The following is a 52,189-nucleotide window of genomic DNA, read 5'->3' on the forward strand; positions in this document are numbered from 1 at the left end:
GGCCTTCGACGCTCAGGCCGTTGCCGCGGGACGCGACATAAAGCTCAAGCGCGATGAACTCTTCGCTGCCGGGCTTGTATGTCTCGGCGCGGGTGTCGCGCACGCAGCCTTTGAAACGCGAATGTGCGCCGTTCAACTTTGTGTTCTTCAGACGGTAAACCGGAAAGCCGTTGATCTGGCCCTGGCTAAGGTGGTCTGCGCGGATCATGCTGCCATAGCTGTCTTCGTGGCAGTTGGCGCAGGACAGTTCCAGCTGACCCGTGCGGGTGTAATACAGCTCTTTGCCCTTTTCCCACATGGATTGCGCAGGACCGTCAATGGCGACATTGACAGGCAGGCCACGCGACACAGAGGACAAAGCCGCTTCCATGTTGATCGCCGGACCCTTGTCGTACCCCCATGCTTCGGCACCCATACGGTTGGTGCGGCAGTCGTTCATCTGCATTTGCAGTGTCCGCACTTCGCCCGCCGCCTCGTTCCACTTGGGATAGGTGGCTTTGACGCCTGCCATGCTGTCCATGTCGTCGTGGCACGAGGCACATGATTTGCCCTCGGTCCCTTCCGCAGTTTCCCAGGCTTCCAACGCTTGCTCGACAAAAATCATGCCCGGATTGTCAAAGTCGTCCGACTGCATCGCGCGGGTCTCGGTTCCGCGAAACAGCCAGCCCGACATCACTTCGTCCAGCGCATCAGAGACATGCGCGGGCGCCGCCGTGCGCACAACCATTTCCGTTTCTTCATTCAGAACCAGTGTGTCGTCGACAGGATCGGCGAACGCACCTGTTGCTGTGATCAGCGTCGCCATCAAGGCGCTTGTCATTTTCCGCATGGAGTCCCTCCCAAGGTTGTCTGCGCTCACCCGATGGCGATTGATTTTGTCGTATCGTAGACCGAGCCGTCGTCGTCGTACCATGTGAATTTGAAATCACCGGCTTCGGGCACTTTTGCCTTGAATTCGAAGAACGGGTTGGTCGAGATTGCAGGCTCCATCTTGACGTCAACGACCATCTCGCCGTTGAATTCGCAGGTAAAGCGGTTGATGATCGAACGCGGGATCGCGTTGCCTTCTTTGTCTTTACGCTGGCCTGATTCCATCTTGTGGCTGATCAGGGTCTTGATGGTGATCGTGTCACCAGCAGCCGCTTTTTTTGGTACTTTGACGCGAGGTTTTACACCAGATGCCATGATAATTCTCCTGTTGGTCGATTAGCCGCCGCAGCCGCCGATTGTTACTTTCACGGTGCTGGAGGCACGCACAAACGAGCCGTCCTCAAGTTTGGCAATCGCCACAACATCCTGTGTCCCTGCAAGGCGGATACGTGTGGAGGCTGCGCGGGAAGCCGCAAGGGGGCCGAATTTGAAGGTCGCGACAGCGGGCGTCGGGTTGCCCATTGCCAGCACCATAATATCAACCGCTGTTTCGGAGGACACTTCGATTGGTACTGTGTTGCCGTTCTCGGCAATCTCTGGCGCAGTCAGGCTGATGTCGCCTGTGCCGACTTCGGCGCCGCCAGTAAATTCGGCGATCAGGTCTTCGGCTGCTGCTGAGACGCGCACAGGCAGACCCGCAATCAACAGCGCGCCTGCGCCCATTGCGATTGCATTACGTCGTGTAAATTCCATCGTTATTCTCCTTCATACTCCGAAGAGTTTGATTAGTCTTTCAGTGTCATCAGATAGGCGACGACATCTTCGATTTGTTGCGCGCTCAGCAGCGGGCCAAATGTCTCCGGATCGGCCGCTTTGCCTGTGTAGGCATCGCCGGGGCGTATAAAACCTTCGGTTTTGTAGAAGGACGGCATCATGCTGTCTTCGAACATGATCTTGGCGTTCGCGACGATGCCGCGCAACTCTGCCTCGGACCAACGCTCACCCGCGCCATCCAGCATGGGGCCGATTTCACCGTGGAACGGCACGTCGGCCAGATCGGTGACCATGTGGCACGCAACGCAGTTGCCCTGCCCTTTGTCGCCGACAATGATCCGCCCGTTTGCAGCATCGCCCGCAACGCCGGACAACGACTGCTCAACAGCGCCTTCAGTATATTTTACAGCCGTCGGGGCCACTTCTTCGGCATGTGCGCCTGCAGCCAAACATCCCACTGCGATTGCTGTGATGACAGAAAATCTCATACGTCCTCCCTCAGACTATGTCTGGTATACCGTAGCGCACTGAAACGTGATCAGGCAACTACAAATTCATGAAAATGAATTATTGGATTTGATCGCGCGGCAAACCGCACCAGCGGCCTTACTGTGTCTGTTCAGCGAACTTGCGGGCGTGATAGCGTTGAAAGCTTTCGTCGCCGGCGTAGCCTTCCTCCCGCACCCAGTTGAGCATATTGAACGTGGTATACCGCCCGAAGGCACCGGGCATGGTGGCAACGGCAGCGCGTGCGGCGCTGGTGTCCGCGGCCACCTCCTGCGGCATAAACAGGATCATCGGCGTAAACAGCGCGCCCCACTTTTTGACCATGTCCTTTTCAGACAGGCTTTCGCCGTCAAAATCCGTCACCTCGACATCGCCGAACATATTTATCTGAATAACAAAGTAGTTTTCCTCGATGTAGTCCGCGATCTCCTGAATCGGAAAAACTTCTTCGTGCATCTGCTTGCAATAGATACAGCCGCGCTGCTCGATCATAATCATCAGGCGCTTGCCCTCGTCATTGGCTTCGGCCAAATCCTCGCTCAGGTCTTTGAAGGTGTCGCGCATCCACGGCGCTTTGTGCAGGCCGTCATCACCCAGATCAGCCGCATGAAGCGGCGCAGCAAGGGCCAATATCACCGCGGCCCGTGTCAGCAGTTTCAACATCTCGAATCCTCCCTTTGGATCAACGCAAGACACCGATGTCGGGACCGACCCGCAGCATCCATTGCGCAATATAGTTCATTGAATTGGTCGCAATAAGCAGGCCAAAGACAATCAGCAGAACGCCCATGATTTTCTCGATTCGCCCCAGATGGCGGCGAAAGCCTTGCATCCAGCGCATGAACGGGCCGATGAAAAACGCAGCCAGCACGAAGGGGGCCGTCATCCCCAACCCATAGACAAACAACAGCAACGCACCGCTGCCCGCCGTATCCGTGCCCCCCGCCATAAACAGGATCGCGGCCAGCACAGGACCCACACAAGGCGTCCAGCCAAAGGCAAAGGCCAGCCCGATTACATAAGCCCCGATAAACCCCACATTCGAGGTCGCCCCCGAATCGGCCCGCAACTGGCGGTACAGAATCCCGATCCGCAGCACGCCCAGAAAATGCAGCCCCATCGCAATGATGATCGCCGCCGCAATCCAGCGCAGGATGTCGAAATATTCGCGCACGACCTGCCCGAACATGCTGGCGGCCGCGCCCAGCCCCATAAAGATGGTAATCACGCCCGCCGCAAAGAAGCACGCCGACAGCACGGCGCGGTTACGCGTGCTGCGATCAATCTGCGCCTCGGCCGAAATCTGGTTCATCCCGACTCCCGCCAGATAACTAAGGTAGAAGGGCACAATCGGCAGGATACAGGGGCTGAGAAATGACAACAGCCCCGCGAATGCCGCGCCAAGTAACGTGATGTCCATCATGATCAGCATCCAGCCTTGTACAATTCACATATTCATATTATGTTATTTGTACACCAAAGGTCAATTTCCATGTTCCTGCGCACACTTGCCCTGTCCCTTACTCTATTGTTTGCCAGCCTCGTGCAAACCAGCGCTGAGACGCGGCTGATTATGGTTGAGGAAAAGGGCTGCATATGGTGCGCCCGCTGGAACGAGGAACTCTCGGACATCTATCCCAAAACCCCCGAGGGAAAAGCAGCCCCCCTGCTGCGCATCGACATTCATGACACCCGCCCCGAAGGCATCACCTTTGCCCGCAGCCTGCACTTTACCCCTACCTTCGTTCTGGTCGTTGACGGGGTCGAAACCTCGCGGATCGAAGGCTACCCCGGCGAGGATTTCTTTTGGGGGCTCTTGGGCCAGATGCTGGCGCGGGCCAATGTTGACGTGAATAGCTGAAAACACATATGAACATTCGAATTCATAAATTATCCTTCGTAGAGCAAAGTTGAACTTATGGGCCTACCCGTTTTTGATACCAACATGTGTCCTGCCGATATGGACCGGATGGCTTCCAACGCGATGGACGCTGCAAACTTCCTGAAGGCCATTGGCCACGAAGGGCGGTTGATGATCCTGTGCCACCTTGCCTCTGGCGAAAAGTCGGTGACCGAACTGGAAGAGCTGCTGTCCTCGCGTCAGGCGGCGGTGTCGCAACAACTGTCGCGCCTGCGGCTAGAGGGTCTGGTAACGCCGCGCCGCGAGGGCAAGACGATCTTTTACAGCCTTGCCGACGACCGCGCAAAACAGATTATGGAGGTCGTCTATGACCTCTTTTGTCGCGACGACTAAGTGCGCCTGAAACCGCACCACCATGCTTGATCTCGTTTCCGAGCCGACGGCACTGGCCCTTGTTGGTCTGGTTGGCGGTATCCTGCTGGGCCTTGCGGCCCGCATGGGGCGGTTTTGCACACTGGGCGCAATCGAAGACCTGATGTACGGCGAAAACACCCTGCGTTTGCGGATGTGGGGCATCGCGATCGGGGTGGCGATTATCGGCACCTTCGGTCTGTCGGCATCGGGTTTGCTGGACCTGTCGCAAACGCTTTATATGATGCGCGGCTGGAACCCGTTCGAGAGTATTTTTGGCGGGCTGCTGTTTGGCTATGGCATGGCACTGGCGGGCAATTGCGGCTACGGCGCGCTGGCGCGGTTGGGCGGCGGCGATCTCCGCTCGCTTCTGATTGTGCTGGTGATGGGCATCGCGGCCTATGTCACCTTGGGCGGGCTGCTGTCGGGGATGCGGCTGGCGGTATTCGGCGCCCCCCTGCCCGCCGATCAAAACCAGAGCATTGCGGAAGCCGCCGCCACGCTCAGCGGGCTGGGGGTTGAGACAGCAGGCATCCTGATCGGCGTCCTGTTCATTGGGCTGACCCTGACCCATCGCGGTATGCGCACATCGCCGTCCTATGTGATCTGGGGCGCTGTTGCGGGTGTTGCGGTTGTGTCGGGCTGGGCAGGTACGCAATGGATCGCGCAGGCGGGATTTGCAGATACCCCTGTGGTTAGTCACACATTCTCGGCCCCTTTGGGGGAAACGGTGCTGTACCTGATGACCTCGTCCGGCAATGCCATCAGCTTTGGCACAGGCTCTGTTGCGGGGGTTTTGGTGGGCGCGTTGGCGGGCAGCCTGATCAAGGGCCACTTCCGCTGGGAAGCCTGCGACGACCCCCGCGAGCTGCGCCGCCAGATTTTGGGCGCAGCGTTAATGGGCATCGGGGCGGTTGTGGCCGTAGGGTGCAGCGTGGGCCAAGGGCTATCGGCCTTCTCGACCCTGTCCTATAGTGCGCCTGTCACGATGATCTGCATCATGATCGGGGCGGCGCTCGGGCTGCGCCAACTGATCTGGGGCTTTGGCCCCGCATCCTGAGCCTGGTTATCGCCGGTTTTCAGCAACCCGTATTTGCGCAGCTTCACATAAAGAGACTGGCCCAACATCCCCGCCGCCGTGCGGCTGACATCGCGCACCGCCATCGTTGACCTCCGCCAGATCAAGAAACGCTCCATGCACCCTAAGCACCGCGCCGCCCGCGTCCACAAACACCATCGCATCGCCTTTCGGGTGTCACTTCGCGGGTTCAAGAGCTTTGAAAAGCCCCGCCACGGGCGAAGCGGGGCAGGCATCGCGTATTTGATGGCCAAATGAGCCATCAAAGTTCAGGCCGTAAACGATCGCAATGCACCCGAAGGGGGCGAGCGGTCGCACAAACGCGAGCGGCCCGCGTGATGCGGGTCGCTCGTTTGAGTTTATAGGCAAAATAAAGAAGGCGCAGCGCTGTTGTCTTGGGGGCGCGCTTGTTCTTTAGCGCCAGTCGAAGAAGTCGGGCCCTGCTTGGGACAACAGCTTTTGCGCCATTTCCTTGCCTGCTGCGGTGCCGTCTTCGATGGGGCAGCTTATCGCATTGTTAAGAGCTTCCGAGCCATCGGGGCGCAGGACTTCGCCGCGCAGATGGAGCGTGCCGCCGTCAAGCTCTGCCAGACCGGCGATGGGTGTTTCGCACGAGCCATCCAGTTCCAACAGGAAAGAGCGTTCTGCCGCGAGCCGTTGGCCGGTGGGCGTGTCGTGGATCGCCTCCAGCATCGCGGCCACGTTTGTATCATCCATCCGCCGCTCGATCCCGATGGCGCCTTGGGCGACGGCGGGCAGCATGACGTCTGTCTCGATCGCTGTGTGCGGCACCTCGTCCATCTTCAGGCGGCGCAAGCCCGCCATGGCAAGGAAGGTCGCCGCCGCAACGCCGTCATCAAGCTTTTTGAGGCGGGTTTGCAAGTTGCCGCGAAACTCGACCACTTCCAGATCGCCGCGTTTCAGCATCAGCTGCGCACGGCGGCGCAGGCTTGAGGTGCCGACAACCGTGCCTGCCGACAGCTCGGCCAGTGATTTTGCAGTGGGCGAGATGAACGCATCGCGCACATCTTCACGGGGCAGATACGTGTCCAGAACCAGCCCTTCGGGCTGCAACGTGGGCATGTCCTTCATCGAATGCACCGCGATGTCGATCTTGCCCGTGAGCATGTCGGCCTCGATCTCGCGGGTGAACAACCCCTTGCCGCCGATCTCTTTCAACGGGCGGTCGATGATCTTGTCACCGGTTGTTTTGATCACAACAATGGTGAAGGCCTCGAACGGCAAATCAAAGGCATGAGCCAGACGTTCGCGCGTCTCATTTGCCTGCGCAAGCGCCAAGGGCGATCCACGGGTGCCGATCATCAGCGGTTGGGCGGGAGTGGGCAATTTCAATGTCATAAGCAATCTCTAACGGTGTGGACCAAACCTGACAACTCTTGTGCATCCCCCCTGCTTTATCGCATGGTGCCGCCAGCCAAATTTGGAAATAGAGACAACACATGAGCACCCAGAAAACAATCCTTCGCGCACTTGCGGGCGAGACACTTCCCACGCCGCCGATCTGGATGATGCGACAGGCGGGCCGCTACTTGCCCGAATATCGCGCCACCCGTGCGCAGGCAGGTGATTTTCTCAAACTGTGCTACAATCCCGAACTCGCGGCCGAGGTAACGCTGCAACCGATCCGCCGCTACGGCTTTGACGCTGCGATCCTCTTTGCCGACATCCTGCTGGTCCCCCAGGCTTTGGGCGCCGATCTGTGGTTTGTTACCGGCGAAGGCCCGCGCCTGTCCACAATCACGACACAGGCCGAGCTGGACAAGCTGGTGCCCGCAGATGCCATCCACGACCACCTCTCCCCCGTCTATGAGACGGTCAAAATCCTGTCAAAAGAGCTTCCCTCCGAAACAACGCTCATCGGGTTTGCAGGTGCCCCCTGGACCGTTGCAACCTATATGATCGCGGGTCAGGGCACACCCGATCAAGGCCCCGCGCATATGCTCAAATCCGAAAATCGCGCCGTCTTCGACAGCTTGATGGAGCGGATCACGGATGCGACAATCCACTATATGTCCAAACAAATCGAAGCGGGTGCCGAAGTCGTCAAAATCTTCGATAGCTGGGCGGGATCGTTGCAAGGCGCTGACTTCATGGATTACTCAATCAAACCCATGGCCCGCATCACCGCCGCCCTCAAAGAAAAGCACCCCAATGTGCCAATCATCGCCTTCCCCCGTGGCGCAGGTGAGCGATACGTCGGCACCCACGCGGCCATTGGCGCCGATTGCGTTGCCGTCGATGACGGCGTCACCGCAGAATGGGCCGCCGAACATCTGCAAACAGGCGGCTGCGTTCAGGGCAACCTGAAGTCGACCCATATGGTCACAGGCGGCGATGCTCTGGTGTCCGAGACCCGCCGCACCGTCAAAGCCTTCTCGAAAGGGCCACATATCTTCAACCTGGGCCACGGTATCACTCCAGACGCAGACCCCGAAAACGTCCAGCTGATGATCGACACCGTTCGCAACGGCTAACCACGCCTATTTTTCTGGCCCTAAATCCTGCGCGGGAATCGTCCCCCTGAGGACGATGGGGGCTGGCCCCCTGCCCCGCTAGATCAGGTTTGCTGCAGCACTGCGGATTCCACGACTAACGTGCGTCAGGCGTCTGAGCCGAAAATCAGCGCGCTGTGCTGCTCCATGTAGATCCGCAGCCAAGGCGTGAAAATCTCGGGTGTCTGGGCCAGCTCGGCCCGCAGATCATCCAGCGTGATCCAGCGCGTATCCATGACCTCGTCAGGGTTAGGCGAGAGAGGCAGGGCGCGGGACGCATTGACGACAAAGACCTCGACCAGCTCATGTTCGATCAGGCCGCCGCCCACATCGGCGCGGTATTCAACCTGCCCGCGGTGGGCGACCTGCACATCAGAAATACCCAGTTCTTCGCCCAGACGGCGCAGGGCGCAGATGGTACCAGGCTCCTCCCATTCGGGGTGGGTGCAACAGGTGTTCGCCCACAGGCCGGGCGTGTGATATTTGCCCAAGGCCCGCCGTTGGATCAGCATCGCGTCGCCCGCCATGACAAAGACGGACACGGCCTTGTGCCGCAGCCCGCGCAGATGCACGTCGAGCTTTTCGACAGGCGTTAGCGTGCCGTCTATCCACGCAGGGATCATGATTTTGGTCATTACGTCTCCGTCGCGCATCGGTTCAGACCCTTGTTGGCGAAGACAGTCTCATATCCGCGTCCGGGGAGCGAGCCCTGTCAAATGTGCGGGGGTTCTAACCCCGAATTACCAATGCGCCAAGGGGCGTGTTTGATCGGCAATTTTGTCATAGACACCCCGAACGATGGGCGCTGCCCATCGACGTTGGGGCGCGGGAGTATATCTGATTTGAAGCAGGCCTTCTGCATCGCTCCCTGTATGCGGAACAGCCGTCCCAAGCTCACTCCCCACTGGATTGACTGCCTCATAGGGGCGGAATATGTGTGACAGTATAATCCCTGGAAAGGCAGCGGCGCAGCCTTGAGGGCGCGTGATGCATCTATGCAAAACTATTTTCGCGCAAACCTTTCCGACGCCGCCAGACGGACTAGTTGAATTATCGAAGTTATAGGAGAACAAGCATGAAACAACTTGCAGCAACTGCTTTGGGCATTGCCCTGTTTACAGCACCCGCTTTCGCAGATGGCCACGCCACAGGCGACGCTGACTCTGGTGAGAAACTGTTCAACAAGTGCAAAGCGTGCCACATGATCGAAGACGAAGAGGGTAACACTATCCTCAAGGGAGGCCGCACGGGTCCGAACCTTTATGGCATCTACCAGCGCGTTGCAGGCTCTGCCGACTATAAGTACGGCAAATCCCTTGTCGAAGCCGGCGAAGCCGGTCTTGAATGGAACGAAGAAGAATTCGTGAAATATTTGGCAGACCCTAAAAAATATCTGGCCACATATAACGACGACAAACGTGCAAAATCCAAAATGTCGTTCAAGCTGAAGAAAGCGGACGATGCGGCAGATGTCTGGGCGTATCTGGTGTCTGTTGGTCCCGAAGTGAAAGCGGACTCTGACAGCTAATCGCTGGTCAAGACAGTCTTGTTAAATGGCGGTCCAGTCGGGCCGCCATTTTTCGTTTCACCGGATTGCGCAAGGTATGCGCCCCCAGCGGACAACCCGATCATAGCACACTGCGGGGTTGTCAGTGTCGTTGGTGCCTCCATAAGGTGTCAGGGTTCGTGCTGGATTTCCGAGAACACCGAACAGGCGTCGCCTGAATTTTCAACATGAATTCTTATCTCCTGACGCTGCGGCGGGATGCGGATTTTTGCAAAAATCCGGGCCGAAGTTTTGCAAAACTTCGTGTCACCCGGCGGCTTCTGTTTGCGTTTTCCGCCCTGCCGTTTCGCGGCGTTGGAAGGGGGCAAACCTATGGGGGCCGGTTCGGTGTTCCACCCATCCGTCGGCACGGATGCGGATCACGGCGCGGCGCGAGAACACAACGCATGCACCGACAGGGGCATCCCGCCGGTGTGGCAATAGCCGCCCTTGATGTTGCAAACGATCACCTTGAGCACAAAGGAAAATAGATCCCCGACTTTAGTTTTAGCAGCCTGTTGCAAACCGCCAAGGCAGGTCTTGCAGGATATTGATGCGGTTTTAACCGTCAGAATTTCCGCGAACAGGGTGAAGAAAGCATAAAGCGCGAGGGGGTGCTGGTCGCGCCAAGGAACGGCCATGCTAGCGGCCGTTCGGGGTATTCAGCCAATGCGTTCGTGGCAGCCAATGTGGCCCCCGCGTGTATGTGCATATGTCGTTTTTGAAACTGTCATATTGTCCTCCCATATGCTTGTTTGACCAATTGTCATGGCTCTTGGGCCACTGTAGGAATGTTGCAGCTGGGGGCAGCGTTGCTATCAATGCTGCGGGGGCGAAGATGACGATCAGACTGTTGCCTAGGCTGGAAACCGACCTTGGGATCGTCCTGTTCAACCGCAAAACCCGCACGCCCGAATTGCCCCCCGTGACGCATCAGATCCTAGCAAAAGCGCTGGATGAGTTGTTTGACGCGCTTGCCTGCGTGATCCGCCACGCAGAGGAGACGGCATGAGCGCGCAATTCATCACCTATCTGCTGCTGGGCGCAGTTGCGGGCGGCTTTATCAACGGGTTGTCGGGGACGGGGACCGCGCTGTTTGCGCTAGGGTTTTATCTGGCGGTGCTGGAGCCTATGACGGCCGTGGCCGTTGTCGCCCTTATGTCGACATTGGCAGGGTTGCAGGGGCTATGGATCGTGCGGCGCGAGATTTTTGCACAGCCTAAACGTCTTTTATGCTTTCTGATCCCCGGCTTGTTGGGCGTGCCGATTGGTCTGTCGCTTTTGCAGTTCATTGACGCGGGCGTCTTGCGCCTGGTGATCGCGACTTTGCTGATCGTGTATGGCGCGTATTTCGGGTTCCGCACGTCTCTGCCCGCCTTTTCGCGGCCGACACCTGTGGTGGATTCCGCCATCGGATTTATCGGCGGGGCGCTTGGCGGGGCGGCGGGGGTGTCGGGGGCGATCCCTGTGATCTGGCTGTCGTTGCGCCCGTGGACCAAGGCCGAGACCCGGGCGGTCTTGCAGCCCTTCAATATGGCTATTCTAAGCACCACAATTACGCTGCTGTTTTTCAAGGGGGCTTATGACCAGACGGCGCTGACCGCACTGGCAATTACGGTTCCCACAGGGCTGGTGTCGGCGCAGATCGGGATCATGGTCTTTCGTCGCCTCAGCGACACGGGATTTCGCCGCCTGCTGATCCTGCTGAGCCTGTTGATGGGCCTCGGCATTATGCTGAGCGAGGTTTTCTAGCTACCAGCGCGGACGTTGCGGACCCATGTGACAATGGCAAGGCGTGCCTCGGCGTCCATTTGCACGGCGTTGGGCGGCGGCATGGCGCGGCTGATGCCTGCGTGCAGGTAGATCTGGCTGGCTTGTTTCGCCACATCGGCGCGGGTTTCAAGATAGACCCCTTTGGGCGCCCATTTCATCGCGTTCCACACCGGTTCGCGCGCATGGCACATCGAGCAATTGCCGATCACCGCATCATAAGCCGCATCAAACCCCGCAGCAGAGGCAAAGCGTTCCTCATGCGCGGTAAGGGGGCGCGCCTCGGCGTCCTCCCATGTCTCGGTAGGGCGGATCGAGGACAGCCACGCGATCAGCACCATCAGCAGCACGGTCACCGCCCATGTCCAATGGGGGCCAGCGCCCGTGGCGTGCAGCGTGTTGAAATAGTGGCGGATCGTAACACCCGTCAGGAAGATCAGACTGGCGATGATCCACGCATATTCGGTGCCGAATGACAGCGGATAGTGGTTCGACAGCATCAGGAACACGACCGGCAGCGTCAGGTAGTTGTTGTGGGTCGAGCGGACCTTGGCGATCTTGCCATACTTTGCATCCGGCGTGCGACCCGCCTTCAGGTCAGCGACAACGATGCGCTGGTTCGGCATGATCTGGAAAAAGACATTGGCCGTCATGATCGTTGCGGTAAACGCGCCCAGATGCAGCAGGGCGGCGCGGCCCGTGAAAATCTGGTTATAGCCCCAAGACATAATCACAAGGATCACGAACAGCAGCAGCATCAAGGCGGTTGGCCGCTCGCTCAGCTTCGATTTGCACATGGCGTCATAGGCCAGCCAGCCAATCGTAAGCGAGCCACCCGAGATGGCGATCCCCTGCCATAGCCTCAGATCGGCCTTGGTCGGGTCCAGCAGATAAAGCTCTCCTCCGACCCAATAGACGATCATCAGCAGGGCAGCGCCCGAAACCCACGTGATATAGCTTTGCCACTTATGCCAGATCAGGTGGTCGGGCATGTTTGGGGGCGCGACCATGTATTTCTGGATGTGGTAAAAGCCGCCGCCGTGGACCTGCCACTCCTCACCGCTGACGCCAGTGGGCATGCCCTCGCGCTTTACCAGCCCCAGATCAAGGGCAATGAAAAAGAACGAAGCACCAATCCACGCCATCGCGGTAACAACGTGCAGCCAGCGGACCGAAAAGGCGACCCAGTCCCAGATGACAGCCAGATCATACATGGGTCAACTGCCCCGATAGGTGGAATAGCCGAAGGGCGACAGCAGCAGCGGCACATGGTAATGGGACGCCTCTGACATGCCGAAACGGATCGGGATGATGTCAAGGAAACGGGGGTCTTCGGGCGGCGTGCCTGACGCGGTGAGGTAATCGCCCGCGTGAAAGACCAGCTCGTAAGTGCCAAGGCTGAATTCAGCGGCGGGCAGGATCTGTTCGTCCGTGCGGCCGTCGGCGTTGGTGGTGAGGGTCCGCAGCGCTGTGCGCGTCTCGCCCTCGATGCGGAACAGCTCGATCCGCAGGCCGCTTGCGGGGCATCCGCGTGCGGTGTCCAGAACGTGAGTGGTGAGGTATCCGGTCATGGTGTGTCCCTTCAGTCGTAGGCGGCGTCGACGATGAATTCGACCCGCAGCACATCGCGGGCCAGCTTGGCCTCGCCGCAGGCGCGGGCGGGGGCGTGGCCCTCTGGCACCCAGTCGTTCCAGACCTCGTTGAGACCCGCAAAATCGCTCATATCCGCGAGCCAGATCGTGACGCGCAGCATCTTTTCCCGCGACGAGCCCGCCTGCACCAGCAGCGCGTCGATCTTGTCCAGACAGCCGCGCACCTGATCCTGAATCGTATCGCCTTCGCAGACCTGACCCGTCAGATAGGCCACGCCGTTGTGTTTCACGATTTTCGAGGACCGTACCCCCGCGTCGATGCGTTCGATCATAATGTCAGGCTCCGCTGAGTTGGTTTTCGTATTTGTGGCACGGATCACCCCGTGCAGGTAGATGCGTTATTTGCCCGACAGGCGCAGGCCCATATGGCGGTTTACGTCTTTATACAGAAGATAGCGGAATTTGCCTGGCCCGCCCGCATAGCACGCCTGCGGGCAGAAGGCGCGCAGCCACATATAGTCGCCTGCCTCGACCTCGACCCAGTCGTTGTTAAGGTTATAGACGGCCTTGCCCTCAAGCACATAAAGCCCGTGTTCCATCACGTGGGTTTCCAGAAACGGGATCACGCCGCCCGGCTCGAACGTGACGATGGTGACGTGCATGTCATGGCGCAGATCGGTGGGGTCGACAAAGCGGGTGGTCCCCCATTTGCCGTCCGTGTCGGGCATCAACGTGGGGGCGATGTCCTTTTCGTTGGTAATGATGACATCGGGATGGGGCAGCCCCTCAACCGCTTCATACGCCTTGCGGATCCAGTGAAAGCGCAGGGGCACATCGGTGTGGTTGTGCAGGGTCCAATCGGTTGCGGGCGGCAGGTAGGCATAGCCGCCTTCCTCCATCGTATGCGCCGCCCCGTCCACTGTCAGGGTCGCCGTGCCCTCGACGACGAACAGCACGCCTTCGGCCCCTGCATCCGCCTCGGGTGTGTCAGAGCCGCCCCCCGGAGCGACCTCCATGATATATTGCGAAAACGTCTCGGCAAAGCCGCTCAGCGGGCGGGCGATGACCCACAGCCGCGTGCCTTCCCAAAAGGGTAGAAAGCTGGTGGTAATGTCGCGCAACGTGCCTTTTGGAATGACCGCATAAGCCTCGGTGAAAATTGCGCGGTCGGTCAGCAGTTGCGTCTGCGGCGGGTGGCCGCCCGTGGGGGCATAGTATTTCGCGGTCATGGGTTTGGTCCCCTCTTGGGTGTTCATATCCCTGTCTACCCCAGCGGCGGGGGCAAAGACAGATATAGAAATCTGCGTTGTTCTGGTGGGGGCGCTAACCCTGCGATCAGGGCCAGCGCAAAAGGGACCTAAGGCATCGGCACATCGGTTGTGAACGCAGGGACCGAGTATCCTGCCTGCACCGCGGGCCGTGCGGCGATGGTTTGGTACCACGCCAACACGTTTGGATAGGCGGCAAGGTCGATCTCTTGCCACTCGAACCGAGAGACCCACGGCCAGCAGGCCATATCCGCAATCGTATAGATGCCGCGCCCGTCACCTGCGATGAAATCGCGCCCCTCGAGCCGAGTGTTCAGCACGGAATAAAGCCGCTTTGCCTCGGTGCTATAGCGCTGTTCGGCGTAGTCGGATTTGCCCTTGTTGTATTTTACAAAGTGATGGGTCTGCCCCAACATCGGGCCCAAGCCGCCCATCTGCCACATCAGCCATTCGACCATGCGCCAGTACTCCGCGCCCTCGCCTTGGAACTTTTTGTACTTATCCGCGAGGTATAGCATGATCGCGCCCGTCTCCATCATCTGGATGCCCGTCTCGTGATCGACAATCGCGGGGATGCGGTTGTTCGGCGCAATCTTCAGGAAATCGGGCGCGAATTGTTCATCCTTGGTGATGTTGATGGCGTGGACGGTGTAGGGCACGCCCAGCTCCTCCAGCAGGATCGAGACTTTGCGCCCGTTCGGCGTGGTCCATGTATACAAATCAATCATCGCGTAGCCCTTCGGGGTTGGGGGTTAAGCCGCACCAACGCGGTAGCCCGCGCGGGGGAAATGCACGCAGAGGGTGCCGACGTCTTCGGCCTCGCGCTCGATCACAACGGTTTCGGCATCGGCAAAGCGGATCTTGCCCGCGACGGGTTGTTCGCCGCCGTTTACATCGGGTTGGACTGTGACGGATTGGCCGACAGACAGGCCTTGGGGGTCGTGATCGGCGACGCCTGTGGGGGCGGTGCTGTGCGATGCTTTGGCCAGATCAATCGCGTCTTGCGGGTCCATCGGGGTTTGGGTGCCATGGCCAATGGCGCGCACATTGTCTTCCCACCGTTCAAGGTCTTTGAACTCTGCCAGAAACGACGCGCCGCCAGACCAGCGGCCGCGCAGGAACCACACAACGTGATAGAATTGCGCATCAATCGCGGCAGGCGCGTCGCCCGGCAAAAAGGCCCGCCCGTCCGACAGTTGCGCATCCAGCCACGACAGGGGGGCACGCATTTGCGCCACCAGATGCGGCAGGTCGGCGTTGGCTTGCTTTAGCGCAGCCGCCCAATCCTCACCCAGATAAAGCCGCCCACGGTCTTCGGCAAAATCCTTATCCAGCCCGTCGCCCGCAGCACCCAGAACATGGCGCACGGTTTGGTCGAACAAAAAGCCGTCTGTCCAGCGGCTTAGGCACCACATCAGCCCTTGATCGCCCGTGGGCATGATCGAAGGCGCGGGAAAGCGGTCCTCAAGCGCGCGGATGATGCACTGGCTGTCGCAATAGATGTCGGCCCCGATCTGCATCACGGGCGTGCGGCGGTAGCCACCTGTCAGCGCGGTCAGCATGGGTTTGGGCGGCAGGCGCGGAATCTCGACGCTGTGCCACGCCACGCCTTTGATGCCCAACACCACGCGCACCTTTTCGGCTACAGGCGATTGCGGGTAGGCGTGAAAGATAATCTGCGGTGCGGGATCGGACATAGGCGCCTCTCCTCCGGTCAGCTGGATTGCAGGCGCTTGAACAGCGCGGAGGTATCCCAGCGCCCGCCGCCCATTTTCTGCACGTCCTTATAGAACTGATCGACCAGCGCGGTCACAGGCAGGCTTGCGCCGTTTTCATCCGCTGTGCGCAGGCAAATGCCCAAATCCTTGCGCATCCAGTCGACGGCAAAGCCATGTTCAAAATGATCGGCCAGCATCGTCTCGTAACGGTTGGACATTTGCCAGCTACCGGCGGCGCCCTGGCTGATCACCTCTACCACGGCGGCACCGTCAAGGCCCGCTTTGTCCGCGAAATGCATCGCCTCGGACAGGCCCTGCACCAAGCCCGCGATGGCGATCTGGTTGCACATCTTTGTCATCTGGCCCGCGCCGCTGTCGCCGATGCGGCGACACAGTTTGGCATAGATGTTCATAATCGGCTCGGCGCGGTCATAGTCGGCCTGATCGCCGCCGCACATGATCGACAGCTGGCCGTTTTCGGCCCCTGCTTGCCCGCCCGACACAGGCGCGTCGACAAAGGCGATACCTTGCTCTTTCGCGGCTGCATAAAGCTCGGCCGTAACGGCGGCGGATACGGTCGTGTGATCGACAAAAACACTGCCCTTGGCCATTGTCGCAAAAGCTCCATCAGGCCCAAGGCAAACATCGCGCAGATCGTCGTCATTGCCGACACAGGCCATCACCATCTCGGCCCCCTCTGCCGCGGCGGCGGGGGTCGGGGCTGCGGTGCCGCCGTGCTGCTTTGCCCATGCGTCCGCCTTGGAGGTCGTGCGGTTATAGACGGTGACATCATTGCCCGCCGCCGCCAGATGCCCCGCCATAGGGTAGCCCATTACGCCAAGGCCGAGGAATGCAAGTTTGGTCATTGTGGTATCCGATCAGTCAAGAAAAGAGGGCGGGCGTGGCCCGCAGAGAATGCGCCAAAGGTGTCAAACACGCCAAAGCCCGTTGCGGGCTGCCGTGTGGCACTGATGTTGGGAGGGAGCATAATGATGTTGTCGAGGGTGGAAAAGGCCCCGATTGTCACTTGCGGCATCCCTAACGGTATCAAGGGCGGCTGTGGCGATGTTGGCCGCCCGAATGTCGGCGAACGACTTCGCCGTCCGGGACTGCCTGATAAGGGGTGCCGAGAAATGCTTCCTTCAGAACGTGCCACCGCTCCGGCATGCGCAGGGCTTGTTTAACCAGATGCAGATTTGGATTTCGGCGGCCTGTCTCTCGAAGTCCCGCGTTATTAACGATTGGCCAAGTAGTTTGATACAGCGCGTCTTCGTCTCGCCGCGACTTCGGTCCCCCGTGCTGTCTATGAGAAGGTTCAACGGCCCCGTGGAGCCGCGATACGGCAGGTTCACACTTAGTGTTTTCTGACGTCGACATAAGGTGCTGAAATTCGGCGCACCCCACTCCAGCCCGACCAGCCGCAGCATGCTCTGCACAACCCCGGTTGTCTGGCGAAGCGGTATGCCAAACAGGACCTTCAGCGTCAGGTAAGCCTGAATGGCAGCATCACTGAACTGCTGTTGCCGACCGCGCTTGCCGCTTGGTGGTGGTGCCAATCCATCTTCGGATCTAACCAGATCGACAACGATCCGCGCTGCTTTTAACTGTCATCGTAAGACGGCCAGTTCTTGGCCTCGTACTTCGCAGGGGCCCAACCGCTCATGTCTCCAGCTATCACGTTGAATTCTAACAGTGAATCCCACCAATCTATTTGTGTAACAAAGCCATCCACAACCGTCCAAAGGCGATCAATGACCGCGGCCAGTTCGGCAATTGGAAAGGCGATTTACGACTGCCTCAGCGCCAATTGGAACGCGCCCTTTCGCGATACACAAAGCCCGCCATGCTCAGAGCCAAACAGCCCGTCCGATTACAGTGACGTCTCAATATATTTTAGTAACTTCTGCAGGGCGTCCTCGCTTAAATCCGAGCGTATTTGCAAGGCTGTACCAGTCGCCTTGCGGGTAACGTCAACGCGCGTGCCCTTCTCTGTCGTGATTTTTTGCACCCGAGCTTTCGGACGGCCACCTCGCGTCGCGATATCCTCTGTGGCGGGCTGGTCGATCGTAAGGATAATGGCCTGAAGATCCGCCCATTCCTCGGTTGCGGAGGATGGAGCCCGCTGGGCCAGCCGTTCGCGCAACACGCCCCCTGCCCCGTCACGCAGCACCTTTGCGATGGAGAGCCCCTGCTTTTCCGTCAGGCTTTGCGGGTACGTCAGCACATCGCCAAGCTGTTCAAAAATCTGCGCAAAGGATCGAATCTTGGACCGCTTCGCTTTTGAGGCATGCGCGAACAGATTTGCCGTGGCCTCTGCAATATCGCTATAGACGCCGTTCTGCACAGCAAGCGTGACAATGCGGCCCCGTTCGTATTGTGACAGGTCCGCACGGATCTCGTTCTCCTCGACCATCGCCTCCATACTGGCGGCGGCAGAGGCCGCAGGCCGCACAAGCGCTTCGATCACGCCGACTTCCTGACCGGGTTGGCCGCGCAGCGCACGCACCGCGTGAAAGCGTCGATAACCCGAGATCAGGCCATAGCGCGGGCCACCCCCCTGCCCTTCCAGCTCAAACACCTCGACAGGCATGCGCAAACCATTGGCCAGAATAGCGGCCTTCAGCTCGGCAAACTCTTCTGTCTCCAGCGTCATGCGGTCGCGGGTGATTGCGGTGTCGTCGATCTGGTCCAAGGGGATCAGCCGCGCCACAAGACCGTGCGCCTCAACCGCCCTGTGCCGGTCCAGCTCGGCCAGTTTTGTGCGCGTCACGGGGTCCATCGCATTGCTGTTCATTGCAGTCTCCGCCGCCACTTGGGCAATCGGCGCCATCCCGGGATTGGGCGCGGTTTCGCGGCGAAACTCCTCTTCGATCTTACTGAGGTCTTCCACACTCGGCGCTGTGAGCTTGCGACGTTTAGCCATAATGCCTTACTCCTTTGTCTCTGCGGCGGGCGTTGCGTTCATCTGTTGATCACGCCACCAGCACCCCAGAATGATTTCTTTCACCTCGCCCCATGTGCGGTCGAACGTCTCGCGACCCCGCACATAGGTGTCGCGGTTGAACTCGCGATAGTCAGCCTCGTAGATGCCGCTGACCTGCTCCCCCGCCTGCCCGACCATGGCGGTAAAGTCCTGACGGTAGGTCGTCATGAAATCCCCGAAATAGGCCTGCACCACATTGGCAAGGTCGGTTTGCTGCGCAGGATCAAAGCGCGTGATCATGGCGCGCACGGCGTCCCATTCAAACCGCACCTCGTCAAGACCCGCCCTGCTCCGTGACTTATTCTCGCCGTCCTCGATGCTGGCGAAGGTGGAATACAGCATGTCGAAAAACCGCCCCGTGGAATCGAACTCAAGGAAGGACGCCCCCAAAGGCACCAACAAAATGTCCGTCGCGGCCAGCGCATTGATCGTCAGATACCCCAGCGCAGGCGGCGTATCGAGAAAGATCAGGTCGTATTTGTCCAGCAGCCCCTCATCCTCTAGAAAGCCCCCCAGCGCATCCCAAAGCGGCCATGACCCCAGCTGCATCCGCCAGACAGGGACCTGAAATTCCGCCCAGTAAAGGTTCAGCTGTGCGCCGATCAGGTCGATATTGGGCCAGTGGGTGTTCTGGATTACATCGTCCGCAGTGATCTCTGCCGCCGCCGTCAACGTCTCGTCCAGTGGTTTCGTCGCGAAACCGCCCGCTGCCAGCACGCTGTTCTCCGCAGCAAGGTGCCCCGCGAAATGCTTTGCGATCAACGGAAATGCCGTCTCCCATTCATCCGCGACTTTGCCGCCCAGAATGGAGGTCATCGACCCCTGACTGTCCAGATCAATCACCAGCACCTTGTAGCCATCCAGTGCCGCGCTCATCGCCAGATGCGCACAGGTCGAGGTCTTGCCCACGCCGCCTTTGAAGTTGGCCACAGTGACCACTTTGGCAGGCAGCCCTTCGGGCCGATAAGGCAGATATTCACGATCGCTCGCCCCCTCGGCGGCGAAATGCGTGCGGATGGCAAGGACCTCTTCGAGGGTGAACCATTTTGCACCCCCCTCCCCCGTGCCTTGCGGCAGATCTGGGTTCTGTTTCAGAACGCGGCGGAAATGCGCAGGCGCCAGCGGAATGAGGTATTTACAGACTTCCCAGGTCGAAAACTTGCGCAGCCGTTTGAGCCCGTCCGGCGCATAACCGCGCCGCGCCAGATCATCGCGCCCCTTGGCTGCGAAATTCGCGGCTTTGGCAAAGCGGGTGGTCGTCACAGGCTCGGCGAGTTTCTTTGCTGCCTTGGCCGGATCTATGTTGTAGTATGGCGGAAGCGGCGTATCTTTGCTCGTCATAAATCACCCTTGCATGTGCGCGTTTCTTCGCAATATCACAGAATATGCGTAATATCGCCAGTCTTGCCGCGCCTCTTTTCCCAAATATTGACAAGACGAACAGCAACATAACCTGTTGTTTAGTATATTTAAGACTCTTTAGATGATTTACCTTTCTAAAAACATAAATATATCAAAGGAATAACAGCACTTGGGGACCAAGATGCAGGATGAAGCGCACCATGCTGCGGGAGGAAAGGGGCCCGAATACGGGAGGAAGGACTCCGATTCGCGGGCAGCGTCACGCAAAACCGGATTTAGAGACTGAATTAGCTGGATTAGAGCCTGATGCAATCCGGCAGATGCGCGGTTGCGGTTTTCCATCCCGTATGCGGGTCCCTTTCAGAAGGGATGCGCAGTTCCGCGCGGCAATATCCTTGGGGACCCGCGAAATCCTTTACACAGGGTGCCTGACCTGCGACATTCACGTAAAAGAGTAGAGCGATGAATCAGGTGAATGACGCCAAGCTATCCGGAGCGCTGAGCAGGCCATCGGTGAAAAAGAATGTGGCGGCCATTCATGTGTCCGGCAAGCTCACGCTGTTGCAGCGTAAGCTGTCGAATGTGTTGCTGCTCAATGCCTATGACACGCTCGTCTCGCGCAGCTCTCACAAGATCGACGCACGCACCTTGTGCGTTATGGCGGGGTATAACTCCAACGACATCGACACGCTCAAAGCATCGCTGCGCGGGCTGGCCGAGACAGTGGCCGAGTGGGATATGCTTGATGAAAAGGGGCGGCAGGAATGGGGCGTCTCCGCGCTTTTGTCCTTTGCAAAGCTGAAGGACGGGGTTTGTGAATACGCCTATTCCCCCGCGCTTGCCGAAAAGCTGCATGACCCCAAGGTTTTCGCCCTGATCAACCTCAACATCCAGCGGCAGTTCAGCGGAGGTCACGCGCTGGCGCTTTATGAAAACTGCTTTCGCTTTGTGCGCACAGGTTCGACGGGGTGGTGGTCGCTGGAGACATTCCGCAGGCTGATGGGTGTGGACGGGTCCGAGTATTACCTGAGTTACAAACACCTCAACGCAAAGATCATCAAACCCGCCGTGGCCGAGGTGAACAAAGTTTCCGACATCACCATCACGCCCGAGATTCGCAAGCAGGGCAGGGCGGTCACGGACATCAGGTTCCTCATCGCACGCAATCCGCAATTGTCGATCCTCGACATTGATGACGGTGCCGGGCTGCGCAAGGGCGACACCTATGCGCAGCTGACCGCTTTGGGCGTGAGTGACCGGCTGGCGCGGCAATGGCTGACCGAACACGGGGAAGACTACGTTCGCGAAAAGCTCGATTACGTTTCGCGGCGAAACCATGTGAAAAGCCCCGTGCGTTATTTGCGAAGGGCGATAGATGATGACTATGCGGGCGAAGACGCGCCTGCCGATGCCGCGGCGCCCCCCAGTGACCGCGCCCGAAATCTCAAAGCGGTGCAGCGTGCCGTTGCCGCGCGCAACCCCACCCAGCGGGACGCCGACCGCGCCTTGTTCCGCAGCAGGTTGGCGGATGCCGTTCTGGTGGATGACTTTGACAGGCACGGCTGGATGTCTGCCCTCAACACCCAAGGCATCGTTGCCTTCTGGCAGGAATTGAGCCCTGACGTATTTGCCCCTTCCCCAAGGGATGATACGGGTGAAGTATCGGCGCAACCACGGGATCCAAAGCTATGAACACAGACCCCACCGAAACCGAGTCTGTCCGCCATTGGCGCGTCGAGCGGGCGGACGAGTTCTCCCTGATCGTTGACGCCAGCGATTACTTTAAAGCCCTACGCAAGGTGATACGTGCGTCGCGCCAACAGCTTTTGCTGATCGGGTGGGACTTCGATCTCGAAATCGAAATGCTCCCCGGGGAAAGTGATGCCGACGGATTGGCCCCTGACGGTCTGCCGAACAAACTGGGGCCTTTCCTCGAGAAGGTCGTTGAGGTGCAGTCCGAACTCCATATCTATATGCTGAAATGGAACGGCTCTGTGCTGGTAGCACCTGGCAGATTGGCCCCCACGCTGGGCCTTGCGGTGCTGGGCAGTGAGCGGATCCATCTGGCCCTTGACGGCCATCACCCCTTTGGCGCGTGCCACCATCAAAAGATCGTTGTGGCCGACGACCAGATCGCATTCTGCGGCGGCATTGATGCCACCGAAAGCCGTTGGGACACGTCAGAGCATTTGCCCGACGATCCCCGCCGCGTCGACAAAAAGGGCGAGCCGACAGCGCCTTGGCATGATGTGACCTCATCTGTGTCGGGTCCTGCTGCGGCGGCCCTTGGGAATCTGTCGCGCCACCGTTGGTTGCGCGCACGCGGCGAAACACTAGCCCCGCCCACACCGGCAAAGGATTCCATCTGGCCAGATGACCTCAAGGTCGATGCGGAAAACATTGATGTGGCCATCGCCCGAACCGAGCCGCCCTTCGACGGTGCGCCCCTGCGCAACGAGATAGAGGAAGCGTTTCTAGCGGGAATTCGAGAGGCCAAACACACCATTTATATCGAGTCGCAATATTTTGCGGCCGAGACCGTTTGCGCCGCGATCGAGGCCCGCCTGTCAGAGGAAAACGGGCCTCAAGTTGTTGTAATCAATCCTGAATATGCGCTCTCTGAATTTGAGGATGATGCGATGCACGAGCTGCGTGATCGCGCAGTTGCCCGCCTGATAGAAAAAGACGTGCATGACCATTTTCGCATCTACTTTCCCGTGACCGTCGCAGGGCAGCCCATTTATGTGCATGCCAAAGTGTTCATTGTAGACGGGGTCGACCTGCATATCGGATCGGCCAATATGAACAATCGGTCCATGGGATTTGACACTGAATGTAATGTGATTGTCATGGCGCAGCGGGACGCGGTTTCCGACATGCAAGACCGCCTTTTGGCCGAACATCTGGGTGTTAGTCAGACAGAGTTCAGAAAGACGCTGGAAAAAGAGGGCACGTTGATCGACACGATCGGGGCGCTGAATGGCAAGTCTGGCCGACGGTTGCGCGATCTCAAAAAACGCCCCTCGAACATGCGCAGCGCGATGCTTGCGGATACGCGGCTGATGGATCCGCGCTATCATCCGAACGAGGACACATCGACGGGGCAGGGGATCAGGCCGCGCCACCTGGGACTGGTGGCTGGCGCGGTGGCGCTTGGCTGGATTATCTGGAAAAAATTTCGCTGAAAAGAACAGCGGCGCATCCGCTAGGGGATACGCCGCTGGGTCGTCGGTAAAGGAAGCGGTTTTAAATTCAGTTGCCTGAGTTAGAGGCCTGACGCAGCGACGATTGCGCGGCAGTCGATACTTTCTCCAACTCTTCCTGAAGCGTGCGCCGTGCTTGGGCCATTGCGGCATCGCGGTGCTCTCCCAGCAGGTCGTCCTCACGCCGTGTCGAGGGCAAAAGCGCACCGATCAGCGCACCCATGCCGACCGCCAAGGCGCCAACGGCAAGCGGTTGGTCATGCATAAAGGTCTGCGATTTGCGGGCGGCAATGCGCGCCTTCTCTTCGACCTTTTCCTGCACCTCAAGAACCGATTTACGGGCTTCAATCACACGGGCACGTGCCTCGGGCGAAAGCGAGTCCAGTCCGTCGTTCAGTTTAGCGCGCAACCATGCGGCACGCGGCGTTGCTTCGGGTTCCATCATACCAGTGGCCCTTTCATTAAGTTTCTCTTCTGCTGCAGCGACCCGTGCGTCAAAGCCGGTGTATGCTTCATCCGCTGGGACAAGCGTTGCCTTGGGCGGTTGCACCTCGGGGCGGGAGCCTGTGCCGGTGAACAACAGGCCAAGGCCCGCGCCTACCAGCGCAAATGCAGCGGGGTTCTGACGTGCAGCGCCCCATGCCTGCCGCCCGATGTCGCCGCCGTAGGCTTCCGCAACAACGGCGGCCTGGCTTTGGATGTTTTCGGGGCTGATCGCACGCGACAATGAGTCGAGCGATGCGGCAAGCTTTTGACGTTCGCCAGCGGCGTCGCGTTGAATGGAATCGTATTTAGACATTTGTGGCTCCTTTCACGGCGGTGGCATCGCGCTGCAAGTTATTGAGCGTATGCGACGGCTCGAGAGCGGCAGGGGTAAGGCGCGATTTTCCGACGAAAACCAAAACGATGGCGACGATCAATACAGCGCCGCCAACGATCCCTGCCGATGTTCCGGCCGACAGGCCAGTCGTCGCGAGGTAGGCGACCAAAGCACCAGTCAGAACGTTCAGCCCTGTGAGCGCCAGAATAACGGCAACGACCAACAGGCCGATACCGACAGCTGCACGCGAGATGTTGTTAGAAATCTCGGCCTTGGCCAAACGCAGTTCGGTCTGCATCAGGTTTGTGAAATTACGCAGGACGTCTACCAGAAGGGTAGGGGCCTGTCTGGGATCAGGATGCGACATCGTAACCTCGCGGAGTTGGTTTAACCTCATCCGGTGCGCCCCATGGGTCCGCATCGACACGGCCGTAATCGACTCTCTGCGGGTCGCGTGCTTTCAAAAAGCGCGTGGCTGCAAAGCCGAGCAGGGCAGCACCGCCGATAAACAGGGCGGGGTTCTTTCGTGCAAAGCTGCTCACCTCGTGGGCGACACTGCCAAGGTCGGCTGTGCGCAACTGCTGTGCGATGCCTTCGACCTGATCGGCAACTTGCTGGGCCGCGCGGGCCTGAAGGCTGTCCGGGTCAAAAGTGTTTGCAGCAGCATCCGCTGCATCCGCCGCATTCGAGACACGGGCCGCCGCGTCATCGCGCAAAGCCTCCGCCTTACGCTCCGCTTGGGAGAACGCTGCCTCTTTGGCGTCGTGACCGATGTCATGCGCCTTGGTTTTCAAATCTTGTGTCAGATCATCATGTTGCATTTTGGTGTCTCCTTTCGGCTGTGCAGGTTACGAACGTTTCGTCGCAAGGATACCGATCAGCGCGCCCACACCAACAGCAGCAGCAAGGGAAACCGCAGGGTTGCGGCGCACAAAGGTCGTGGCATCAGCCGCGAGGTTCTGAATGTCGACATTCGTCTGCGCCTTGAGCGTTTCTGCCATATCATCGAACGAGGGCATAGCCTCTTTGGCGCGGCCAAAAGCGGCCTGTGCGACGTTGTCTTTTGAGGAGTTCAGCGTGTCCTCGCCAATGTGCTTTGGCTCTACATCGCTGGTGGTTGTTTTGGATTTGGAAGCGGTTGCTTTCGATTTCGTCATATCATTTCCTCCTGGGTTGCCATATCAACGTGCGCTGGTCAGAAAGAGTTCCATGCAAAGTTTCGGCGGGTCCTTGGGCGCTTGGGTCCCCATCGCAAATCCATGGGGGCCGAATGGGCCGCTGTAATGGGAAAAGCCAGCCCATCACCGACAGCGAACACCCCGCGATGCCGCCCACAGCGGCCACGGGACATGGGGCTTTGTATTTATGCGCTGTGCGGTTGAGGCAGGCCTGACGGCGCGGGTGGTCGTCAGGTGGAACAAGGCGGGTGGCTTAGTCCTTGGCGTCTGGGCGGTCGCTTTGTCCGCGGTGGTCCATGAAACGGCTGGTCCAAAGAACGCTCGCCGCCAGTAATGCGGCGACCAATGACAGCACGCCATAGCCCAACCCCGCCGCAAGCCCCACGGCCCCCGCGACCCACAGGCTGGCGGCTGTAACCATGCCGCCCACGCGGTTATCACCCTGAATGATTGCGCCCGCGCCAAGAAAGCCCAAGCCCCCGACCAGCCCCTGAATAACACGTGACGGATCAGAGGGCAGGCCCGCTGCGACCATGTCACGGGCCATCTCGATCGAGATGATGGTAAACAGAGCGGCACCAAGCGACACCATCATATAAGTGCGGATCCCGATGCGGCGTCTGCGCACCTCGCGGTCCAGCCCCAGCACGGCCCCCGCCGCCAGCGCACAGGCCAACCGTGCCAGCCAGTCGGCATAGTGATCTGCCTGAGAAAAGATGCCTGCAAATTCCATGGTGAGCCTTTCAAGTTACGCAGTCAAACGTGCCGCAGGGCGCTGTAGTTCCGCCAAGGCAAAGCGCAACGCTCCTTACCAGCGTCAGAAAATCGCCAAGAAAAATTACCGACAAAAGGATTGGAACGATCCGCGATACTGCTTGTTGTATCCCCAACGGAAACAAATCCAAAGGAGATAGATATGACCCTTGAGACACTTAAAGACGTATATACAGACCAACTTCAGGACCTGTGGAGCGCCAATAAGCAATCGCTTGAAGTCGTGACAAAACTGGGCCGCGCCGCGCAGGATAAAGAGCTGTCCGAAGCGTTGATCCGCGCAGGGTCAGGCATCAGCGACGGCATGGAAAAGATCGCCGAGATTTGCAACCGCCATGACATTGATCCCAGCGGCGAGCACTGCAACGGGATGGAGGGTCTGGTGAAAGAAGCCCACGCCCACGTTCTGGACGCAAAATTCGGCAGCGATGACGTGCGCGACGCGATGATTATCACGCAGTACCAGCGCATGGTGCATTACGCGCTTGCCGGCTATGGCTGCCTTGTGGCCTTTGCAAACCGTCTCGACCTTGATGAAGACGGTGCGATCTTGCAGGCCTGTCTGGATGAAACCTATGAGGGTGACCGCACGATGACGGACATCGCGACGGGCCATGTGAACAAAGAAGCCGCGTAAATCCGCGACTTCCGACCCCATCAAAACGGCTCCGTTCTGCGGAGCCGTTTTTTGTTGCTCTATTCTTCTTCTGTCGCCTTGATCAGAAGGCGGCGCAGATCACCCATCGAGACGGGCTTTTGCAGCACGTTATCGTTTGGGTCGATGAACGGGATTTGCCCAACGTCATAGGCGGTAATGTAGACATAAGGGATGCCGCGCGCCGCAAGGATTTTTGCAATCGGCTCGGATGTTTTGCCTTTGCCAAGATTTACATCAAGGCAGGCCATATCAATCTCCATGTCTTGCGCCATGTCCAATGCGTTGCCCAGATGCGTCGAGGGGCCGACAACTTCGAACCCCAGATCTTCCAGCGCGTCGGCCATTTCAAAGGCGATCAGGACTTCGTCCTCGACAATAAAAATCCGCTTTTGTTCGGAGGTCATATTTTTAATCCTTTTGGCTTAGTGGTAATTCCAAACACCATGTGAATCCGCTTTGGGGGTAGTCGATAACGACTGTCCCTTCCGTTTCAGCGGCAAGGATTTGATCGATGATCTTTGACCCGAACCCCTTTGTCGTAGGGACAACAGGTTCGGGCCCGTCAAGTTCCGTCCAGGTAATTCTTACAAGGTCGTTACCGGGTGAAACATAGGCCCAATCCATTAATACACGGCCCTGCGGCATGCTTAGGCTGCCGTGCTTTACGGCGTTGGTGCCCAGCTCGTAAATGGCCATGGACAGGGCCATCGCGATGCGGGAAGGCACTTCGATCTTGGTTCCCGAAACTTCGATCCGGCCCCCGGCGATGCGGCCGATCGTGTCTTCGACGATTCTGCCGATCTCTGCACGGTCCCAGCGGTTCCCGATAAGTTGGGAGTGTGCCTTTGCGTAGGCGTCAAGCCGGTCGTCGATCGTTTCACGCGCGGCGGGCGGTGTGTCGGTCCCGCGCAACGATTGGCTGACGATGGATTTCACAACGGTAAAGGCGTTTTTCACACGGTGGTTCAGCTCTGCGATCATGACGTTTTGCTGGTCCATCAAGTGCCGCTCGTTGTCGATGTCGACCAAGGCGATTGTAGCGCCGCGCACGCTGCCGTCATCCGCCAGCACGGGGCGTCCGATGATGCGTATCCACACCCGCGTGCCATCGCCGCGGTGGTATTGCACGTCAAGCTCGGCGTAGTCGACGTTTTCGCGGATCACTTTTGCCAGCGGGTATTCGTGGCTTTGAACGCGGCTGCCGTCGGCGTAAAAGGAATTCCACTCCCCGTAGGAGTCCACATTTTCAGAAGTATAGATCGACTGCCCTAGCAGCTCCTCGGCGTAGGAATTGCCCATCGTGATCCGGCCGCTTGGCGCTTCGGCCACGATCACCCCGATGGGCATCGTTTCCAGCATCGCTTCCAGAAAGCTGATCCGCTCCAGCGAGGCCTGTTCGACCATGGTGGTCTTGGTTTGATTGCGCAAAAGATCGCTCAGCTGTTGCTTGAGCATATCGTTCTCCGCCTGGAGATGTTCTAGTTTCCCGATGTCCATAATGTCGCACCTTCCCCTTAGGTGCCAAGAGATGGCACGGGTGCCCGACTTATCCAGTATTTTCTCGCGCAGTTATGCGTTAATCTTGGGTCGTGTCGCCCAAAAACCGGCTAAGGGTTTGGCAGCTTTCCAATTCGTCGCAGATGATTTTCAGCACGATCAGCACGGGCATGGCGACAACCATCCCGATCACCGACCAAATCCATGCAAAAAATGCCACGAACAAGAAGACGATAGTGGTGTTCAGCTGCATCCGCTTGGAGATAAGCAGCGGCGTCACCAGCTGCCCTTCAAGCGAGGTCAGCGTCATATAGGTGGCAAAGGCGCCGAAGGTGATCCACGGCTCGCCAAAGCTGACAAAAGCAACGGCACCTGCGATACACGCGCCCAGAATCCCCCCGATGAAGGGGACGAAATTCAATGCGAAGGCCATAAAACCAAAGATCAACGGCCCGGGCAGACCCCACAACGACATTGCCGCACCGATAGTGATGCCAAGCCCTGCGTTGATCAACGTGATGCCGCCCAGATAGCGCCCCAACCGCTCTTCTATCGCGTGCAGAATAGAAACGGCGCGGCGTTTGTCATCAAAGCTGCCGAGGCTTTGGACCGTCTTTTGCAAAAACGTGTCACCCGAAGAGACGAGAAAGAACAGCAGTATCAGCGCGAAAAGGATGCTGCTCAGCAGACCCGGCGCTGTGGTGAAAATGGCGGTGGCAATGCCGCTGCGGGAGACGATCTCGACTTCGACGGTGTCTGGCGATTGGTCATCAATGATCTCCTCAGCGGCGGTTTTTGCGTTGTCGATGGTCTCTAACGTGCCGCCGGTCGCCGCCAGCTTAAGCTTGATCTGCTCCACAAGGGCGGGCAGGTCCTCGAGCAGTTGCGCCGTTGGCGCGCTAAGCTGGACCAGCAGCAACAGCAGGAACCCCGTCAGGACGGCCGTGAACAACACCGCCGATAGAAAGGGCGGGATGCCCAGTCTTTGCAAATAGCGACGTGGACGGTTCAGCACGAAATACCCCAGAAACGCCGCGGTAACAGGGACAAGGAAATCAGCCGCCCACACCATGCCTTGCAGTAGCATCATCAAGAAAATCCCGATGACCGCGACCTTCAGCCATGTGCTGTGGGTCTGTGCGGCGGTGGTGTTGCCTGTGTCGTCCTCCGTCCCGTTCAGCATGATCTGTCCCTATCCCTGGGGCCTGCGCGAATAGCGGAGGCGATGGTGTTTAACAGTCACAACGCGCAGGGGGCACAATCGTTCAATGTCTTTGCGTGAAATCGGAACTACCCGATTTCATGCAACCAAACAGCACTGCGGGCGTTGAGTTGGGAACATAAGGGCGCATCGGGCGCTTGGAAACAAACAACGCAAGGCTCTATTATGGATCTCATTCGCATCATTCTGTCCGTTATCATCCCTCCGCTAGGCGTTTTCCTACAGGTCGGTTTCGGCAAGCATTTCTGGCTCAACATCCTGTTGACCATTCTGGGCTACATCCCCGGTCTGGTTCATGCGGTCTACATCGTTGCGCGAAAATGAGCGCCGTGCCGCAGAGCGAGCTGGACCGCCTCGATCGGCTGTCGACGTTGCTGGATGCGAAATACCGCATCCCGTTCACGCCGATCCGTTTCGGGTGGGATAGTATTCTTGGGCTGATCCCCGGTGTGGGCGATGTCGCGGCGCTGGGGCCATCGGCCTATCTGATCGCCAAGGCCGCGCAACTGGGTGCCCGCAAGCGGGTGATCGGCAGAATGGTCGTCAACACGGGGCTGGATTTTACAATCGGCGCGGTGCCGTTGGTCGGGGATGTCTTTGACTTGGTTTTCAAAGCCAATAACCGCAACTTTGACTTGTTGCGCGCAGAGCTGTCGCGCCAGCCTGACGCGGGGGTGCCACCGCTGCCTTCCCAAAAGGGCTAAACAAACTACTGTCTGGCCACGGTTAGATAACCCTCAGAACCAGCGCGGCGATAAGCGTGTATGGCACCAGCGCCAGCATCAGCAGAAGACCGTCGCGGGCAAAGATGCCAATACCCAGCAGAGCGATGGACACGCCGATCAGCGATGATGAAAACGGCACAAGCTCCAGCAAGGGCAGCACCGCACCCGACAGCACGCACAGCCCTTGAGGGATGAGAACAAGCGGGCGATGGGTCAGCACGGTAAAGCGTGAATGCGTGCGGCGGTCGAGCCATTCTACAAAAGGACGTATCCGTTCGAACATGCCATGCACCCGCGAGCGGGATGTTTGCAGGTCCAATAGCCATTCGGGCAGCCAGAGACTTTCGCGTCGGACTATCATTTGCGCGGAGACCAAAAAGATAATTATCCCCATCGTCGACGAAAACAAAGGTATCCCGCTTAGGGGTGTAACCAGCGCCAAGGCAGGCACAATGAGCAGCGGCGCAAAGCTGACGCTGCCGACCAGACCGACGATCTCGCCCACGCTGATCTGCGAACTGCCTTCTGCATTCTCGATCTGTTCGAGCATGCCAGTGAGGTTTGCCGTGCGTGATGACATCTGATTTTCCTGAACTGTTGCGCGTGCGTTAGATAGCAAACCACCGTGTCCGTGATCTGGTTCCCTCCTTTTGCATAATGGCCTGTCTGGGAACCAAAGGCGGGCAGCACGGGTTCTAATGCCAAAGACGACGGCGCCGTCGACACAGCGCCTGAAGACGACACAAAACTCTCATTATTCTGCGCCCGCCCCAAATGGCGGTGCGCGGCACATCAGACAAGGATGCACGACATGGCAAGTTTTTCAGAAGGCGACAGCGTAAAGTGGCAATGGGGTGATGGCGAGGCCGAGGGCAAAGTCCAATCAGTATTCGAGGAAAAGACCACCCGCACCATCAAGGGGAACGAGGTAACCCGCAAGGGCACCAAGGATGACCCCGCCTTGTATATCAAACAGGATGACGGGGACGCGGTTCTCAAACTGGCCTCCGAGGTCGATGCCGCATGACGGCGGGTCTTGTCTATGTTTCGGATGCGGAACCGGGGATCATGCGCCGCCGTTGCGGTCGCGGGTTTACCTATGTCGCACCGGACGGGACGACGATCGCACGCGGGCGCGAGCGAAAGCGCATTCAGGCGCTTGCCGTGCCGCCTGCCTATGAAGATGTGTGGATTTGCCCCAAAGCGAACGGGCATCTTCAGGCCACGGGGCGCGATGCACGGGCGCGCAAGCAATACCGCTACCACCCTGATTGGACAGCCACGCAGGCCGCCACCAAATTCGATATGCTTCCCCGCTTTGCAGAGGCTCTGCCGAAAATCAGGCGCAGGGTGGCGCGTGATCTGGACGATGACCCCGGCGACGAAACCTTTGCCCTTGCCGCAGCCGTGACGATGATTGATCGCGCCGCGCTGAGGGTCGGGCATGAGGAATACACCCGCGAGAATGGCACTTATGGTGCGCTCACCCTCAAACGCAGACATCTGTGCATGGGGGACGACGGTATCACGCTGCGCTTTACCGCCAAAGGCGGCACCAAAGTCCGCAAAACGCTTGGCGACAAAAAGCTGCAAAAGCTGCTTGGTAAAATCCATGACGTGCCGGGAGCCACGCTTTTGTCTTGGGTCGATGACGCGGGGCAGGGGCATAGCCTATGCTCGCGACAGCTCAACAGCTACCTCGCCGATGCGGCAGGGCTGGAGGAGATCACGGCAAAGGCGTTTCGCACATGGGCAGGCACTGTTGCGGCGTTCGAATGCGCCGAACAAGGCGACGCAACGATCAAGGATGTCTCAACGGCTGCGGCGCGCCGTTTGCACAATACGCCAACCGTTGCGCGCAACAGCTATATCCATCCCGCCGTCATTGACTTGTGCGGCGGGCCCGTGACAACGCCAGCGCCCGTGCGCAAGTCGGGCCTATACGCCGCCGAGCAACGCTTGCTTGGGCTGCTGACAGATCTTGCATAAATAGCAAAAGACAGCTCCTTTGGGGAATGACAAAGGGGCTGTGCCGCCTTTGGCCAAAGTTTGACACATCAAGTGCCCATGGAACGATCAGGCCAAGCGCCGCGTTTGGTTGGGATCCATGGAGAATGAGAATGCCAGACACTGCGTGCAAAGAATCCAAGGCCGTTGAATCCGCCGAAGCCCTGTCCCCCAAGCTCATCTTCGAAGTGGTCCGCCGTGACGGAGCAGACGAGCTGAGGCGCCCGACACTCTCGCTGATGTGGTCGGGGGTGGCCGCTGGCTTGATGATCTCGCTGTCGGTACTGGGCGAGGCGGTATTTCGCACCTATCTGCCGGATGCGCAGTGGTCCTATCTGGTTGAAAATCTGGGCTATAGCTTTGGGTTTATGGTGGTCATTTTGGGGCGGATGCAGCTTTTTACCGAAAACACGATCACCACGGTGCTGCCTTTGATGCAGGAGCCGACGCCCTATATGCTGGCCAGTGTCGCCAAGCTTTGGTTTGTGGTGCTGGCGGCCAATGTGGTCGGCGCGTTCGGTGCGGCACTTGCCTTTGCCTATACCTCTGCCATCCCGCCCGAGCTGTTGCCCGCGATTGAAGAGCTGTCGCGCCATGCCACAAGCTTTGCGCCGTTCGAGGCCTTCCAGCGGGCAATTCCTGCGGGTGTTCTGGTGGCGGCAATTGTGTGGATGATGCCGCAATCCGAGAATTTTGGCTTTTTCATCATCCTTGTTTTTACGTGGATGATTGCGGCGGGGGATTTTACCCATATCGTTGCCGGCTCGGTCGAGATGGCCTTCCTGATGGTGCAGGGCATGTTGCCTATCTACGACGCGGTGTTCGGCTTTTTTCTGCCCGTGTTTGTCGGCAATGTTCTGGGCGGCACGGTGATTTTTGCCTTGCTGGCCTTTGGTCAGGTCCGCCACGAATTGAAAAACTAGCGCGGGCGGGGGCCTAGAAGTCGGGCGTGTCGGGGTGGAAGTCCTCGACCTTGAAAGTCACCTCGAAAACGTAGCGCCCGCCCGTCTGTGCCGCCTGCATCTGTCCGCCAAGCTGTAGCGCGAAGGCGTTCATCAATTCGCTTCCCAAACCTGTGCTTTCGGTGGGCGATTGGGTGCCGATGACATTCTCGATGCGCAGGCTGCATTGATCGCGTTCTTGCGCAAGCCGCACCAGTAGGGCAGGGCGCTCGCCGTCAGCGGGGCCAAGATGTTTCATCGCATTCGTCATCGCTTCGGCCGCCAACAGCGACAGCGGGACCGCCTGATCGGGAAACAGAAACACGGGGCCGATCGCAATGTCATATTCCGAGGACGTGGGGTCAGCGACCCCAAGCTCCAACGATTTTTGCACGATTTCGGACACAAGGTTTGCCGCATCCACACGCCCGCCGTGCTGGGACTGGTACAAATCGCGGTGAATAGTGGCGAGGCTCAGCACACGGTCCTGCACCCGCGAAAGAACCGCCTTTGTCTCGGCCTGGCTGGCCGAACGGATCTGCATGTTCATGATCGAGGCGATAAGTTGGAGGTTGTTTTTTACGCGGTGATGCACCTCTTTGATCAGCACGTTCTTTTCGCGCAAGCTGTTTTCCAGCTTTGCCTCCTCGTGCATAATTTCGCCGGAAAGGTCGGTGAAATTGTCATTGAGCGCCTGAATCTCGTGGGGCATGGAGGGCCGCGCATCGGTTGCGGCGACGCTTCGGTTGCGAGAAAACGCATCCATGTCACGGCGCAACCGCGACAGATGGCGCAGCACCAATGTGTAGATCGACAACAGCGCGACACCCATGCTGGCCAGCCACATCAGCACGGGAAAAACAGCAGGCTGGACCAGCACACCCAGCTTTTGGGACAGGCCGTTTTCGACGCGCCAGATTCCGAGCACCGTGGCAGAGCTGCCTGCGATCGGGGCGACGGTGTAGATGCGCGGCGCGCCGTTGGTGTTGGTGGCCACAAAGCTGTGGCGCTCGCTGCGGTCAAGCGTCTCGAGCGCGCGGTCCTGAGGCAGCTCGGCCGGATCAAACGCAGCGCCAGTGCGGCTGAGTGCGATTTCGCCATTCGCGTCAAAGGTCAGCAGATCGATGTTGCCAAGCGAAGAACCGGTACTGATCTGCGGCAGCTGGTCATGGGGCATAAAAAGAACAATGTGGCCTGCGGGGTCGTCGCCCGACGGATAGGGCGCGGTCAGCAGAAAGCCGTCGCGCTCGTCCACAGGGTTGCGCGCAGACAGAACAAGACCCGGCGCAGTGCCGTTGACCAACGTTTGCAGACTGCTCTGGTCGGTGGCGGATAGACCCTGCGCGGCAGAGCTGCACCCGACGGGCCCGCTGAGCGGTACAATTCCGATAAAACCATAGGTCGGGCGCGTCTCGACAAACTGCGCCAGCGTCTCACGACACTGCGCCGGATCGCGGATCAACTGGTCGCTGCTTTCGGACAGGAACCGCATCATATCAGCGGCCCGTCGCAGCGTAAGCTCCTGCACGCTGGCCGTGCGGGTGGTCACGCCCAGCAACGCCAGCTTTTCACTTTTCGCCGCCTGTTCTTCGACCAAACTCGTCTGGTAAATCGCCACAGCCCCAAGCGGCAGCAGTGCCAGCGTCAACAGCGCGACAATCTGGAACCTGAGGCTGTAGAGCCAGTTTGCCTTGATCATGAAGGCAGGCCGGGGCTTCCGATGACGGCCATGGTCGCAGTGTCTGTCAGCTCCAGATTTTCGCTCTCGTCGAGGTGCAAAAGCTCGGTCAATCTGGCGCGGGCACGGTTGACGCGGCTTTTGATCGTGCCGGTCGCCACGCCGCATGTCTCTGCGGCCTCGTCATAGGAAAAGCCCTGCGCGCCCACAAGAACAAGCGCCTCGCGTTGCTCGACGGGGAGTTGGGCGAAGGCTTGTTTGAAATCCATCATTTGCAAACGGCCGTCGTGTTCGGGTTTGACGGAGAGTGTGTCGGAAAAAACATTGTCTACATCCGCCACTTCGCGGTTCACCTTGCGGGTGCTGCTGTAAAAATTGTTGCGCAGGATTGTGAAAAGCCATGCGCGCATGTTTGTTCCAGGCTGGAATTTGTCCAGATTTGTCCATGCTTTCAAAACCGTATCCTGCAACATATCATCTGCAGTGGAACGGTTTCGCGTCAGGCTAAGGGCAAAGGCACGCAGCGCGGGAAGATGCGTAAGCATTTCGTCTTTCGGGTCGGGAAAGCTCATTTCGGGCCCTTTTCCTGTAAGTCCTGTGCGCGCAGCACAGACAAAAGGTCTGTAATCTCGCCAGGCATCCCGTCTTCCTCAAGCTCGGCGAATACCTGTTTGAGATTCATGTCGATCAGTTGCTTGATTTCGTCATTTCCTTCATCTTCACCCGGTGTCATGATCGCTTTGCCCTCAAAAAAACTACGTAGTTATGGAACTAAACAGCCTCATCGCTGTTTGGTTCCTATAAAGCATGAAAAAAGGTCGATAAAAATGAATACTGCGGCTGACGAAACCACGTTTTCCGATCGCATAACGGCTGAGATGGTATATCTGCGCCGTTATTCCCGAGCGTTGACAGGTTCGCAAAAGCGCGGCGACGCGTATACAGTTGCCACACTTCAGGCATTGCTCAAGGATCGCACCCCTTTTGACAACGATCATCCCGCCAAGGTGAATCTGTTCAAGTGCTTTCACGCAATCTGGACCAGTTCCGATCAGCGCCCTGACGGCGAGGAAGGCGGGCTGCGTGCGCGGGCGCAGGGGTTGTTGTCAAATCTGACATCTAACTCACGCGAGGCGCTGCTGCTGCGCACCGTCGAAGATTTCAGCCATGAGCATGTGGGTGTGATCATGGGTATTGATGTGGATCAGGTCAAAGCTCTCATTGCCACCGCCAACGCCGAGCTTGCGGATGCTTTCAAAGGGCGCGTTATGATTATTGAGGACGAGCCGATCATTGCGGCCGATTTATCTTCGATGGTCAGCAGCCTTGGCCACACGGTGACCGGCATCGCACGCACCCGCCAGCAGGCCGTTGATCTGGGCAAAAGCGAGCCTGCGGACCTTATTCTTGCGGATATCCAGCTTGCCGATAATTCATCGGGGATTGATGCGGTCAACGACCTTATGGAAATGATGGACGTGCCTGTAATTTTCATCACTGCATTCCCCGAACGTCTGCTCACCGGTGAGAAATCCGAACCCGCGTTCCTGATCTCCAAACCGTTCAGCGAGCTTCAGGTCAAATCCGCCGTGAGCCAGGCAATGTTCTTTGCCTCGACAGAGACGCTGCGCGGATAAATAGATCGGACCCGCGGCGCTGCCTGCGGGTCCGTCCAATGCGAATGCGAATATCCGTGGTGCCAGCGGGGTTGGTTCGGCCCATACGCCCCGTGCGTCAGTCGTGACAAAGTCGCCACGGGTTCACAGTGCAATCACCTTCGTAGCACTCTGAGAACCAAGGCCCCCACGAACAGCACCAAAAAGACGAAAAACAGAATTTGGGCGATCCCCGCAGATGCGGACGCGATCCCGCCAAATCCGAACAGGGCGGCCACCAGTGCGATGATCAAAAAGACAATTGCATAACTGAGCATGATGCTCTCCTTTGTTTGCGTATCCGCCACCCGGAGGTGGCATATTTGGCAAATCAACAGGATAGCGCGTACAGAAGTTCCATGCTTTCTGGGAACTCTGTTCGGGTGTGCTTTAACGCAGCGCATAAGCAAGCGTTCGGCGCATCTAGTTCAGAAAACCCCTCATCGCTTGGGCGTAAAGTTCGGGGAACTCGATATGCGGGGCGTGGCCGCAATCGGGCAGGCTGTGGACCCTACAATCCGGCATCAACTCCGTAAGTTGTGCTGCATGGGCAAAGGGCGCAAAATTGTCTTCCTCTCCCCAGATCGCAAGGCTTGGCGTGGTGATCTGCGGCAACTGCGCGTGCAACGCCTGCCGCGGCCCCTCAAGGTAGCCTTGCGTTCCCACCAGCCCGCGCAGCTGGCGTAGGAATGCGTGACGGGACGGGCCATCGGTGATCAATGACACGCGCCGCGCCGCAAACTTCAGCAACCGCCACGCGTTATCGCTTTGCGTGGCGTTGCGCAGCACGCGCAAACCTGATGCGGTCGGGCGGGTGACGATCTGGTTCAGCAGTCGGGGCAGGGGAGCATTCAACGTCACGATGGTATCCACCCCGATGCCCGCAGGCGCAGTAAGGACAAGCCGCCGCACCTGTTCAGGACGCGCATACGCGATCTGAAGTGCGATGCGTCCGCCAAGGCTCCAGCCATCAAGATCAAAGAGCGGCAGATCAAGCGCCTCAACCATCCCTTGAGCATGGGCAAGCATATCGTCAGGGCCATAGGTGCAGTCCGCGGGTTTGTCCGTCTTGCCGCAGCCCAGAAGGTCAAAGGCGATTACCTCGCGGTCACGGGCCAGCGGCATGATGGTGCCGACCCAATCCTCGACCGTGCCCCCAAGCCCGTGAAGCAGGACCAGCGGCACACCGCCCTGCCCGACGCGCCAAAAGCGCGTCTTCACATCGCCAATGGTGACGTATTGATCGGGAAATGTCATCGGTGCGCGTTATCCCTGCGGCCCATTGGCCGCCTCGCGTATTTGCGATGCAAAGCCGTCAAAGTTTGGCGCGTGAAGCATCAAAGTTCCCGTAGCGGCGATCTGTTGCATAGCCTCGCTGCTGTGGCTGTCAGGTCCGGGACCCGGTTCGCGCAGGACAACGGCCATGATCCGCCCCGGATGACGCGTGACCGCATCGCGGTAGACAAAGGCGTCATGCTGGCCCGTGTCGCCCACCAGCACAAACCGCAGATCAGGATTGGCAGCGAGGACCGTATCAATGCTGGAGCCCTTGTGGTCGCCGTGGGTGCCGGTGATGAACTGTCCCTCGCTCAGCCCAAGATCGCGCAAAAACATCGGGCCGCGCCGCAGCTTGGTCCGCGTGAAAATGCTGGCCAGAAAATGGTGCAAATTCCATGGGCTGGAGCTGACGTAATAGACAGGGTTGCGGCCCTGCGCGCTGAGGCTATCGACAAAGCGGATGGCATCGGGAAAAATATGCCGCGTGCTGACGTTGCCTGTCATCGAGGTCCACAGATTTTTGACCAGCGAATAGGCGCCCGTTTGCAACATCGTATCATCCACGTCCGAGATAACGCCGAATTGCGCACTGCTGTCGGCGATCAGCACGGGGCAGGGCACGCTGCCCTCACGGCCCGTGATGCGCACCTCTATGTCGGTCCAGCCGCTGACATCGCCGCGCGGCAGCTTCAGGGTAAAGTATCCTTCTTCGTCCGACAGGGTCGTGACGCCCTGCGCGCCCACTTCGACATCGGCAACTTCATCGGTGAAAAACAGGCCAAGCATTTGTTTGAAATTGGTCCAGCGCGATTGTGCCGCCCGCAGGTCCGAGCGGCGCAGCGATGTGAGGACACGGCCCCGAACCAGCAGATGTTCAGGCGTCGCATAGCCGATATAGGGCTCGATCACGCGGCGGGTGTCGCGCTGGCCTCTCACGGTGTCAAAAAGACGCTCAAGCCCCCAGACCGTGTTGTGCAGTAGTTTCTTTAACACGCGTTATCCGTCCGAGGCTGTTTGTTGCTGCAAAGGCAGGGGTTCCTTGAACGTCAGCGTACGGTAGGGGAACGGAATTTCAATCCCCGCATCATCCAACGCACGTTTCACCGCCGAGACCACCTCATCGCGGGAGGCGCGGATTTCCACGGGCTTCGATCCCGTCCACCACGCAACCTCGAAGTTGATCGACGACGATCCGAACTCTTGGGCAAAAACCTGAACGGGACCTTGCTCTGTCTCGACACTGTCGCAAGCGGTAACAGACTGCGAAATGATGTCACGGGCCTGATCTACATCCGTATCATACGAAACGCCGCAAATCACTTCGACGCGGCGGAAGTCTTCGTTGGTGCGGATTTTCACGGGGTTCTTGAACAGGACCGAATTGGGCACAATCACCAGCTGCCCGTCGGTCTGGCGGATGTGGCTTTCGCGCATGGCGATATGGCGGACCTCCCCCTCGATGTCCTGACATTCGATATAATCACCGATGCGCATTTCACGGCGGAAAAGAATGATGATCCCCGCGAGAAAATTTTCGAACACGTCTTTAAACGCAAACCCGATTGCGACAGAGCCGATGCCAAGGCCCGCCAGAATGCTGGACGGCGTGAGGCCGGGGAACATGACGACAGCGGCGATCATAATTCCTGTCGTGATGATGACGATCGAAACGGCGAGGCTAATCAATTCCTGCAAGCTGCGGCGCAAACGCGTTCGGCTCAACGCCCGCTTCACAACATAATGAACCAGCTTGTTGATCAGCACCGCAACGATCACGACGATCACCGCGATTATGATCTGGGGCACTGCTTCGATTGAACCGCGCATTATTTCTCTGAGCTGGTCGACGAGGATTTCTTCTGGCTGCACGGTCTGTCTCCTTGTTAACGTGCAAACCCATCAAACGGCAGTTGGTTCCTTAAGTTGTTTGATAAACGGTATCGTGGCCTTGGGGGTTTCTCCCACAAGGGCACAAGCTTTTCGGACCGTGCGAAGCCACGATCAGCCTTCGCGAGTTAGACTAAAATACATCCTGCATGATGCGCGACGTATCCCGAAAATATCACATAATCATCATTATCGCGCAGGGCGCATACCCCGCGGCGGCCTGGAAACTGCCGCGGGGTGCTTTGGGTTGCGCGTCTTACAGACCCGTATCCATCAACGCTTTGATCGCCGCTTCGGAGGTGCCCGCCACCACGCGGCCCAGCTCGTCCTTGCCGCGCAATACGATCAGGGTCGAGCGGCGGGGGATTTGGCGCGAAACGGTGACGTCGGCGGTTTTGTAGGTGTCCCAGTCGACCTTGATAAAGGTGATATTCGCGTCATAGGCAGGGTTGCTGTCGCGCAGCGCGTTGATCACGCGGCCCTGACGCTTGCACGTCCCGCACCATGTCGCGGAATAATCGACGAACACCGTTTTACCCTCGGCAAGTGCTGCCTCAACCGCGCCGGGGGTGTAGTCAATAAAACCCGCCGCACGCAGCGCTTGGGGCAGTGTGGTTGCAGCCGCAGCGGCAGCCAGAAAAGTACGACGGTCCATATGAAGTCTCCTGATGGTTTAAAGAGCGACAGAGAGGTCTTGCAGCCAGATCGGCATTACCTCCAGCGCCCATGCTTCGATAATGTGATTGATCCCGAACAGCAGCATCAGACCCACGGCGATAAAGGTCACGCCAAGGATCGGTTTCGAGCGTTCGGCCAAGCCGCGCAACGCCTGTGCGCGGGTGCGAATCGCTTCGCGTGCGCCAAGGCCCAGCCCGATGATCAGGGTCGATACGCCAAGCGCAAAGAACACCATGATCAGCCCCGCAAAACCAAGGTTCTCGCCCTGCGAGGCAAGCGCAATCGCCCCGCCCAGTGTCGGCCCGATGCACGGCGACCAGACCGCGCCCAGCAACAGACCGCCCAGAAACTGGCCCTTCATGCCCGTGGCATCAACGCGGTTCATTCGGGTATCCGCGCCCGCGGCAATGCCCGCCGTTGCCATCTCGAACCGCTGTGCGAACATCGGCACGACCAGCACGATCCCGAAGACGATCATCACCGCCGCACCAATCTGCGCCACGCGGTCTTGGGTCAGGCCAATCGCGGGGCCGAAGGCCGTGACGAACAGACCAAAGGCCACAAAAGACACGCTCATCCCCGCCGCCAGGGCGACAGGCCCGTAGCGGTCGGCGTTCAGCGCACTGACCAGAACGATCGGCAGCACCGGCAGGACGCAAGGGTTGATCAGCGTCAACAAGCCCGCAAGATATGCAAAGACAAATTCCATAGCGAAGATATTGCCGCTGGCGGCACACACGGCAATGGGAAACACGCTGACGCGCTGTCACGATCCTGTCAGGGTTTTGTAATGGCGCAGGCGTGCAGCTAATCCTTGCGTCGCTGCGCTTCTGCCTTCATATTCTAATAATAGAATTTGTTAGGGGCCGATATGACACTCACCAGACGCGATTTCATTTCCCGCAGTGCGGCGGGCTCTGTGGCGGGCGCGTTGGGTCTGCTGCCCAGCCTTGCGCCTGCGCAAATCGCCATGGGCGATATGCAGATCGACGTGGTCAGCGACGGCTCGCTTACCCTGCCGGGCGGGTTTATCTTTGATCCGATGCCCAAAGACGCGCTGGCGCCCATCCTTGAGAAATACCAACTGTCCCAAGACGTGCTGACGCCGCAGTGCAATGTGACCCTGCTGCGCATGGGGGACCGCGTGGTGCTGTTTGATGTAGGCTCCGGTCCCGATTTCGCGCCCAATGCGGGCACGCTGCTGACCTCGCTTGAGGGATTGGGCGTGACGCCCGAGGACGTGACCGATGTGGTCTTTACCCACGCGCACCCCGACCATCTGTGGGGGCTGCTGGATGACTTTGACGACCCGCTGTTCACCAATGCGCAATATATGATCGGTCAGGCCGAGTGGGACTATTGGACCAACCCCAACACCGTGAGCGAGATCGGCGATGCCCGTGCCTCTTTCGCTGTGGGGGCCGCGCGGCGGCTTGCCATGATCGAAGATAGCGTCACGTTTTTCAAAGACGGGGACGAGGTGATGCCCGGCGTCGCCGCCCGCGCCAGCTTTGGCCACACCCCTGGCCATATGGCGCTTGAAGTGCGCAACGGCTCGGAGGCGGTGATGATCCTTGGCGATAGCATCGGCAATCATCATGTGGCGTTCGAGCGGCCCGAGTGGGCATCAGGCTCGGACCAAGACGCAGAGACGGCGATCAAGACGCGGCTGTCGCTGCTGAATCAAGCGGCCACCGACAAGATGCGTGTGATCGGCTATCACCTGCCCGGTGGTGTGGGATATGTCGATAAAACCGCCAGCGGCTACAGCTTTGTCGCGGGGGGCTGAGCGATGAAATACCTCACACTTATCTGCGTCCTCGCCGCCGTCCCCCTTTGGGCAAGCGAGGACATCGCCGACCAATATCCAGCCTCTGTCTTGTATTCGAAACCTGTCGAGGTGATCCCCCATGTCTTTTCGGCCATCGGGGCCACCGCGCCGCCGACCTATGAAAACGCGGGCCACAACAACAACCTCAGCTTTATCGTGACGGACGAAGGCGTGGCCGTGGTCAACGCCGGCGCCTCCTACGAGCTGGCCGAGGCGCTGCACGCCGAGATCAAGGCCGTCACCGACCAACCTGTCGTCGTCGTGTTCAACGAAAACGGCCAAGGCCACGCGATGCTGGGCAACTCCTACTGGACTGCCCAAGGGGTCGAGGTGGTCGCCCACACCGACGCCGCCGCCGAGTTCGAGGAATACGGGCCCAACGCCCTGCGCGCCGCCCAAGCGCGGGTGAAAGAGCGCGCGGCAAAGACCACGCTGGCCGCGCCCACCACCCTGTTCGACGACAGCTATACCGTTACCTTGGGCGGCGTACAGATCGAAGCCCGTCACCTTGGCCCTGCCCACAGCCCTGGCGATATTGTCGTCTGGCTGCCACAGCAAAGCCTTGTGATCGCGGGGGACATGGCCTTTCACGAACGCATGCTCCCGATCTTTGAACACACCGGCACCGCCGACTGGATCGAGACATGGGAGACCGCGTTCGAGCCTTTGGGCGCGACCTATGTGATTCCCGGTCACGGGCATCCGACAAACATGGCGCAGGTGCGCCGCTATACCCGCGACTACCTTGTCTATCTGCGCGAAAAAGTCGGTGCGCATCTGGAGCAAGGCGGCGATCTGGCCGAAGCCTATTACGTCGACCAGTCGCCCTATGCCCACCTTGATACCTTCGAGGAGCTGGCCACGAAAAACGCGGGCCGCGTTTATGAGCAGATGGAGTTCGAATAGCGCCCCTCAGGCGGTGCGCATCTGTGCGGATGACAGCAAAAGATGCGTAGTCATCGCGCCCAGCCACATGCAAAACAACGCGACCCATGCGGTCAGCGCAAAGATTGAGCCGCCCGACATGCCTGCCCCCACGGCGCAGCCGCCTGCCAGCATACTGCCAAACCCCATCAGGGTCGCGCCCAATAAATACCGCTCCATCGGGGTGTCGGGGCCAAAGCGCTCAATCCGTGCTTCGCGGGTGATTAGAGCCATCGCGCCTGCGCCAATGAAGACACCCGGCACAAGGCCGAGGCCAAAGCTCCACGGCAGTTCCGCCGCGTTCACCAATCCCATCAGCGTATCAGTCGACGGCCCTGTGAACGTGACGGAGGAGATGGGAACCACCTCGAACGAGGCGGCAGCGACGGCATAGGTCAGCATCCAGCCCAGCCCCACAGCCGCCCCGACGCCTGCCGCCGCAATCATCCGGCTGCGCGGCACAAGCTGACGGTGCGCAAGAAGCAACGCCACGATCAGCCCGCCCGTGGCAAGCGCGGCAACCACAGGTGCGGTCAAACCCAGCAAGGCCAGAATGCTGCGGCTATCGCCCCCTTGCACCAACCAAAGCGCTGACAGGTTTTCGCGCAAGGGCGACAGCACCCCGCGCAAGGAGGCTTGGGCCACAAGGGTCAGGACCAGCCCCGTAATCAGGGCGCGTAAATTGCCCGTCGCGCTCAGCACCAGCAGGCGGCTGGCGCAGCCGCGGGCAAGGATCATACCAGCGCCAAACATCAACCCGCCAAGGATCGCGCCCGACATGCTGCCTGTCGCAATCAGCTGGCGCGTGTTGGAGACATCCAGAACCCCTGTCGCAACCGATCCCTGAACCAACGCTACAGCGGCACAAAACGCAATCAACCAGATAGCCAAGCGCGGGCCAAAGACGCCGCCCGCGACCTCGACCGTGGCGGCACGCAGGCAAAAGCGTGAATGTTGGGCGGCTGCTCCGAATACAAGGCCCGTCACCGCGCCCGCAATGGCCAGCACGGGACCTTCGGTGAGGGTGTCCAGCAGGGTTTCAATCATCATGTCGCCCTCTGTACTACTCGGGGTGCGCGTCTACTGCGCTGCCAGTGGCATTCGCGCCAGTTGGCACTGCGCCCACAACTCTTCCAACGCGCCGATCAGATGCGCGATGTCGGCATCGCTGTGTACGGGTGAGGGCGTGATGCGCAGCCGCTCGGTTCCCTTGGGCACAGTGGGGTAGTTGATGGGCTGGATGTAGACGCCGTAATCTTGCAACAACTTGTCAGAGATGAATTTACACTTGTGCGGATCGCCGACCATCACGGGGATAATGTGGCTGGGGTTTTCCACATGCGGGATGCCGATGCTATCAAGTTGGGCGCGTACTTGGGCCACGCGCTCTTGCTGGGCTTCGCGCTCGGAACTGCTGGCCTTGAGGTGGCGGATCGAGGCCGCCGCCCCTGCCGCCACGGCAGGTGGAATGGCGGTGGTAAAGATGAACCCGCTGGCAAAACTGCGCACAAAATCACACAAGTCAGCAGAGGCCGCGATATATCCGCCCATGACGCCAAAGGCCTTGCCAAGCGTCCCTTCAATCACCGTGAGGCGGTCCATCAGACCCTCCCGCTCGGCGATGCCGCCGCCGCGCGGACCGTAAAGGCCAACGGCGTGGACTTCGTCCAGATAGGTCATGGCGTTGTATTTGTCAGCCAGATCGCAAATCTGCGCGATAGGGGCGATGTCGCCGTCCATGGAATAGACACTCTCGAAGGCGATCAGCTTGGGGCGCTCCAACGGCAGGCTCGCCAGCTTGGCCTCAAGATCCGCGAGATCATTGTGTTTCCAGATCATCCGCTCCGCCTTTGAATGGCGGATGCCTTCGATCATCGACGCATGGTTGAGCGCGTCTGACAGCACCACACACTCCGGTATCTTGCCCGCAAGCGTGCCAAGCGCCGCCCAGTTCGAGACATAGCCCGACGTGAACAGCAACGCAGATTCCTTGCCGTGCAGATCGGCCAGCTCGGCCTCGAGCAGGACATGCTCGTGCGTGGTGCCGGAGATGTTGCGCGTGCCGCCCGCCCCTGCGCCGCAGCGATCAAGCGCTGTGTGCATTGCGTCCAGAACGGTGGGATGCTGGCCCATGCCCAGATAATCGTTCGAGCACCAGATGGTCACATCGCCTGTCGTCTCACCGCGGGCTGTGGCGCGGGGGAACGCGCCGCGATGACGCTCAAGATCGGCAAAGACGCGGTAGTTACCCTGCGCGCGCAGATCATCCAGCGCCGTCTCGAAAAAAGTTTCGTAGTTCATCAGAATTCCACAGCCTCGGTTGCAATCTCGTGCAAGAGCGCTTCGACCTCTTGCATCGGTCCTTGGGGATAGGGGCGATAGCCGATCATCACTTCGCCGTCGCGGTCCATGACAAAGATGCCATAAGGACAATGTGCGATGTTCAGCGGGTCGGCCTCCATCATCTTGCGCGACAGCGCGGCAGAGCAAAACACAAAGACCTGCGCCCCGTCATACAGCACGATATCGCTGCCCATGTCGGCGCGGGTCCGTTCCAGCATCTCGCCCACGTGGCTGACGTAGTCGATGACCAGCCCCTTGCCGATGATCGCGCTCTCGACGCTGAATGTCGCGTCCTCGAACGAGCCATCATAGGGATAAAGTTTCGGCGCGTCCTGAGCCGTTGCAGAGAATGCCGCAGCCAGAGTGACTGCAGCGCCAAGCAGTGATGATTTCAACATACGCGTCCCCCGTTTGCACCAAGATGCCCGAAAATTACCTGCGGGACTTTGATCTGAGTCAAAGCCCCGCAGCTTTTTGGATCAGCCGAACATGTCAGCGGTTATGCCCGCGTACCAGCCCTCGGATTCCTCATAGGTGGCTTTGCGCACTTCCGCGCTCTCGCCTGTGGCCGAGATGAAGCCGTCGACTTTGGCAATCTTCTCGTCCGTGGCCTCATACGTCGCGCCGACTTTGACACCGTCGTTGGTGTCGATCAACGACCAGCAGGTGTTCGAGAACTTGGCAGGGAAGACTTTGGACCCTGTCAACGCGCCGCGCACCGCGTTGGCACATACCTTGGCTTGGCTATTGGCGGAAAAGCCTGATTTCGGCATGTCGCCCTGCTGTGAGGCATCGCCCAGAACGTAAATGTCGGCGTCGGCTTTGGTCGACATATCGGCCGCGTTTACGGGTGCCCAATTGCCGTCTGTCACGCCTGCCAACTCGGCGATGCGGCCGGCTTTCATGGCGGGGATGACGTTGCAGACGTCGACCTTGGTGACTTCGCCGTCGATGCTCACGGTCATGGCGTCGGGGTCCACCGCGACGTTGCCGCCGCCAAAGTCGTCGCCGATCCAGTCGATCATGCCTTCATAATGCTCGGCCCAGCCTTCCTGGAACAGCGCCATCTTCGAGAACTTCGGCTTGGGGTCCGCGACGATAATCTTGGCCGTCGGGTTATTCGCCTTGAGGAAATGCGCCACCATCGAAACCCGCTCGTAGGGGCCGGGGGGGCAGCGGTAGGGGTTCGGCGGGGCGACCATGGCGAATGTCCCGCCTTCGGGCATCGCGGCCAGTTGCGCCTTCAAAAGCTCGGTCTGCGAGCCACCTTTATAGGCGTGGGGCATCGCGTTTTGCGCAGACAGGTCCCAGCCTTCGACCGCACCATCGACAAAGTCGATACCGGGCGACAGGATCAGCTTGTCATAGGGAACCGATCCGCCCCCCGCGAGGGCGACAGTCCTGGCATCGCGGTCCACGCCTGTGGCCCAGTCATGCACAACATTCACGCCGCCAGCGGCCAGACCACCGTAGGAATGGCCCAGATCGTCAATCTCTTTCACGCCGCCCAGATAGAGGTTCGAGAAAAAGCAGGTGTAGTACATGCGCGTGGGTTCGATCAGGGTGACGTCGATCTCACCCTTGCTGTCTTTGGCGATATAACGCGCGGCAGTCGCACCGCCCGCACCGCCGCCGACAACAACCACGCGGGGCTTGCCGTGCCCTGCCGCAAAGACGGTTGGCGCAGCAAGCGTGGCTGCCGCCGCAGCGCCCGTGCCGATAAATAGGCGTCTATTCAGTTTCATAGTCTCTCCTCCCAGAGTTTGGCCCCGTTTATTCGAGGTCCTTGAAATATGCCGCCAAGGCCGCAATCTCTTCGTCGTTCAAGCGGCCCGCCATCATCTGCATGACCGGATGCGGTCGAAGTTTACGTTTGTAGGCGTGCATCGCTACCACAAAGTCCTCGGTCGGCCACAGCGTGATCGCGGGTATCCCTTCGGATGCGCCATCAGCACGGTGGCAGGTCAAACATTCCGACGCGAGGTATTCGCCGTATTCGGCATCCCCCTCAAGCGCGAGGATCGCGGGGTCCAGATCGTGATCGGTGGCGATTGCCGTGGGCTCGGCCTCGGGCACGTCGGACGGATTGTCCGAAAAGCTGCGCATATAGGCAAGGACGTCTGCGCGGTCCTCGGCGTCTTTCAGGCCGCGAAAGCTCATCCTTGTTTTAGAGACCAAGGCGCGCGGATTCTCAAGATAGGCGTCCAGCGTTTCTGCCGTCCAGACCAGCCCGTCGTCCCCTGCCCGCTTCATGGATTTGGAATAGCGATAACCGTCATGGGCCGCCGCACCGCGCCCGAAAATCCCGTTCAGATGAGGGCCGATCCTGTCGGTGGCCCCCTCCCCTATCTGGTGACATCCGGTGCATTTGGAAAACACCTTTGCGCCTTTGTCCACGTCGCCGATCTGCTCGGCTGTGGCCGCACCTGCAATCAGCAGAGCGGCCACAAAGGAGGTAAAACGTGTCACCTGATCAGTTCCCGAACGACTTGAGGTATTCGATCACAGCAGCCTGATCGGCCTCTTTCTTCAGACCCGCAAAGGACATTTTAGTGCCCTTCATGTAGGCCTTGGGCTTGGCAAGAAAGGCGGCCAGCTCGGCTTCGGACCAGATCAAACCACCCTCGGCGGCCTTCTGCATGGGTTTCGAGTATTTGAACCCGTCCACCGCCCCCGCAGCACCGCCCACAACGCCGTTCAAAATCGGGCCAGAGCGGTTCTTGGCGCCCTCGCCGACCTGATGGCATGACTTGCACTTGCGGAACACTTTCTCGCCCTTGGCGGCAAGGTCTGCGTCAAATGCCGCAGCGACGACAACGGGTTCCGCTTCGGGCTCAGGCGCGGGCGCGGCGGTCACTTCGGCCACAGGCGCGGGCGCCGCTTCGGCACCTTCTTCTTCGGGTGTCACATCCAGAACCATCGCACGCATGGTGACTTCGGCAGGGCCGTCCTTGCAGTTTTCCATGCACGGCTCACCGCGCCAGATCGCGTATTCCGTCTCCGCACGATCATCGAGGATAAAGCCACCCGCGTTGGGCATTTCGACGTCAAAGAACGTCTCGCGCGACAGCTCGAAGTCGTCCTCGATCATGTCGTTGGAATAAAGGATATAGGCCACGATCTGATAGACCTCGTCATCAGTGAGCGTGCCCGCATTGCCGTAAGGCATGGAGCGTTTGATATAGTCGAACGCCGTGCTGAGATAGGGCCAATACGACCCGACAGTCTTGAGCGGGTCCTCGTGATCAAGCGTATCCATACCGCCTGCCAGCTTGGGCCAGTTGTCGATACCTTCGGCAAAATCGCCGTGACACGCCGCGCATTTATCGGCAAAGACTTCTTCGCCGTCGAACGCATTGCCCGACCCAGCGGGCAGACCTGTGCCATCGGGGCTGATCTCGTGATCCCATGCGGCGACTTCTTCGGGCAAGGCCGTGCGGCCAAGGCCGAATTTGCCCGCCAGCGCGGGGCCTGCGATGATGGAAAGCGCCGCAACCAGCGCGGTGGATTTAAGAAACTTCGACATTTTCTGCCTCCCCGTTCCCGCGCACCAGCCATGTCTGGATGCAGTTGTTATGATAGATCGAGTTCAGCCCGCGCACCTCGCGCAACTGCGCTTTGGTCGGCTGAATGTACCCCGTCTCGTCGATGGCGCGGCTTTGCAGCATCATCTCCGAGCCGTCCCATTCGGTGTCGAGATAAAAGCGCGTCAGCGCCATTTTCTCACCGGGTTTGGCAAGGCGTGCGGTTTCCCATGTCATGCCGCCGTCCTTGGACACATCAACCCGCGTGATCGCCCCCTGCCCTGACCATGCAAGACCGCTGATCACCAGCGGGCCTTTGCCATGTTTGATGGGCGCTTGCGGGCTGGGGCTGGTCACGACAGATTTTGCATCCATCGCCCAAGTCCATTTGCGCGCAATACCGTTGTCCAGAACGTCGGTGTATTTGGACGTCTCCTCGCGGCTCTCGACGGGTTGGTTCGTCACCTCAATACGGCGGATCCATTTGACCCACATATTGCCTTCCCAACCGGGCACGACAAGGCGCACGGGATAGCCGTGTTCCTTGCGCAGCGCCTCGCCGTTGGCTTTGAACGCCACCAGCACATCATCCAGCGCCTTTTCCATCGGGATTGACCGCCCGTTCGAGGACGCATCCGCGCCTTCGACAAACACCCATTTGTCCTTGAGGTCGCCCGCCGTATCAAGGCCCGCTTCCTCCAGCAGGGTACGCAGCGGCACGCCCGTGTATTCCATATTGTGGATCATCCCGTGGGTGAACTGCGCACCGTTGAGTTGCGCACCCGCCCACTCCATGCCCGTATTCGCTGCGCATTCGCAGAAATACACGTGGTTTTCGCGCGGGAAGCGTTCCAGATCGGCGTAGGTAAAGACCAGCGGCGTGTCGACCAGACCGTTGATCATCAAACGGTAGTCTTCCTTCTTCAGGTCAATCGCGCCCGAGTGGTGACGCTCAAACGCGCAGCCCTGCGGCGTGATCGTGCCATCCAGCGCATGGATCGGCGTAAAGTTGATCGAGCTTACGGTATCCGCCGTCAGCCACTCCACATTGCGGCGCACGACATCATCTTCGTAAGAAATGGGCAGGCCATACGGCGTCTCGTCCACACCTTCGCCAAAGGCGCGGGCCCAATCCTGTACTTCAGTGATTAGCGGATCAGGCGTCTGTGCGCCAGCCGCCCCTGCGCCCAACGCGCCGACACCTGTGGCCGCCGCACCGCGCAGGAAAGCGCGGCGTGAGGGCGTGTTTACGGGAGTTTTCTTTGACATCGTATTTGCCTCCGTCTGGAGTGGCCGCGCTTACGCGCCCACCACTTTCACACTGTTGTTCGGATCAAGGGAGATGGTTCCCTGTTTTGCGATATGCGCCTCGACCACGTCCCAGATGGGCGGGCCTTCGGTGCCTTCATTCACGCTTGCCCAGCCTGCGATCTGATAGGTCTTGGCGGGGTCGATCAACTCACCGGTTTTGAGCAGGGTCATCTCGGTGATCCGCTCGCCTTGGGGTTTGGTCACGTCGATGCGGTAGCCAAGGCCACCCGTGCGCACCATGTCGCCGCCTTGCTGGTAATAGGGGTCGGGATTGAACAGGTTGTCGGCCACGTCCTCCAGCACCACATGCAGGAATTCGCCTGTCATCTCGGTGCGGTAGGCCTCGCCGTAGCTCATGGAGGTGACGTTCCAGATGTCTTCGCGGGTGATGTCCTGACCGGGCAGGATACTTGGCCCCCAGCGCACGCCGGGTGACAGGGCAATATCCGCGTCCCGCTCGGAAATCAGCGCGTCGCAAATGAGGTCATCCCATGTGCCGTTGAAATTCCCGCGACGGTACAGCGTCTGGTCATCGCCCGTGCGGCCAATCACTTCGGCCAGCTGCGCGGCATAGGGTTCGCGCTGCGCGTCGATGACTTTTGTCACCTCGGCGTCAGGCGTAATCACATCCGAGAAGATCGGGATCAGCTTGTGACGGAAGCCCATCATGCGGCCATCGCGCACGTCCAGATCAACGCGGCTGACAAACTTCCCGTTCGAGCCTGAGGCCACGATGATCGTCTCGCCCACCAGCACAGGTTCGGGCAGGGCGTCATGGGTGTGGCCCGACAGGATCACGTCGATGCCGGTGACCTTGCCCGCCATCTGCTTGTCCACGTCAAAGCCGTTGTGGCTGAGGCAGACGACCAGCTCGGCACCAGCTGCGCGCACCTCGTCCACCATTTCCTGCATCCGCTCGTCGCGAATACCGAATGAGTATTCGGGGAACATCCAGCCCGGATTGGCGATGGGCATATAGGGGAAGGCCTGACCGATCACAGCGATTTTCACGCCGCCCCGCTCAAAGAACTTGTAGGGCGGGAAAAGCTCTGTCGGCTCGTCCCATTCCGCGTCAAAGATGTTCTGGCCAAGAGCGGCAAAGGGCAGACCCTCGACGATCTCGTTGACGCGGTCCGAGCCCAATGTGAACTCCCAATGGAATGTCATCGCGTCGGGTTTCAGCGCGTTCATCACGTTGACCATGTCCTGCCCTTGGGTCTGGTGACAGGTGTAGCTGCCGTGCCACGTGTCGCCGCCATCCAGCAGCAGCGCGTCGGGGCGGTCCGCACGGATCGAGTTGATGACGGTCGAGACACGGTCCAAGCCGCCAACACGGCCATAGCTTTGGGCAAGCGCGCTAAAATCGGTGTGGGTCAGCGCATAGGCAGAGGGGCTACCATCGTCGATGCCATAGAGCCTGCGGAAGTCTGCGCCCGTGACATGGGGCACGGCGCCTTTGTTATCGCCCACGCCGATGTTCACCGACGGCTCGCGGAAGTAGATCGGTTTGAGCTGCGCGTGAATATCCGTGATGTGGATAAGGGAGACATTGCCAAAGGTATCAAACTCCAACAGCTTGTCCTGGGTCATTGCCTGCTGTGCAGCCAAACGCGACCAGTTCCCAAAGCCCGACCCCCCATAAACGGCGGCCGCCGCCATGCTGGTTTGCAAAAAATCACGGCGAGATATCATCGCGAAACTCCCTTACGCAAATACATATGCGCATTAATGAATTAGTAATCTAAGAAAAAACCCGCAGCACAATCGCGCTGCGGGTCCCATTGTTTAGTTACGGATCGACG

At 59.2% G+C, this 52,189-nt stretch carries 62 protein-coding genes and 1 pseudogene; 18 read left to right on the forward strand and 45 right to left on the reverse strand.

Going from position 1 to position 52,189, the window contains the following annotated elements:
• The 6 genes from soxA to ABMC88_RS17600 all read right to left on the reverse strand — a co-directional run.
• A partial coding sequence (soxA, locus tag ABMC88_RS17575; RefSeq protein WP_349578188.1) for a sulfur oxidation c-type cytochrome SoxA occupies positions 1–829 on the reverse strand: 829 nt, incomplete at its 3' end.
• Between the two features lie 26 nt (positions 830–855).
• Positions 856–1,185, reverse strand: coding sequence for a thiosulfate oxidation carrier complex protein SoxZ (gene soxZ / locus ABMC88_RS17580; protein ID WP_349578189.1), 330 nt, complete (start codon positions 1,183–1,185; stop codon positions 856–858).
• A gap of 21 nt (positions 1,186–1,206) precedes the next feature.
• On the reverse strand, positions 1,207–1,623 hold the full coding sequence (soxY, locus tag ABMC88_RS17585; RefSeq protein ID WP_349578190.1) for a thiosulfate oxidation carrier protein SoxY: 417 nt from the start codon (positions 1,621–1,623) through the stop codon (positions 1,207–1,209).
• 32 nt (positions 1,624–1,655) lie between these two features.
• Positions 1,656–2,132, reverse strand: coding sequence for a sulfur oxidation c-type cytochrome SoxX (gene soxX / locus ABMC88_RS17590; RefSeq protein ID WP_349578191.1), 477 nt, complete (start codon positions 2,130–2,132; stop codon positions 1,656–1,658).
• Between the two features lie 118 nt (positions 2,133–2,250).
• A complete protein-coding gene (locus tag ABMC88_RS17595; protein ID WP_349578192.1) occupies positions 2,251–2,814 on the reverse strand; it encodes a thioredoxin family protein in 564 nt (187 codons plus the stop codon).
• Between the two features lie 19 nt (positions 2,815–2,833).
• Positions 2,834–3,574, reverse strand: coding sequence for a cytochrome c biogenesis CcdA family protein (locus tag ABMC88_RS17600; protein WP_349578193.1), 741 nt, complete (start codon positions 3,572–3,574; stop codon positions 2,834–2,836).
• Positions 3,575–3,643: 69 nt separating this feature from the next.
• Between ABMC88_RS17600 and ABMC88_RS17605 the strand changes: the two genes are divergently transcribed.
• Genes ABMC88_RS17605 through ABMC88_RS17615 form a run of 3 tightly spaced genes read left to right on the forward strand, consistent with a single transcriptional unit; the run spans position 3,644 to position 5,483 of the window.
• Positions 3,644–4,012, forward strand: coding sequence for a hypothetical protein (locus tag ABMC88_RS17605; protein WP_349578194.1), 369 nt, complete (start codon positions 3,644–3,646; stop codon positions 4,010–4,012).
• 57 nt (positions 4,013–4,069) lie between these two features.
• Entirely contained in the window at positions 4,070–4,405 is a 336-nt protein-coding gene (locus tag ABMC88_RS17610) for an ArsR/SmtB family transcription factor (protein ID WP_349578195.1), read from the forward strand.
• Between the two features lie 22 nt (positions 4,406–4,427).
• Positions 4,428–5,483, forward strand: coding sequence for a YeeE/YedE family protein (locus tag ABMC88_RS17615; RefSeq protein ID WP_349578196.1), 1,056 nt, complete (start codon positions 4,428–4,430; stop codon positions 5,481–5,483).
• A gap of 432 nt (positions 5,484–5,915) precedes the next feature.
• Here the strand turns inward: ABMC88_RS17615 and hemC are convergent, their stop codons facing one another.
• Entirely contained in the window at positions 5,916–6,860 is a 945-nt protein-coding gene (gene hemC / locus ABMC88_RS17620; protein ID WP_349578197.1) for a hydroxymethylbilane synthase, read from the reverse strand.
• A 101-nt stretch (positions 6,861–6,961) separates the two neighbouring features.
• Here hemC and hemE point away from each other — a divergent pair, with 101 nt between their 5' ends.
• Entirely contained in the window at positions 6,962–7,996 is a 1,035-nt protein-coding gene (hemE, locus tag ABMC88_RS17625) for a uroporphyrinogen decarboxylase (protein WP_349578198.1), read from the forward strand.
• Between the two features lie 125 nt (positions 7,997–8,121).
• Here the strand turns inward: hemE and idi are convergent, their stop codons facing one another.
• Complete coding sequence (gene idi / locus ABMC88_RS17630) at positions 8,122–8,649, reverse strand: isopentenyl-diphosphate Delta-isomerase (RefSeq protein WP_349578199.1); 528 nt, start codon at positions 8,647–8,649, stop codon at positions 8,122–8,124.
• Between the two features lie 440 nt (positions 8,650–9,089).
• Here idi and ABMC88_RS17635 point away from each other — a divergent pair, with 440 nt between their 5' ends.
• On the forward strand, positions 9,090–9,542 hold the full coding sequence (locus ABMC88_RS17635) for a c-type cytochrome (RefSeq protein WP_349578200.1): 453 nt from the start codon (positions 9,090–9,092) through the stop codon (positions 9,540–9,542).
• 398 nt (positions 9,543–9,940) lie between these two features.
• On the opposite strand, the gene ABMC88_RS17640 is transcribed toward ABMC88_RS17635, so the two are convergent.
• Positions 9,941–10,201, reverse strand: coding sequence for a hypothetical protein (locus ABMC88_RS17640; RefSeq protein ID WP_349578201.1), 261 nt, complete (start codon positions 10,199–10,201; stop codon positions 9,941–9,943).
• Positions 10,202–10,398: 197 nt separating this feature from the next.
• On the opposite strand from ABMC88_RS17640, the gene ABMC88_RS17645 reads away from it, so the two are divergent.
• Positions 10,399–10,572, forward strand: a complete 174-nt coding sequence (locus ABMC88_RS17645; protein WP_349578202.1) for a hypothetical protein — start codon at positions 10,399–10,401, stop codon at positions 10,570–10,572.
• Positions 10,569–11,312 (forward strand): sulfite exporter TauE/SafE family protein, encoded by a 744-nt coding sequence (locus tag ABMC88_RS17650; RefSeq protein WP_349578203.1) that lies wholly within the window; start codon positions 10,569–10,571, stop codon positions 11,310–11,312. The genes ABMC88_RS17645 and ABMC88_RS17650 overlap by 4 nt, the downstream gene beginning before the upstream one ends.
• Here the strand turns inward: ABMC88_RS17650 and ABMC88_RS17655 are convergent.
• The 10 genes and pseudogenes from ABMC88_RS17655 to ABMC88_RS17700 form a co-directional block, all read right to left on the reverse strand.
• Positions 11,309–12,544: a urate hydroxylase PuuD gene (locus tag ABMC88_RS17655; protein WP_349578204.1), complete on the reverse strand. Its 1,236-nt coding sequence runs from the start codon at positions 12,542–12,544 to the stop codon at positions 11,309–11,311. The genes ABMC88_RS17650 and ABMC88_RS17655 overlap by 4 nt on opposite strands.
• A gap of 3 nt (positions 12,545–12,547) precedes the next feature.
• Entirely contained in the window at positions 12,548–12,901 is a 354-nt protein-coding gene (gene uraH / locus ABMC88_RS17660) for a hydroxyisourate hydrolase (RefSeq protein WP_349578205.1), read from the reverse strand.
• A gap of 11 nt (positions 12,902–12,912) precedes the next feature.
• Complete coding sequence (locus tag ABMC88_RS17665) at positions 12,913–13,254, reverse strand: RidA family protein (protein WP_349578206.1); 342 nt, start codon at positions 13,252–13,254, stop codon at positions 12,913–12,915.
• A 66-nt stretch (positions 13,255–13,320) separates the two neighbouring features.
• Positions 13,321–14,151 carry a bifunctional allantoicase/(S)-ureidoglycine aminohydrolase gene (locus ABMC88_RS17670; RefSeq protein ID WP_349578250.1) on the reverse strand — a complete coding sequence of 277 codons (831 nt, stop codon included), beginning with the start codon at positions 14,149–14,151 and terminating at the stop codon, positions 13,321–13,323.
• Positions 14,152–14,279: 128 nt separating this feature from the next.
• Entirely contained in the window at positions 14,280–14,918 is a 639-nt protein-coding gene (locus tag ABMC88_RS17675) for a glutathione S-transferase family protein (RefSeq protein WP_349578207.1), read from the reverse strand.
• A 24-nt stretch (positions 14,919–14,942) separates the two neighbouring features.
• Entirely contained in the window at positions 14,943–15,887 is a 945-nt protein-coding gene (locus tag ABMC88_RS17680; RefSeq protein ID WP_349578208.1) for a glutathione S-transferase family protein, read from the reverse strand.
• 17 nt (positions 15,888–15,904) lie between these two features.
• Entirely contained in the window at positions 15,905–16,774 is an 870-nt protein-coding gene (locus tag ABMC88_RS17685; RefSeq protein ID WP_349578209.1) for an NAD(P)-dependent oxidoreductase, read from the reverse strand.
• A 408-nt stretch (positions 16,775–17,182) separates the two neighbouring features.
• Positions 17,183–17,571 (reverse strand): annotated as a pseudogene (locus tag ABMC88_RS17690) (transposase); the annotation flags it as partial.
• A 207-nt stretch (positions 17,572–17,778) separates the two neighbouring features.
• Positions 17,779–18,831 (reverse strand): ParB/RepB/Spo0J family partition protein, encoded by a 1,053-nt coding sequence (locus ABMC88_RS17695; RefSeq protein ID WP_349578210.1) that lies wholly within the window; start codon positions 18,829–18,831, stop codon positions 17,779–17,781.
• A gap of 6 nt (positions 18,832–18,837) precedes the next feature.
• Entirely contained in the window at positions 18,838–20,232 is a 1,395-nt protein-coding gene (locus ABMC88_RS17700) for an AAA family ATPase (protein WP_349578211.1), read from the reverse strand.
• A 483-nt stretch (positions 20,233–20,715) separates the two neighbouring features.
• On the opposite strand from ABMC88_RS17700, the gene ABMC88_RS17705 reads away from it, so the two are divergent.
• Together ABMC88_RS17705 and ABMC88_RS17710 are read left to right on the forward strand one after the other, a co-directional pair.
• The gene (locus ABMC88_RS17705; RefSeq protein ID WP_349578212.1) at positions 20,716–21,945 is read left to right on the forward strand and encodes a replication initiation protein; all 1,230 of its coding nucleotides are present in this window, start codon (positions 20,716–20,718) and stop codon (positions 21,943–21,945) included.
• On the forward strand, positions 21,942–23,438 hold the full coding sequence (locus ABMC88_RS17710; RefSeq protein ID WP_349578213.1) for a phospholipase D-like domain-containing protein: 1,497 nt from the start codon (positions 21,942–21,944) through the stop codon (positions 23,436–23,438). The genes ABMC88_RS17705 and ABMC88_RS17710 overlap by 4 nt, the downstream gene beginning before the upstream one ends.
• A 67-nt stretch (positions 23,439–23,505) precedes the next feature.
• Here ABMC88_RS17710 and ABMC88_RS17715 read toward each other — a convergent pair whose 3' ends face one another.
• The 5 genes from ABMC88_RS17715 to ABMC88_RS17735 form a co-directional block, all read right to left on the reverse strand.
• Positions 23,506–24,255, reverse strand: a complete 750-nt coding sequence (locus ABMC88_RS17715; protein WP_349578214.1) for a hypothetical protein — start codon at positions 24,253–24,255, stop codon at positions 23,506–23,508.
• A complete protein-coding gene (locus ABMC88_RS17720; RefSeq protein ID WP_349578215.1) occupies positions 24,248–24,643 on the reverse strand; it encodes a phage holin family protein in 396 nt (131 codons plus the stop codon). Before ABMC88_RS17720 ends, ABMC88_RS17715 begins: the two co-directional genes overlap by 8 nt.
• Positions 24,630–25,097: a hypothetical protein gene (locus ABMC88_RS17725; RefSeq protein ID WP_349578217.1), complete on the reverse strand. Its 468-nt coding sequence runs from the start codon at positions 25,095–25,097 to the stop codon at positions 24,630–24,632. Before ABMC88_RS17725 ends, ABMC88_RS17720 begins: the two co-directional genes overlap by 14 nt.
• A 27-nt stretch (positions 25,098–25,124) precedes the next feature.
• Entirely contained in the window at positions 25,125–25,433 is a 309-nt protein-coding gene (locus tag ABMC88_RS17730) for a DUF883 C-terminal domain-containing protein (RefSeq protein WP_349578218.1), read from the reverse strand.
• A gap of 274 nt (positions 25,434–25,707) precedes the next feature.
• Complete coding sequence (locus ABMC88_RS17735; protein WP_349578219.1) at positions 25,708–26,187, reverse strand: MgtC/SapB family protein; 480 nt, start codon at positions 26,185–26,187, stop codon at positions 25,708–25,710.
• Between the two features lie 183 nt (positions 26,188–26,370).
• Here ABMC88_RS17735 and ABMC88_RS17740 point away from each other — a divergent pair, with 183 nt between their 5' ends.
• On the forward strand, positions 26,371–26,865 hold the full coding sequence (locus tag ABMC88_RS17740) for a ferritin-like domain-containing protein (protein ID WP_349578221.1): 495 nt from the start codon (positions 26,371–26,373) through the stop codon (positions 26,863–26,865).
• A 59-nt stretch (positions 26,866–26,924) separates the two neighbouring features.
• Here the strand turns inward: ABMC88_RS17740 and ABMC88_RS17745 are convergent, their stop codons facing one another.
• The 3 genes from ABMC88_RS17745 to ABMC88_RS17755 form a co-directional block, all read right to left on the reverse strand.
• Complete coding sequence (locus tag ABMC88_RS17745; RefSeq protein ID WP_349578222.1) at positions 26,925–27,290, reverse strand: response regulator; 366 nt, start codon at positions 27,288–27,290, stop codon at positions 26,925–26,927.
• 4 nt (positions 27,291–27,294) lie between these two features.
• Positions 27,295–28,341, reverse strand: a complete 1,047-nt coding sequence (locus ABMC88_RS17750; RefSeq protein ID WP_349578223.1) for an HWE histidine kinase domain-containing protein — start codon at positions 28,339–28,341, stop codon at positions 27,295–27,297.
• A 121-nt stretch (positions 28,342–28,462) separates the two neighbouring features.
• A complete protein-coding gene (locus tag ABMC88_RS17755) occupies positions 28,463–29,566 on the reverse strand; it encodes an AI-2E family transporter (RefSeq protein WP_349578224.1) in 1,104 nt (367 codons plus the stop codon).
• Positions 29,567–29,770: 204 nt separating this feature from the next.
• Between ABMC88_RS17755 and ABMC88_RS17760 the strand changes: the two genes are divergently transcribed.
• Entirely contained in the window at positions 29,771–29,929 is a 159-nt protein-coding gene (locus tag ABMC88_RS17760) for a YqaE/Pmp3 family membrane protein (RefSeq protein WP_349578225.1), read from the forward strand.
• The gene (locus ABMC88_RS17765) at positions 29,926–30,309 is read left to right on the forward strand and encodes a DUF4112 domain-containing protein (RefSeq protein WP_349578226.1); all 384 of its coding nucleotides are present in this window, start codon (positions 29,926–29,928) and stop codon (positions 30,307–30,309) included. Before ABMC88_RS17760 ends, ABMC88_RS17765 begins: the two co-directional genes overlap by 4 nt.
• A 22-nt stretch (positions 30,310–30,331) precedes the next feature.
• On the opposite strand, the gene ABMC88_RS17770 is transcribed toward ABMC88_RS17765, so the two are convergent.
• Positions 30,332–30,910: an exopolysaccharide biosynthesis protein gene (locus tag ABMC88_RS17770; RefSeq protein ID WP_349578227.1), complete on the reverse strand. Its 579-nt coding sequence runs from the start codon at positions 30,908–30,910 to the stop codon at positions 30,332–30,334.
• 231 nt (positions 30,911–31,141) lie between these two features.
• Here ABMC88_RS17770 and ABMC88_RS17775 point away from each other — a divergent pair, with 231 nt between their 5' ends.
• From ABMC88_RS17775 to ABMC88_RS17785, 3 genes are all read left to right on the forward strand, one after another.
• Positions 31,142–31,357: a hypervirulence associated TUDOR domain-containing protein gene (locus ABMC88_RS17775; RefSeq protein ID WP_349578228.1), complete on the forward strand. Its 216-nt coding sequence runs from the start codon at positions 31,142–31,144 to the stop codon at positions 31,355–31,357.
• The gene (locus ABMC88_RS17780; protein WP_349578229.1) at positions 31,354–32,319 is read left to right on the forward strand and encodes a DNA topoisomerase IB; all 966 of its coding nucleotides are present in this window, start codon (positions 31,354–31,356) and stop codon (positions 32,317–32,319) included. The genes ABMC88_RS17775 and ABMC88_RS17780 overlap by 4 nt, the downstream gene beginning before the upstream one ends.
• Positions 32,320–32,450: 131 nt before the next feature.
• Positions 32,451–33,260 (forward strand): formate/nitrite transporter family protein, encoded by an 810-nt coding sequence (locus ABMC88_RS17785; RefSeq protein WP_439655621.1) that lies wholly within the window; start codon positions 32,451–32,453, stop codon positions 33,258–33,260.
• 13 nt (positions 33,261–33,273) lie between these two features.
• Here ABMC88_RS17785 and ABMC88_RS17790 read toward each other — a convergent pair whose 3' ends face one another.
• From ABMC88_RS17790 to ABMC88_RS17800, 3 genes are read right to left on the reverse strand one after another with little or no spacing between them, the layout of a single operon-like run.
• Positions 33,274–34,977, reverse strand: a complete 1,704-nt coding sequence (locus ABMC88_RS17790; protein ID WP_349578231.1) for a sensor histidine kinase — start codon at positions 34,975–34,977, stop codon at positions 33,274–33,276.
• Positions 34,974–35,528 carry an RNA polymerase sigma factor gene (locus ABMC88_RS17795; RefSeq protein WP_349578232.1) on the reverse strand — a complete coding sequence of 185 codons (555 nt, stop codon included), beginning with the start codon at positions 35,526–35,528 and terminating at the stop codon, positions 34,974–34,976. Before ABMC88_RS17795 ends, ABMC88_RS17790 begins: the two co-directional genes overlap by 4 nt.
• Positions 35,525–35,689: a hypothetical protein gene (locus tag ABMC88_RS17800; RefSeq protein WP_349578233.1), complete on the reverse strand. Its 165-nt coding sequence runs from the start codon at positions 35,687–35,689 to the stop codon at positions 35,525–35,527. Before ABMC88_RS17800 ends, ABMC88_RS17795 begins: the two co-directional genes overlap by 4 nt.
• Before the next feature lie 94 nt (positions 35,690–35,783).
• On the opposite strand from ABMC88_RS17800, the gene ABMC88_RS17805 reads away from it, so the two are divergent.
• The gene (locus tag ABMC88_RS17805) at positions 35,784–36,593 is read left to right on the forward strand and encodes a response regulator (RefSeq protein WP_349578234.1); all 810 of its coding nucleotides are present in this window, start codon (positions 35,784–35,786) and stop codon (positions 36,591–36,593) included.
• Between the two features lie 134 nt (positions 36,594–36,727).
• Here the strand turns inward: ABMC88_RS17805 and ABMC88_RS17810 are convergent, their stop codons facing one another.
• The 6 genes from ABMC88_RS17810 to ABMC88_RS17835 form a co-directional block, all read right to left on the reverse strand.
• Complete coding sequence (locus ABMC88_RS17810) at positions 36,728–36,889, reverse strand: DUF1328 domain-containing protein (RefSeq protein ID WP_349578235.1); 162 nt, start codon at positions 36,887–36,889, stop codon at positions 36,728–36,730.
• Between the two features lie 145 nt (positions 36,890–37,034).
• Entirely contained in the window at positions 37,035–37,868 is an 834-nt protein-coding gene (locus tag ABMC88_RS17815) for an alpha/beta fold hydrolase (RefSeq protein WP_349578236.1), read from the reverse strand.
• Between the two features lie 9 nt (positions 37,869–37,877).
• Positions 37,878–38,882, reverse strand: a complete 1,005-nt coding sequence (locus ABMC88_RS17820; RefSeq protein ID WP_349578237.1) for a phosphatase domain-containing protein — start codon at positions 38,880–38,882, stop codon at positions 37,878–37,880.
• A 3-nt stretch (positions 38,883–38,885) separates the two neighbouring features.
• Entirely contained in the window at positions 38,886–39,758 is an 873-nt protein-coding gene (locus tag ABMC88_RS17825; RefSeq protein WP_349578238.1) for a mechanosensitive ion channel family protein, read from the reverse strand.
• A 274-nt stretch (positions 39,759–40,032) separates the two neighbouring features.
• Entirely contained in the window at positions 40,033–40,431 is a 399-nt protein-coding gene (locus tag ABMC88_RS17830; RefSeq protein WP_349578239.1) for a thioredoxin family protein, read from the reverse strand.
• An 18-nt stretch (positions 40,432–40,449) separates the two neighbouring features.
• Positions 40,450–41,208: a cytochrome c biogenesis CcdA family protein gene (locus ABMC88_RS17835; RefSeq protein WP_349578240.1), complete on the reverse strand. Its 759-nt coding sequence runs from the start codon at positions 41,206–41,208 to the stop codon at positions 40,450–40,452.
• A gap of 117 nt (positions 41,209–41,325) precedes the next feature.
• Here ABMC88_RS17835 and ABMC88_RS17840 point away from each other — a divergent pair, with 117 nt between their 5' ends.
• Together ABMC88_RS17840 and ABMC88_RS17845 are read left to right on the forward strand one after the other, a co-directional pair.
• Positions 41,326–42,243 carry an MBL fold metallo-hydrolase gene (locus ABMC88_RS17840; RefSeq protein ID WP_349578241.1) on the forward strand — a complete coding sequence of 306 codons (918 nt, stop codon included), beginning with the start codon at positions 41,326–41,328 and terminating at the stop codon, positions 42,241–42,243.
• A gap of 3 nt (positions 42,244–42,246) precedes the next feature.
• Positions 42,247–43,191 carry an MBL fold metallo-hydrolase gene (locus ABMC88_RS17845; RefSeq protein WP_349578242.1) on the forward strand — a complete coding sequence of 315 codons (945 nt, stop codon included), beginning with the start codon at positions 42,247–42,249 and terminating at the stop codon, positions 43,189–43,191.
• A 6-nt stretch (positions 43,192–43,197) separates the two neighbouring features.
• Here the strand turns inward: ABMC88_RS17845 and ABMC88_RS17850 are convergent, their stop codons facing one another.
• From ABMC88_RS17850 to soxB, 8 genes are all read right to left on the reverse strand, one after another.
• Positions 43,198–44,256 carry a YeeE/YedE family protein gene (locus ABMC88_RS17850; protein WP_349578251.1) on the reverse strand — a complete coding sequence of 353 codons (1,059 nt, stop codon included), beginning with the start codon at positions 44,254–44,256 and terminating at the stop codon, positions 43,198–43,200.
• Positions 44,257–44,289: 33 nt separating this feature from the next.
• Entirely contained in the window at positions 44,290–45,510 is a 1,221-nt protein-coding gene (hemA, locus tag ABMC88_RS17855; RefSeq protein ID WP_349578243.1) for a 5-aminolevulinate synthase, read from the reverse strand.
• The gene (locus ABMC88_RS17860) at positions 45,510–45,947 is read right to left on the reverse strand and encodes a DUF302 domain-containing protein (protein WP_439655622.1); all 438 of its coding nucleotides are present in this window, start codon (positions 45,945–45,947) and stop codon (positions 45,510–45,512) included. Before ABMC88_RS17860 ends, hemA begins: the two co-directional genes overlap by 1 nt.
• Positions 45,948–46,031: 84 nt before the next feature.
• A complete protein-coding gene (locus tag ABMC88_RS17865) occupies positions 46,032–47,297 on the reverse strand; it encodes an FCSD flavin-binding domain-containing protein (RefSeq protein WP_349578245.1) in 1,266 nt (421 codons plus the stop codon).
• A gap of 28 nt (positions 47,298–47,325) precedes the next feature.
• Positions 47,326–48,021 carry a c-type cytochrome gene (locus ABMC88_RS17870; protein ID WP_349578246.1) on the reverse strand — a complete coding sequence of 232 codons (696 nt, stop codon included), beginning with the start codon at positions 48,019–48,021 and terminating at the stop codon, positions 47,326–47,328.
• A 4-nt stretch (positions 48,022–48,025) separates the two neighbouring features.
• Positions 48,026–49,078: a c-type cytochrome gene (locus ABMC88_RS17875; RefSeq protein ID WP_349578247.1), complete on the reverse strand. Its 1,053-nt coding sequence runs from the start codon at positions 49,076–49,078 to the stop codon at positions 48,026–48,028.
• Positions 49,062–50,345: a sulfite dehydrogenase gene (gene soxC / locus ABMC88_RS17880; protein WP_349578248.1), complete on the reverse strand. Its 1,284-nt coding sequence runs from the start codon at positions 50,343–50,345 to the stop codon at positions 49,062–49,064. The genes ABMC88_RS17875 and soxC overlap by 17 nt, the downstream gene beginning before the upstream one ends.
• Before the next feature lie 30 nt (positions 50,346–50,375).
• The gene (gene soxB / locus ABMC88_RS17885; RefSeq protein ID WP_349578249.1) at positions 50,376–52,079 is read right to left on the reverse strand and encodes a thiosulfohydrolase SoxB; all 1,704 of its coding nucleotides are present in this window, start codon (positions 52,077–52,079) and stop codon (positions 50,376–50,378) included.
• Positions 52,080–52,189: the final 110 nt, after the last annotated feature.

This window comes from Sulfitobacter aquimarinus, assembly GCF_040149565.1.
GTDB classification, from domain to species: Bacteria; Pseudomonadota; Alphaproteobacteria; order Rhodobacterales; family Rhodobacteraceae; genus Sulfitobacter; species Sulfitobacter aquimarinus.

What these genes read in the sequence shown, in the direction of transcription:
- ABMC88_RS17850 (WP_349578251.1), bottom strand. Translation starts at nt 44,256, where the DNA reads ATGATTGAAACCCTGCTGGACACCCTCACCGAAGGTCCCGTGCTGGCC.
- hemE (WP_349578198.1), top strand. Translation starts at nt 6,962, where the DNA reads ATGAGCACCCAGAAAACAATCCTTCGCGCACTTGCGGGCGAGACACTT.
- soxY (WP_349578190.1), bottom strand. Translation starts at nt 1,623, where the DNA reads ATGGAATTTACACGACGTAATGCAATCGCAATGGGCGCAGGCGCGCTG.
- ABMC88_RS17695 (WP_349578210.1), bottom strand. Translation starts at nt 18,831, where the DNA reads ATGGCTAAACGTCGCAAGCTCACAGCGCCGAGTGTGGAAGACCTCAGT.
- idi (WP_349578199.1), bottom strand. Translation starts at nt 8,649, where the DNA reads ATGACCAAAATCATGATCCCTGCGTGGATAGACGGCACGCTAACGCCT.
- ABMC88_RS17745 (WP_349578222.1), bottom strand. Translation starts at nt 27,290, where the DNA reads ATGACCTCCGAACAAAAGCGGATTTTTATTGTCGAGGACGAAGTCCTG.
- ABMC88_RS17760 (WP_349578225.1), top strand. Translation starts at nt 29,771, where the DNA reads ATGGATCTCATTCGCATCATTCTGTCCGTTATCATCCCTCCGCTAGGC.
- ABMC88_RS17645 (WP_349578202.1), top strand. Translation starts at nt 10,399, where the DNA reads ATGACGATCAGACTGTTGCCTAGGCTGGAAACCGACCTTGGGATCGTC.
- ABMC88_RS17675 (WP_349578207.1), bottom strand. Translation starts at nt 14,918, where the DNA reads ATGATTGATTTGTATACATGGACCACGCCGAACGGGCGCAAAGTCTCG.
- ABMC88_RS17730 (WP_349578218.1), bottom strand. Translation starts at nt 25,433, where the DNA reads ATGACGAAATCGAAAGCAACCGCTTCCAAATCCAAAACAACCACCAGC.
- ABMC88_RS17815 (WP_349578236.1), bottom strand. Translation starts at nt 37,868, where the DNA reads ATGACATTTCCCGATCAATACGTCACCATTGGCGATGTGAAGACGCGC.
- hemC (WP_349578197.1), bottom strand. Translation starts at nt 6,860, where the DNA reads ATGACATTGAAATTGCCCACTCCCGCCCAACCGCTGATGATCGGCACC.
- ABMC88_RS17775 (WP_349578228.1), top strand. Translation starts at nt 31,142, where the DNA reads ATGGCAAGTTTTTCAGAAGGCGACAGCGTAAAGTGGCAATGGGGTGAT.
- ABMC88_RS17665 (WP_349578206.1), bottom strand. Translation starts at nt 13,254, where the DNA reads ATGATCGAACGCATCGACGCGGGGGTACGGTCCTCGAAAATCGTGAAA.
- uraH (WP_349578205.1), bottom strand. Translation starts at nt 12,901, where the DNA reads ATGACCGGATACCTCACCACTCACGTTCTGGACACCGCACGCGGATGC.
- ABMC88_RS17635 (WP_349578200.1), top strand. Translation starts at nt 9,090, where the DNA reads ATGAAACAACTTGCAGCAACTGCTTTGGGCATTGCCCTGTTTACAGCA.
- ABMC88_RS17805 (WP_349578234.1), top strand. Translation starts at nt 35,784, where the DNA reads ATGAATACTGCGGCTGACGAAACCACGTTTTCCGATCGCATAACGGCT.
- ABMC88_RS17670 (WP_349578250.1), bottom strand. Translation starts at nt 14,151, where the DNA reads ATGACCGCGAAATACTATGCCCCCACGGGCGGCCACCCGCCGCAGACG.
- ABMC88_RS17735 (WP_349578219.1), bottom strand. Translation starts at nt 26,187, where the DNA reads ATGGAATTTGCAGGCATCTTTTCTCAGGCAGATCACTATGCCGACTGG.
- ABMC88_RS17795 (WP_349578232.1), bottom strand. Translation starts at nt 35,528, where the DNA reads ATGAGCTTTCCCGACCCGAAAGACGAAATGCTTACGCATCTTCCCGCG.
- ABMC88_RS17845 (WP_349578242.1), top strand. Translation starts at nt 42,247, where the DNA reads ATGAAATACCTCACACTTATCTGCGTCCTCGCCGCCGTCCCCCTTTGG.
- ABMC88_RS17655 (WP_349578204.1), bottom strand. Translation starts at nt 12,544, where the DNA reads ATGTATGATCTGGCTGTCATCTGGGACTGGGTCGCCTTTTCGGTCCGC.
- ABMC88_RS17715 (WP_349578214.1), bottom strand. Translation starts at nt 24,255, where the DNA reads ATGTCTAAATACGATTCCATTCAACGCGACGCCGCTGGCGAACGTCAA.
- ABMC88_RS17875 (WP_349578247.1), bottom strand. Translation starts at nt 49,078, where the DNA reads ATGTCGAAGTTTCTTAAATCCACCGCGCTGGTTGCGGCGCTTTCCATC.
- soxX (WP_349578191.1), bottom strand. Translation starts at nt 2,132, where the DNA reads ATGAGATTTTCTGTCATCACAGCAATCGCAGTGGGATGTTTGGCTGCA.
- ABMC88_RS17720 (WP_349578215.1), bottom strand. Translation starts at nt 24,643, where the DNA reads ATGTCGCATCCTGATCCCAGACAGGCCCCTACCCTTCTGGTAGACGTC.
- ABMC88_RS17765 (WP_349578226.1), top strand. Translation starts at nt 29,926, where the DNA reads ATGAGCGCCGTGCCGCAGAGCGAGCTGGACCGCCTCGATCGGCTGTCG.
- ABMC88_RS17605 (WP_349578194.1), top strand. Translation starts at nt 3,644, where the DNA reads ATGTTCCTGCGCACACTTGCCCTGTCCCTTACTCTATTGTTTGCCAGC.
- ABMC88_RS17600 (WP_349578193.1), bottom strand. Translation starts at nt 3,574, where the DNA reads ATGATGGACATCACGTTACTTGGCGCGGCATTCGCGGGGCTGTTGTCA.
- soxZ (WP_349578189.1), bottom strand. Translation starts at nt 1,185, where the DNA reads ATGGCATCTGGTGTAAAACCTCGCGTCAAAGTACCAAAAAAAGCGGCT.
- ABMC88_RS17685 (WP_349578209.1), bottom strand. Translation starts at nt 16,774, where the DNA reads ATGACCAAACTTGCATTCCTCGGCCTTGGCGTAATGGGCTACCCTATG.
- ABMC88_RS17700 (WP_349578211.1), bottom strand. Translation starts at nt 20,232, where the DNA reads ATGACGAGCAAAGATACGCCGCTTCCGCCATACTACAACATAGATCCG.
- hemA (WP_349578243.1), bottom strand. Translation starts at nt 45,510, where the DNA reads ATGAACTACGAAACTTTTTTCGAGACGGCGCTGGATGATCTGCGCGCG.
- ABMC88_RS17710 (WP_349578213.1), top strand. Translation starts at nt 21,942, where the DNA reads ATGAACACAGACCCCACCGAAACCGAGTCTGTCCGCCATTGGCGCGTC.
- ABMC88_RS17740 (WP_349578221.1), top strand. Translation starts at nt 26,371, where the DNA reads ATGACCCTTGAGACACTTAAAGACGTATATACAGACCAACTTCAGGAC.
- soxB (WP_349578249.1), bottom strand. Translation starts at nt 52,079, where the DNA reads ATGATATCTCGCCGTGATTTTTTGCAAACCAGCATGGCGGCGGCCGCC.
- ABMC88_RS17810 (WP_349578235.1), bottom strand. Translation starts at nt 36,889, where the DNA reads ATGCTCAGTTATGCAATTGTCTTTTTGATCATCGCACTGGTGGCCGCC.
- ABMC88_RS17780 (WP_349578229.1), top strand. Translation starts at nt 31,354, where the DNA reads ATGACGGCGGGTCTTGTCTATGTTTCGGATGCGGAACCGGGGATCATG.
- ABMC88_RS17800 (WP_349578233.1), bottom strand. Translation starts at nt 35,689, where the DNA reads ATGACACCGGGTGAAGATGAAGGAAATGACGAAATCAAGCAACTGATC.
- ABMC88_RS17755 (WP_349578224.1), bottom strand. Translation starts at nt 29,566, where the DNA reads ATGCTGAACGGGACGGAGGACGACACAGGCAACACCACCGCCGCACAG.
- ABMC88_RS17680 (WP_349578208.1), bottom strand. Translation starts at nt 15,887, where the DNA reads ATGTCCGATCCCGCACCGCAGATTATCTTTCACGCCTACCCGCAATCG.
- ABMC88_RS17830 (WP_349578239.1), bottom strand. Translation starts at nt 40,431, where the DNA reads ATGGACCGTCGTACTTTTCTGGCTGCCGCTGCGGCTGCAACCACACTG.
- soxC (WP_349578248.1), bottom strand. Translation starts at nt 50,345, where the DNA reads ATGTCAAAGAAAACTCCCGTAAACACGCCCTCACGCCGCGCTTTCCTG.
- ABMC88_RS17790 (WP_349578231.1), bottom strand. Translation starts at nt 34,977, where the DNA reads ATGATCAAGGCAAACTGGCTCTACAGCCTCAGGTTCCAGATTGTCGCG.
- ABMC88_RS17705 (WP_349578212.1), top strand. Translation starts at nt 20,716, where the DNA reads ATGAATCAGGTGAATGACGCCAAGCTATCCGGAGCGCTGAGCAGGCCA.
- ABMC88_RS17610 (WP_349578195.1), top strand. Translation starts at nt 4,070, where the DNA reads ATGGGCCTACCCGTTTTTGATACCAACATGTGTCCTGCCGATATGGAC.
- ABMC88_RS17725 (WP_349578217.1), bottom strand. Translation starts at nt 25,097, where the DNA reads ATGCAACATGATGATCTGACACAAGATTTGAAAACCAAGGCGCATGAC.
- ABMC88_RS17770 (WP_349578227.1), bottom strand. Translation starts at nt 30,910, where the DNA reads ATGTCATCACGCACGGCAAACCTCACTGGCATGCTCGAACAGATCGAG.
- ABMC88_RS17785 (WP_439655621.1), top strand. Translation starts at nt 32,451, where the DNA reads ATGCCAGACACTGCGTGCAAAGAATCCAAGGCCGTTGAATCCGCCGAA.
- ABMC88_RS17865 (WP_349578245.1), bottom strand. Translation starts at nt 47,297, where the DNA reads ATGAAACTGAATAGACGCCTATTTATCGGCACGGGCGCTGCGGCGGCA.
- ABMC88_RS17640 (WP_349578201.1), bottom strand. Translation starts at nt 10,201, where the DNA reads ATGGCCGTTCCTTGGCGCGACCAGCACCCCCTCGCGCTTTATGCTTTC.
- ABMC88_RS17595 (WP_349578192.1), bottom strand. Translation starts at nt 2,814, where the DNA reads ATGTTGAAACTGCTGACACGGGCCGCGGTGATATTGGCCCTTGCTGCG.
- ABMC88_RS17840 (WP_349578241.1), top strand. Translation starts at nt 41,326, where the DNA reads ATGACACTCACCAGACGCGATTTCATTTCCCGCAGTGCGGCGGGCTCT.
- ABMC88_RS17750 (WP_349578223.1), bottom strand. Translation starts at nt 28,341, where the DNA reads ATGCTCAAGCAACAGCTGAGCGATCTTTTGCGCAATCAAACCAAGACC.
- ABMC88_RS17650 (WP_349578203.1), top strand. Translation starts at nt 10,569, where the DNA reads ATGAGCGCGCAATTCATCACCTATCTGCTGCTGGGCGCAGTTGCGGGC.
- ABMC88_RS17615 (WP_349578196.1), top strand. Translation starts at nt 4,428, where the DNA reads ATGCTTGATCTCGTTTCCGAGCCGACGGCACTGGCCCTTGTTGGTCTG.